Source organism: Azospirillum endophyticum (genome assembly GCF_016595245.1).
Taxonomy (GTDB): domain Bacteria; phylum Pseudomonadota; class Alphaproteobacteria; order Azospirillales; family Azospirillaceae; genus Azospirillum; species Azospirillum endophyticum.
Window position 1 is genome coordinate 56994 of sequence record NZ_JAENHM010000064.1, and the last position, 55176, is coordinate 112169.

At 68.3% G+C, this 55176-nt stretch carries 58 protein-coding genes (2 of these 58 running past the window's edge); 38 read left to right on the forward strand and 20 right to left on the reverse strand.

Annotation, left to right across the window (positions count from 1 at the left end):
- The 3 genes from JHL17_RS24345 to JHL17_RS24355 form a co-directional block, all read left to right on the forward strand.
- Positions 1-66, forward strand: the end of a protein-coding gene (locus JHL17_RS24345; protein WP_200197167.1) for a LysR family transcriptional regulator. Its footprint begins 837 nt before the window's first position; the window shows 66 of its 903 coding nt (coding positions 838-903); its start codon lies beyond the left edge, outside the window; the stop codon is at positions 64-66.
- 87 nt (positions 67-153) lie between these two features.
- Entirely contained in the window at positions 154-339 is a 186-nt protein-coding gene (locus JHL17_RS24350) for a hypothetical protein (RefSeq protein WP_200197168.1), read from the forward strand.
- Between the two features lie 204 nt (positions 340-543).
- The gene (locus JHL17_RS24355) at positions 544-1476 is read left to right on the forward strand and encodes a 2-hydroxyacid dehydrogenase (RefSeq protein WP_200197170.1); all 933 of its coding nucleotides are present in this window, start codon (positions 544-546) and stop codon (positions 1474-1476) included.
- Between the two features lie 30 nt (positions 1477-1506).
- Here the strand turns inward: JHL17_RS24355 and JHL17_RS24360 are convergent, their stop codons facing one another.
- Positions 1507-2400 carry a TauD/TfdA dioxygenase family protein gene (locus JHL17_RS24360; RefSeq protein WP_200197171.1) on the reverse strand — a complete coding sequence of 298 codons (894 nt, stop codon included), beginning with the start codon at positions 2398-2400 and terminating at the stop codon, positions 1507-1509.
- A 144-nt stretch (positions 2401-2544) separates the two neighbouring features.
- Between JHL17_RS24360 and JHL17_RS24365 the strand changes: the two genes are divergently transcribed.
- From JHL17_RS24365 to JHL17_RS24375, 3 genes are all read left to right on the forward strand, one after another.
- The gene (locus tag JHL17_RS24365; RefSeq protein ID WP_282189356.1) at positions 2545-3306 is read left to right on the forward strand and encodes an aldolase; all 762 of its coding nucleotides are present in this window, start codon (positions 2545-2547) and stop codon (positions 3304-3306) included.
- A 61-nt stretch (positions 3307-3367) separates the two neighbouring features.
- The gene (locus JHL17_RS24370; protein ID WP_345773870.1) at positions 3368-4675 is read left to right on the forward strand and encodes an MATE family efflux transporter; all 1308 of its coding nucleotides are present in this window, start codon (positions 3368-3370) and stop codon (positions 4673-4675) included.
- 41 nt (positions 4676-4716) lie between these two features.
- A complete protein-coding gene (locus JHL17_RS24375) occupies positions 4717-5565 on the forward strand; it encodes a phytanoyl-CoA dioxygenase family protein (RefSeq protein WP_200197176.1) in 849 nt (282 codons plus the stop codon).
- A gap of 65 nt (positions 5566-5630) precedes the next feature.
- Here JHL17_RS24375 and JHL17_RS24380 read toward each other — a convergent pair whose 3' ends face one another.
- Positions 5631-6533 carry a LysR family transcriptional regulator gene (locus JHL17_RS24380; RefSeq protein WP_200197177.1) on the reverse strand — a complete coding sequence of 301 codons (903 nt, stop codon included), beginning with the start codon at positions 6531-6533 and terminating at the stop codon, positions 5631-5633.
- 108 nt (positions 6534-6641) lie between these two features.
- Positions 6642-7604 (reverse strand): agmatinase, encoded by a 963-nt coding sequence (speB, locus tag JHL17_RS24385; protein ID WP_200197179.1) that lies wholly within the window; start codon positions 7602-7604, stop codon positions 6642-6644.
- Positions 7605-8087: 483 nt separating this feature from the next.
- On the opposite strand from speB, the gene JHL17_RS24390 reads away from it, so the two are divergent.
- From JHL17_RS24390 to JHL17_RS24405, 4 genes are read left to right on the forward strand one after another with little or no spacing between them, the layout of a single operon-like run.
- Positions 8088-8900, forward strand: coding sequence for a transporter substrate-binding domain-containing protein (locus JHL17_RS24390; protein WP_200197180.1), 813 nt, complete (start codon positions 8088-8090; stop codon positions 8898-8900).
- 22 nt (positions 8901-8922) lie between these two features.
- On the forward strand, positions 8923-9630 hold the full coding sequence (locus JHL17_RS24395) for an amino acid ABC transporter permease (RefSeq protein WP_200197182.1): 708 nt from the start codon (positions 8923-8925) through the stop codon (positions 9628-9630).
- Between the two features lie 59 nt (positions 9631-9689).
- Positions 9690-10493 carry an ABC transporter permease gene (locus tag JHL17_RS24400; RefSeq protein WP_200197184.1) on the forward strand — a complete coding sequence of 268 codons (804 nt, stop codon included), beginning with the start codon at positions 9690-9692 and terminating at the stop codon, positions 10491-10493.
- A complete protein-coding gene (locus JHL17_RS24405; protein WP_247893789.1) occupies positions 10494-11309 on the forward strand; it encodes an amino acid ABC transporter ATP-binding protein in 816 nt (271 codons plus the stop codon).
- A gap of 279 nt (positions 11310-11588) precedes the next feature.
- Here the strand turns inward: JHL17_RS24405 and JHL17_RS24410 are convergent, their stop codons facing one another.
- From JHL17_RS24410 to atoS, 8 genes are all read right to left on the reverse strand, one after another.
- Positions 11589-13280 (reverse strand): methyl-accepting chemotaxis protein, encoded by a 1692-nt coding sequence (locus JHL17_RS24410; RefSeq protein WP_200197185.1) that lies wholly within the window; start codon positions 13278-13280, stop codon positions 11589-11591.
- 47 nt (positions 13281-13327) lie between these two features.
- Positions 13328-13543, reverse strand: coding sequence for a hypothetical protein (locus JHL17_RS24415; protein ID WP_200197186.1), 216 nt, complete (start codon positions 13541-13543; stop codon positions 13328-13330).
- 91 nt (positions 13544-13634) lie between these two features.
- The gene (locus JHL17_RS24420; RefSeq protein ID WP_200197187.1) at positions 13635-14810 is read right to left on the reverse strand and encodes an acetyl-CoA C-acetyltransferase; all 1176 of its coding nucleotides are present in this window, start codon (positions 14808-14810) and stop codon (positions 13635-13637) included.
- Between the two features lie 89 nt (positions 14811-14899).
- Positions 14900-16273, reverse strand: coding sequence for a TIGR00366 family protein (locus tag JHL17_RS24425; RefSeq protein WP_200197188.1), 1374 nt, complete (start codon positions 16271-16273; stop codon positions 14900-14902).
- A gap of 103 nt (positions 16274-16376) precedes the next feature.
- On the reverse strand, positions 16377-17033 hold the full coding sequence (locus JHL17_RS24430) for a 3-oxoacid CoA-transferase subunit B (RefSeq protein ID WP_200197189.1): 657 nt from the start codon (positions 17031-17033) through the stop codon (positions 16377-16379).
- The gene (locus JHL17_RS24435) at positions 17026-17688 is read right to left on the reverse strand and encodes a 3-oxoacid CoA-transferase subunit A (RefSeq protein ID WP_200197191.1); all 663 of its coding nucleotides are present in this window, start codon (positions 17686-17688) and stop codon (positions 17026-17028) included. The genes JHL17_RS24430 and JHL17_RS24435 overlap by 8 nt, the downstream gene beginning before the upstream one ends.
- Positions 17689-18400: 712 nt before the next feature.
- The gene (gene atoC, locus JHL17_RS24440) at positions 18401-19822 is read right to left on the reverse strand and encodes an acetoacetate metabolism transcriptional regulator AtoC (RefSeq protein WP_200197192.1); all 1422 of its coding nucleotides are present in this window, start codon (positions 19820-19822) and stop codon (positions 18401-18403) included.
- On the reverse strand, positions 19819-21681 hold the full coding sequence (gene atoS, locus JHL17_RS24445) for a two-component system sensor histidine kinase AtoS (RefSeq protein WP_200197193.1): 1863 nt from the start codon (positions 21679-21681) through the stop codon (positions 19819-19821). The genes atoC and atoS overlap by 4 nt, the downstream gene beginning before the upstream one ends.
- A 909-nt stretch (positions 21682-22590) precedes the next feature.
- Here atoS and JHL17_RS24450 point away from each other — a divergent pair.
- From JHL17_RS24450 to JHL17_RS24540, 19 genes are all read left to right on the forward strand, one after another.
- Positions 22591-22785, forward strand: a complete 195-nt coding sequence (locus JHL17_RS24450) for a hypothetical protein (protein ID WP_200197194.1) — start codon at positions 22591-22593, stop codon at positions 22783-22785.
- A 42-nt stretch (positions 22786-22827) separates the two neighbouring features.
- A complete protein-coding gene (locus JHL17_RS24455; protein ID WP_200197195.1) occupies positions 22828-24162 on the forward strand; it encodes an AMP-binding protein in 1335 nt (444 codons plus the stop codon).
- Positions 24163-24189: 27 nt separating this feature from the next.
- Positions 24190-24822 carry a malonic semialdehyde reductase gene (locus JHL17_RS24460; protein WP_200197196.1) on the forward strand — a complete coding sequence of 211 codons (633 nt, stop codon included), beginning with the start codon at positions 24190-24192 and terminating at the stop codon, positions 24820-24822.
- 49 nt (positions 24823-24871) lie between these two features.
- Positions 24872-25924 carry an ABC transporter permease gene (locus tag JHL17_RS24465; RefSeq protein ID WP_200197197.1) on the forward strand — a complete coding sequence of 351 codons (1053 nt, stop codon included), beginning with the start codon at positions 24872-24874 and terminating at the stop codon, positions 25922-25924.
- A complete protein-coding gene (locus JHL17_RS24470; RefSeq protein WP_200197198.1) occupies positions 25918-26700 on the forward strand; it encodes an ABC transporter ATP-binding protein in 783 nt (260 codons plus the stop codon). The genes JHL17_RS24465 and JHL17_RS24470 overlap by 7 nt, the downstream gene beginning before the upstream one ends.
- A gap of 12 nt (positions 26701-26712) precedes the next feature.
- Positions 26713-27351: a cysteine dioxygenase family protein gene (locus tag JHL17_RS24475; protein WP_200197199.1), complete on the forward strand. Its 639-nt coding sequence runs from the start codon at positions 26713-26715 to the stop codon at positions 27349-27351.
- Positions 27352-27366: 15 nt separating this feature from the next.
- Positions 27367-28983, forward strand: coding sequence for a rhodanese-like domain-containing protein (locus JHL17_RS24480; RefSeq protein WP_200197200.1), 1617 nt, complete (start codon positions 27367-27369; stop codon positions 28981-28983).
- A gap of 35 nt (positions 28984-29018) precedes the next feature.
- Positions 29019-30053 carry an ABC transporter substrate-binding protein gene (locus JHL17_RS24485; RefSeq protein ID WP_247893790.1) on the forward strand — a complete coding sequence of 345 codons (1035 nt, stop codon included), beginning with the start codon at positions 29019-29021 and terminating at the stop codon, positions 30051-30053.
- A gap of 9 nt (positions 30054-30062) precedes the next feature.
- Entirely contained in the window at positions 30063-30941 is an 879-nt protein-coding gene (locus tag JHL17_RS24490) for a TauD/TfdA dioxygenase family protein (RefSeq protein WP_200197202.1), read from the forward strand.
- A gap of 9 nt (positions 30942-30950) precedes the next feature.
- Positions 30951-31949 (forward strand): ABC transporter substrate-binding protein, encoded by a 999-nt coding sequence (locus JHL17_RS24495; protein ID WP_200197203.1) that lies wholly within the window; start codon positions 30951-30953, stop codon positions 31947-31949.
- 17 nt (positions 31950-31966) lie between these two features.
- Complete coding sequence (locus JHL17_RS24500) at positions 31967-32872, forward strand: LysR substrate-binding domain-containing protein (RefSeq protein ID WP_200197205.1); 906 nt, start codon at positions 31967-31969, stop codon at positions 32870-32872.
- A 128-nt stretch (positions 32873-33000) separates the two neighbouring features.
- Positions 33001-33813 (forward strand): ABC transporter permease subunit, encoded by an 813-nt coding sequence (locus JHL17_RS24505; protein ID WP_200197207.1) that lies wholly within the window; start codon positions 33001-33003, stop codon positions 33811-33813.
- Between the two features lie 6 nt (positions 33814-33819).
- Positions 33820-34653, forward strand: a complete 834-nt coding sequence (locus tag JHL17_RS24510) for an ABC transporter ATP-binding protein (protein ID WP_200197208.1) — start codon at positions 33820-33822, stop codon at positions 34651-34653.
- A 30-nt stretch (positions 34654-34683) separates the two neighbouring features.
- Positions 34684-35706: an ABC transporter substrate-binding protein gene (locus tag JHL17_RS24515; protein ID WP_200197210.1), complete on the forward strand. Its 1023-nt coding sequence runs from the start codon at positions 34684-34686 to the stop codon at positions 35704-35706.
- 59 nt (positions 35707-35765) lie between these two features.
- Positions 35766-36920, forward strand: a complete 1155-nt coding sequence (locus JHL17_RS24520) for an LLM class flavin-dependent oxidoreductase (RefSeq protein WP_200197211.1) — start codon at positions 35766-35768, stop codon at positions 36918-36920.
- Positions 36921-36927: 7 nt separating this feature from the next.
- On the forward strand, positions 36928-37887 hold the full coding sequence (locus JHL17_RS37255; protein WP_200197212.1) for an NAD(P)-dependent oxidoreductase: 960 nt from the start codon (positions 36928-36930) through the stop codon (positions 37885-37887).
- Between the two features lie 28 nt (positions 37888-37915).
- Positions 37916-38701 carry a class II aldolase/adducin family protein gene (locus tag JHL17_RS24530; RefSeq protein WP_200197213.1) on the forward strand — a complete coding sequence of 262 codons (786 nt, stop codon included), beginning with the start codon at positions 37916-37918 and terminating at the stop codon, positions 38699-38701.
- Between the two features lie 36 nt (positions 38702-38737).
- Complete coding sequence (locus JHL17_RS24535) at positions 38738-39754, forward strand: ABC transporter substrate-binding protein (RefSeq protein WP_200197214.1); 1017 nt, start codon at positions 38738-38740, stop codon at positions 39752-39754.
- A gap of 30 nt (positions 39755-39784) precedes the next feature.
- Positions 39785-40996, forward strand: a complete 1212-nt coding sequence (locus JHL17_RS24540) for an acyl-CoA dehydrogenase family protein (RefSeq protein ID WP_200197215.1) — start codon at positions 39785-39787, stop codon at positions 40994-40996.
- 78 nt (positions 40997-41074) lie between these two features.
- Here JHL17_RS24540 and JHL17_RS24545 read toward each other — a convergent pair whose 3' ends face one another.
- Positions 41075-41461, reverse strand: coding sequence for a type II toxin-antitoxin system VapC family toxin (locus tag JHL17_RS24545; RefSeq protein ID WP_200197216.1), 387 nt, complete (start codon positions 41459-41461; stop codon positions 41075-41077).
- Positions 41448-41720 carry an AbrB/MazE/SpoVT family DNA-binding domain-containing protein gene (locus tag JHL17_RS24550; RefSeq protein WP_200197218.1) on the reverse strand — a complete coding sequence of 91 codons (273 nt, stop codon included), beginning with the start codon at positions 41718-41720 and terminating at the stop codon, positions 41448-41450. Before JHL17_RS24550 ends, JHL17_RS24545 begins: the two co-directional genes overlap by 14 nt.
- Positions 41721-41979: 259 nt before the next feature.
- Here JHL17_RS24550 and JHL17_RS24555 point away from each other — a divergent pair, with 259 nt between their 5' ends.
- From JHL17_RS24555 to JHL17_RS24575, 5 genes are read left to right on the forward strand one after another with little or no spacing between them, the layout of a single operon-like run.
- Complete coding sequence (locus tag JHL17_RS24555) at positions 41980-43011, forward strand: ABC transporter substrate-binding protein (RefSeq protein WP_200197220.1); 1032 nt, start codon at positions 41980-41982, stop codon at positions 43009-43011.
- 4 nt (positions 43012-43015) lie between these two features.
- Entirely contained in the window at positions 43016-43852 is an 837-nt protein-coding gene (locus JHL17_RS24560) for an ABC transporter ATP-binding protein (RefSeq protein WP_247893791.1), read from the forward strand.
- Complete coding sequence (locus tag JHL17_RS24565) at positions 43849-44760, forward strand: ABC transporter permease (RefSeq protein WP_200197223.1); 912 nt, start codon at positions 43849-43851, stop codon at positions 44758-44760. The genes JHL17_RS24560 and JHL17_RS24565 overlap by 4 nt, the downstream gene beginning before the upstream one ends.
- A gap of 1 nt (position 44761) precedes the next feature.
- The gene (locus JHL17_RS24570) at positions 44762-46030 is read left to right on the forward strand and encodes a threonine synthase (RefSeq protein WP_211113546.1); all 1269 of its coding nucleotides are present in this window, start codon (positions 44762-44764) and stop codon (positions 46028-46030) included.
- Positions 46027-47091, forward strand: a complete 1065-nt coding sequence (locus JHL17_RS24575) for a malate/lactate/ureidoglycolate dehydrogenase (RefSeq protein WP_200197224.1) — start codon at positions 46027-46029, stop codon at positions 47089-47091. The genes JHL17_RS24570 and JHL17_RS24575 overlap by 4 nt, the downstream gene beginning before the upstream one ends.
- Positions 47092-47104: 13 nt before the next feature.
- On the opposite strand, the gene JHL17_RS24580 is transcribed toward JHL17_RS24575, so the two are convergent.
- The 6 genes from JHL17_RS24580 to tauA form a co-directional block, all read right to left on the reverse strand.
- The gene (locus JHL17_RS24580; protein WP_200197225.1) at positions 47105-48115 is read right to left on the reverse strand and encodes a C-terminal binding protein; all 1011 of its coding nucleotides are present in this window, start codon (positions 48113-48115) and stop codon (positions 47105-47107) included.
- Between the two features lie 131 nt (positions 48116-48246).
- The gene (locus JHL17_RS24585) at positions 48247-48675 is read right to left on the reverse strand and encodes a TauD/TfdA family dioxygenase (protein WP_282189361.1); all 429 of its coding nucleotides are present in this window, start codon (positions 48673-48675) and stop codon (positions 48247-48249) included.
- Between the two features lie 655 nt (positions 48676-49330).
- Positions 49331-50182 (reverse strand): taurine dioxygenase, encoded by an 852-nt coding sequence (gene tauD / locus JHL17_RS24590; protein WP_200197226.1) that lies wholly within the window; start codon positions 50180-50182, stop codon positions 49331-49333.
- A 57-nt stretch (positions 50183-50239) separates the two neighbouring features.
- Entirely contained in the window at positions 50240-51091 is an 852-nt protein-coding gene (locus tag JHL17_RS24595; protein ID WP_200197227.1) for an ABC transporter permease subunit, read from the reverse strand.
- Positions 51088-51891: a taurine ABC transporter ATP-binding protein gene (locus tag JHL17_RS24600; RefSeq protein ID WP_200197228.1), complete on the reverse strand. Its 804-nt coding sequence runs from the start codon at positions 51889-51891 to the stop codon at positions 51088-51090. The genes JHL17_RS24595 and JHL17_RS24600 overlap by 4 nt, the downstream gene beginning before the upstream one ends.
- A 25-nt stretch (positions 51892-51916) precedes the next feature.
- The gene (gene tauA, locus JHL17_RS24605; protein WP_200197230.1) at positions 51917-52933 is read right to left on the reverse strand and encodes a taurine ABC transporter substrate-binding protein; all 1017 of its coding nucleotides are present in this window, start codon (positions 52931-52933) and stop codon (positions 51917-51919) included.
- Between the two features lie 670 nt (positions 52934-53603).
- Between tauA and JHL17_RS24610 the strand changes: the two genes are divergently transcribed.
- The 4 genes from JHL17_RS24610 (at position 53604) to JHL17_RS24625 (ending at position 54537) form a co-directional block, all read left to right on the forward strand.
- On the forward strand, positions 53604-53741 hold the full coding sequence (locus JHL17_RS24610) for a hypothetical protein (RefSeq protein ID WP_200197232.1): 138 nt from the start codon (positions 53604-53606) through the stop codon (positions 53739-53741).
- Positions 53742-53758: 17 nt separating this feature from the next.
- Positions 53759-53959 (forward strand): acyl-CoA synthetase family protein, encoded by a 201-nt coding sequence (locus JHL17_RS24615; protein WP_425599650.1) that lies wholly within the window; start codon positions 53759-53761, stop codon positions 53957-53959.
- Positions 53960-54020: 61 nt separating this feature from the next.
- Positions 54021-54206 carry a hypothetical protein gene (locus JHL17_RS24620; RefSeq protein ID WP_200197233.1) on the forward strand — a complete coding sequence of 62 codons (186 nt, stop codon included), beginning with the start codon at positions 54021-54023 and terminating at the stop codon, positions 54204-54206.
- Positions 54207-54264: 58 nt separating this feature from the next.
- Positions 54265-54537, forward strand: coding sequence for a hypothetical protein (locus tag JHL17_RS24625; protein ID WP_200197235.1), 273 nt, complete (start codon positions 54265-54267; stop codon positions 54535-54537).
- Positions 54538-54670: 133 nt separating this feature from the next.
- On the opposite strand, the gene JHL17_RS24630 is transcribed toward JHL17_RS24625, so the two are convergent.
- Positions 54671-55176, reverse strand: the end of a protein-coding gene (locus JHL17_RS24630) for a peroxidase-related enzyme (protein WP_200197236.1). It continues 586 nt past the right edge of the window; only the last 506 of its 1092 coding nucleotides appear in the window; the start codon falls outside the window, past its right edge — the gene reads right to left on this strand; its stop codon occupies positions 54671-54673.

The window sequence follows — 55176 nt, forward strand, 5'->3', positions numbered from 1 at the left end:
GACGCCCAGCGCCCGCTGGTGCAGTCCTTCCTGCAGGAGATCAGGAAGCAGGCAGCGGCGACCTGACCATCCGGTATAGCCCATCGAACGGAGCCAAGCCCCGGCACGGGATTTGCGCGGGACTTTGCCAGACATGATCTGTGGAGGCCGGGCATGATGGGTGCGCTTCGCGGCGGTCGGTCCCTTTTCAGCGGCCGGACCGTCCTGTCGACGATCCTGCGCCGTGTCATCGGCGACGGGGACGAGACCGCCTACCAGACCTTCCGTCGCGCGGTGGAGGCGGGCGACCCCGACCAGGCGGCCCGGCTCGCCGCGCTGTTCTGGAGCGGCCGGCCCTGACAATCCGGCCCTGACAATCCGGTGGCAACCATCCGGCGGTCCCATGACTGGTCAAGTTTTGTGCATCGGCATCAGGCCTGCGCATTCCGGCGGTCAAAAGCAGCTTTGAACGTTTCGTAACCTGCGGGCTCGCCCGACCTGCGACCCTGTGGGAAATCCCGGCCCATCGCGACGGGCGGGATCGTCAGAAAAAGGAAGGGGACGATGGCTGGGAAGATCCTGTTTTCGAGCGACATCGACGATCCGGCCGCCTGGGCGGCGGCGCTGCGTGCGCTGCGCCCGGACCTGGAGCTGGTCGACTGGCGCGCGGCGGCCGAGCCGGAGGCCTTCGACTTCGCCCTGCTGTGGAAACCGCCGCCGGGCGGGCTCGGCCCCTACCGCAACCTGAAAGGCATCCAATCGCTGGGGGCCGGCATCAACCAGCTCGACCTCGGCACCCTGCCGCCGGGCGTGCCGCTCGCCCGCTTGATCGACCCGCATCTCACCGAGACGATGGTCGATTACGCGGTGACGGCCGTCTACCGCCATTTCCGCGGCTTCGACCGCTTCGAACGGCAGACCCGCGCACGCCGCTGGGCATATGAGGCCCCACCGGCGAAGGCCGACTTCCCGGTCGGGATCCTGGGTCTCGGCGTCCTCGGCGGGGCAATCGCCCAGCGTCTCCGGACGCTCGGCTTTCCGGTGTCGGGCTGGTCGCGGTCGCCCCGCCCTCTCGATGGAATCACGCTGTTCGCCGGGCCGGACGAATTTCCGGCCTTCCTGGCTTCGGCACGGGCCTTCGTCTGCGTGCTGGCCCTGACGGAGCACACTGCCGGCATCCTGAACCGGGAGACGATGGGCGCCATGCCTCCCGGCAGCGTCATCGTCAACATGGGCCGCGGCGGCCATCTGGTGGAGGCCGATCTGGCGGCGCTGGTCCGCGCCGGGCACATCGCCGGGGCGACGCTGGATGTCCTGTCGCAGGAGCCGGCGCCTGCCGACCACCCCTTCTACGACCTGCCGGAGATCCTGGTGACGCCGCATGTCGCCGGCGGCATCGCCCCGGGTAGCGCCGCCCCCATCGTGATCGAGAATTTCGATCGGGCGATGGCCGGCAAGCCGCTCCTGAACCTCGTGGACCCGGCGCGCGGCTATTGAGCCGCGCGCCGGTCGCCCTGGGGGCCTCCCTCAGGCCGCCACGGCCGGGGCGTCGGCGAGGATGGTCGTGCGGTAGAGCAGCCGCAAGTACCGTTCATAGTCGAACACGGTCGCGGTGTGGAGGACGGCGCGGTTGTCCCAGACGACCAGGTCGTTCTTCCGCCACGCGTGGCGGTACAGGTAGGACGGTGCGGTGACATGGGTCTTCAGCCGGTCCAGCAGGGCGACGCCGTCTTCCCGCGCCATGCCCTCGATCTCGACGATCACCTGCGGGCAGAGCCAGAGGGACTCACGGCCGGTCCGCGGATGGCGGTGGACGAGCGGCTGGCGCACCGGCGGATATTTGGCCCGCGCCGCGTCGGACAGCGGCTTGCGCGTCGGGTCCATGGCTTCGAGCTGGCGGTGCAGATGGTCCCAGGAATGCACGGCGGTCAACCCGCGCAGCTGGTCCTTGTCCTCGTCCGGCAGGGCTTCGAAGGCAGCGGTGGAATCGGCGAACAGCGTGTCGCCGCCCTCCGGCGGCACCTCCACCGCATAGAACAACGCGCCGACCGACGGCACCGGCATATAGGAGTAGTCGAAGTGCCACTCCTCCCGCGCGTTCACGAACAGGGACTTCATCACGCCGCCGACCTTCAGGTTGCCGATCATGATGATCTCGGGGTGACCGTCGAGCAGATGGCTGGAATCGATGTGCGTCTCGGTGTGGCCGAAGCGCCGGCTGCAGGCGACGATCTGCTCCGGCTCCAGATGCTGGTCACGGAACACGATCACCCGGTGGTCGAGGTAGGCGCGGTCGACCTCCTGCCAGACCGCATCCGGCTGAGGCCGGCTCAGGTCCAGGTTGGTCACCACGGCGCCATAGCCGGGACCGACCGGTTCCACCACGAGATGCTTGTATTCGAATTCGGAAAGACCAGCCATCAAAGCTCTCCTTGGAATTCTTGGTGTCGGCGTCGTGAACAGGATAGCATGATGATGGCGCCAAGTAGTTTGACCGCTTTCAAATCGCGCTTTCAAAATCATGAATATCAGTGACGTTGAACTTCCTGATTTACTGACATAAGCTTGCCAACGACGGACAATTCCAGGGGCAGGGACATGTCGGCGATTTCAACATTGCGGCGACAACTGGCAGCGGCGCTGCGGTTGGCGGAGCGCTTCGGCCTGAACGAGGGCGTCTGCAACCATTTCAGCGTGCGGCTGCCCGGCGCGGAGGAGCGGTACCTGATCAACCCCATGGGCGTGCACTGGTCGGAGATCACCGCCAGCCGCCTGCTGCTGTGCGACGGCGACGGCCGCATCCTGGAAGGCCAGGGCACGGTGGAGCCGACTGCCCTGTTCATCCATACCGAGGGGCACCGGGCGCGGCCCGACGCGCTGTGCATCCTGCACACCCACATGCTGCACGCGACGGCGCTGACCTGCGTGGAGGGCGGCGAGCTGCGCTTCTGCCACCAGAATACGCTGCGCTTCTGGAACCGCGTCGCCTACGACGACAGCTACAACGGCCTCGCCATGGACGCGGCGGAGGGCGGGCGCATCTCCTCCGGCACGCAGGGCAAGGACATCGTCTTCCTCGCCCATCACGGCGTCGTCGTGCATGGCCGCAGCGTCGCCGAGGCGTTCCACGACCTGTATTTCCTGGAGCGTGCCTGCCAGTTGCAGGTCGTCGCCGAATCGACCGGCCGGCCGCTGAAGGACATCCCGGCCGCCGCCGCGGAGCACACCGCCCGTCAGTTCGTGGAGTTGGCCGCCTTCGAGGCCGACTACCACTTCGCGGCACTGGAGCGGGTGCTGCTGCGGGAGGCTCCCGATTACGTCGCCTGAGCCAGGAGGGGAGGGCCGGCGCCTTGATGCCCTGGCCGGGCTGGTTCGGCTGGCCCTGCCGATCAGCGCATCGCGCGTGGGCCAGACCGCCATGCTCGCCGTCGACAGCATGATGGTCGGCCATTACGGCACGGACGCGCTGGCCGGCTTCGCCTTCGGCTCCAGCATGGTGCAGACCCTGCAGATCATCGGGCTCGGCCTGCTGATGGGCGGGATGGTCGAGATCTCGGCCGCCGTGGGGCGCGGCCGGCTCGACGAGGCGGGAGCGATCTGGCGGCGGTCCCTGGCCTACGCGTTCGTCATCGGGCTGGCCAGCGTCGGGCTGACGGCGTGGGCGCCGGAGCTTTTCCTCGCCACCGGCCTGCCGGCCGCGCTGGCGGAGCAGGCGGGACGGATCGCGATGATCCTCGCCGGCTCGCTGCCGCCGATGCTGGTCTACGTCGCCAGCGTCATGCTTCTGGAAGGCCTCGGCCGCCCTGCCGCGGCGGTCTGGATCATGGCGGGGGCGAACCTCGCCAACCTGGCGCTGGACGCGGTGCTGGTGTTCGGCTTTGCCGGACTCCCGGCACTGGGGGCGGAAGGCGCGGCGTTCGGGACGCTTGCGGTGCGGATCGGCATCGCCCTGGCGGCGGTCGCCACCATCCTGTGGTGGCTGCCGGAACGGCGGGCGCTCGGGCGCGCCGCCCGGTCCGACCACGCCTGGGCGGCGGGCCGGCGGCAGCGGCGGCTGGGCTTGGCCGAGGGGATGAGCATGGGCCTCGAAAGCGGGTCCTTCGCCGTCATGACCCTCTTCGCCGGCTGGGCCGGGGCGAGGGATCTGGCGGCCTACACCATCGCCATCAACGTCAACATGCTGCTGTTCATGATCGCCGTCGGCATCGGCGGCGCCACGACGGTGCGGGTGGCCCAGGCGCGCGGCCGGGACGACCCGGCGGCGATGGCCGACGCCGCCTGGATGGGGTTCGCCGTCTTCGGCGCCGTGGCACTCGCCGTCGCCATGGTCCTGGTGGCATGGCCCGGCGGCGTGCTGGCTCTCTACACCGCCGACCCCGCCCTGGCGGCGGCGGCCGTCCCGCTGATCGTGCTGATGGGGCCGGTCCATCTGGTGGACGGCATGCAGCGCCTGATCGCCAACGCGCTGCGCGGCTATGGCGAGACCTGGCTGCCGACCGCCAGCCACCTGCTGTGCTACGTCGTCGTCATGGTGCCGGCCGGCCATCTGCTGTGCCTTCCGGCCGGGTTCGGCGCCTACGGCCTCGTGCTGGCCATCGGTGCCGCCAGCCTGCTGGCGACCGCCCTTCTCTTCACCCGGTTCCTGTGGCTGTCCCGCCGCCCGTCCGGCGAACGGACAGTCCCCCGCGCCGCCTGATCCGAACGGGAGCGGTGCGGCTTCTTCCCTTTCTTGGAGGCATGATGGGCAAGCTGCTGAGCGACGCGCAGATCCAGGGATTCCGCGACGACGGCTACGTGTCGGGCATTCCGGTGCTGGACCCGGCGGAGGTGGCCGACCTCGTCGCCCGCACCGAGGCCTTCGAGGCCGAGCGCCCGCAGGACGTCGCCTGGGCCTTCGACATCAAGGCGAACCTGCTGCTGGACTGGGTCTACCGGCTCGGCTGCAACGGCCGGCTGCTCGACGCGGTGGAGGATCTGATCGGCCCCGACCTGCTGATGACCAACGGCGTCTACCGCAACAAGGCTCCGGGATCGGCGGTCGATTACGGCTGGCACCAGGATTCCGCGCGGATCCAGGTCGAGCCCTGCTTCGTCATCGCCTATGTCGCGCTGTCGCCGGCGACGCCGGAGAACGGTTGCCTGCGGGTGATCCCCGGCACCCACGACCGCGTCCGGCCCTTTTCCCTGACCGAAGGCAGCGGCCAGCGCCGCCGCCTCGTCGCCCGCGTCATCGACGTCGACGAGAGCGCGGCCGTCGACCTCGCCCTGGCGCCGGGCGAGGCGGCGATCTTCCACAGCAACCTGATCCACGGCTCGGCGCCGAACCGCAGCGACGCGCGGCGGATGGCCCTGCTCTACGACTACACCCCGGCCGAAGCCCGGCAGAATGTCGGCCGGGGCTCCGGCCAGCTCGTCCGCGGCACCGACCGCTGGGGTCATTTCGCACCGGAGCCGGTGCCCGAACCCGGCCTGACCGAAGCCAACGTGCTGGGCCGGCGCGCCATCCTGTCGACCTACCACGAGAATGTGCTGATGGGCCCGCGGCTGCCCGGCGAGACGGCGACCTTCCCGGACCGGCCCTACTGACCGTCACCGAGCGGCGAACGCCGCCCGCGGATCGTCATCGGGCGGCGTTCGCCGCCCGTACGTCGTTATCTCGCGGCGTTCGCCGCCCGCAAATCGTCGCAGAAGGCACGGACGAGCTGGTTCGACCGGGTGGCCGCCGCCGGCAGCGCCAGCGCGATGTCGGAGGGCATGCGGTAGCGGTCGGGCTGGACCGCCCGCATGCGTTCGGCGGCGATCCATTGGGCGGCGTAATGCTCGGGCAGGAAGCCGATGAACTGGCCGGACAGGATCAGGTGGGCCTGCGCCTCCATGTTCTCGACGCTGGCCTTGTGGTTGGCCTGCCCGATGGCGGCGAGGTCGCGTTCCAGGCTGTAGGCGCGGGCGACGAAATGATAGCGGGTGACGTCCGGCACCTCCAGCCCGGCGCCGATCCGCTCGTACAGCGGATGGCCCTGCCCGCAATAGAGCAGGCTGGTCTCGGTGTAGAGCGTCTCGTACTCGACGCCGGCGACATGGTGGGGAAACACCGCGACGGCGAGGTTCAGGCGGCCGTCGAGCAGCGCGTGGTTCAGGCCGGATGGACGGTCGACCGCAAGGCGGATGTGGACCTCGTTGTCGCGCTGCTCGAAGCGGTTGATGGCGGCGGCGATGGGGGAGCGGCTGTCGGTCACCGTGCTGTCGACGAGGCCGATGGTCAGTTCCCCGACCAGACGGCCGCGCAGGGAGGCCGTCTCGATGCGGAAGTCGTCGAGCGCGTGGAACAGCCGCTTGGTGGCGCGGTGGACCCGCTCACCCTTCTCGGTCAGCCGGAAGCCGTTGCGCCCGCGCTCGCACAGCGTCATGCCGAGACGCTGTTCGAGGTTGCTCAGATGGATGCTCAGCGTCGACGGCGTCAGCCCCAGCTTGGCCTGCGCACCGGCGAAGCCGCCGCTCTCCGCCAGGGTGTGGAAGACCCGGAGAAGGCGGAGGTCGATGTTGTCGACGTTCATGCGTCACCCCTCGCCCGTTGACCGCGCCGCCCCACGACGGAGGCGGCGCGCCATACGTATGCAAGGCATGAGCCAGCCGCTTGCCGCTCCGCCCTCTCGGAAGCAGCGTCAGCGCAGGCGCGGCCGGTGGTGCAGCACGCGCCCGATCACGTTCATCAGAAGCTGCGCGCCGAGGATCGCGGTCCCGCCGGTGTGGTCGTAGTCGGGCGCCACCTCGACGAGGTCGATGCCGACCACCGGGTTGCGCCGCGCGATGCCGTCCAGCAGTTCCAGCACCTCGTAATAGGTGAAGCCGCCATGGCTCGGCGTTCCGGTGCCCGGGGCGATGGACGGGTCGAAGCCGTCGATATCGATGGTCAGGTAGCAGCGGCGCCCCGGCGGAATGCGCGCGACCACCGCCTCGATGCCGAGCTTGCGGATCTGGCGGACGCTGAGGATGTCGGACCCCATGGCGCGGGCGGCGTCGTAGCCATCGCGCGCGGTCGAGGAGACGTTGCGGATGCCGAGCTGGGTCAGGCCGCTGACCCAGGGCCGCTCCGCCGCGCGCCGCATCGGGTTGCCATGGCCGTGCCGCACGCCATGGCGCTCGTCGACGAAGTCGAGATGGGCATCGATCTGGACGAGGTGGAAGGGTTCCTCCCCGGAAAAGGCGGCGATGCAGGGGATGTTGATGGAATGGTCGCCGCCCAGCACGACCGGCAGCGCGCCGGCCGCCAGGATTTTGCGCACGGCCTGCTCGATGTTGGCGTGGCTGCGGACGGTGTCGGTGTGGACGATGTCGGCATCGCCGATGTCCACCATCCGGCAGCCGTCCTGCGGCAGATAGACGATGTCGTCCTCGTGGTCGTAGGCGCCGGCATGCCCGAACGAGAACAGGGTGGAGGCCTCGCGGATGGCGCGCGGCCCGAAACGGGCGCCGGCCCGCCACTGGGTTCCGGCGTCGAACGGCGCCCCGAGGACGGCGACGTCGGCGTCGATGCGATCCCAGTCGGTGGCGATCGGGCTCTTCCCGAAGGTGCAGAAGCCGACGAACGGCAGGTCGAGCCGGCCCGTCTCGTAGCCGTGGGCCATCAGTGCTTCCTCCGGCGCCGTACGGGACCAGGAGTTGCGGGATCGATGTCGGGATGCGGCATTGTCGATGCGCCTTCGGTCGTTTCGCCCCATCCTTCCGCCTTCCGGCGCACCGGCAAAGTTCCTTTGCTCAAACCATGGTTGGAGACCCATCCAAGCGGACCGCTTCAGGCCGCTCACGGCATCCATGTACCGTTGGTTTCAAGACCCCGGCCCAACCCGTATGAAAACGAGCAGTTCTGCTACTCCAATCGTTAGGTCCACCGCGGCGCGATGCTTATCGAATCTTCAAATCCCATTTTGACAGATGTCGCTGCACAGAAAATGATCACGGTAAATGCCGGATTGACATGGGATTGATTAAACATTGCACTTGATTGCCTATTGTTTGGTCATTGTTTTGAGTTGACAGTGTAATTCGCTTATCCGTGTACTTGAGCATCTCGGAAATCCAATCATTGCCGAATGGAACGGAGCCAAGCGATGAACAGCATTCGACGTTTTCTGATCGGCGTTGCGCTCGCGGCACTCACCACACCGGCCTTTGCCGCCGACAAGCTGGTCATCGGCAACGAAGGAACCTATCCGCCCTTCAGCATGATGACTCCCGACGGCAAGGTGACGGGGATCGAGCCCGATCTGGCGCGCGAGATGTGCAGCCGCATGAAGGCGGATTGCGAGATCAAGGTGATGGATTTCCAGGCGCTGATCCCGGCCCTGCTTCAGGGACGGCTGGGCGCGATCGGGTCGCAGCTGACGCCTCTGCCGGAACGCAAGGCGAAGATGCTCTTCTCCATGCCGATCATCTTCAACCACGACGCCTTCGTCCTGCGCAGGGACCGCACCGTCGCCTTCACCAAGGAGGGGCTGAAGGGCACGCGGATCGGCGTCCAGCGTGGCACGCCCCAAGCCAAATACATCACGGAGAATTTCGCCGGCTCGGTGACGCCCAGCCTGTACGACAACCCCGAGCAGATGAAGCTGGACCTGCTGGCCGGACGTCTGGACATGGTGTTCGGGGCCAGCCTGAACTGGACCGCGTCCCTGATCGACACGCCGGACGGCAAGGACTGGAAGCTGTCGGACTTCACGGTATGGACCGGCGACCCCGCGCTTCCCGCAGCCGAGCAGGGCAGCAGCTGGGCCGTGCCGAAGGGCCAGGAGGCGGTCTTGGAGAAGATGAACGTCGCCCTGAAGAGCATGATCGCCGACTGCTCCTTCACCACCATCCGGGCGAAGTACCTGTCCTCGCCGATCTCGCCGGACGAGGCCGCCTGCATCGCGAAGAAGAGCTGACCTGCAACCGGGAGATGCCGCCATGGGTCTTCTTGCCTACGGTGCCGACGGGTACGGCGACGAGCTGCTGGACGGAGCGCTGGTCACGGTGCAGCTGGCGGTGTTCTCCTACCTGCTGGCGGCGATCCTGGGAACGCTCATGGCGGTCCTGACCCTGAAGCCGCACGGCCTGCGCTGGATGATCGGCCGCGTCTACGCCTCGGTGGCGACGGGCATCCCGTCGCTGCTGGTGATCTTCCTCCTCTATTACGGCGGGACGGAGATCGTCCACGCCCTGCTGGCGCCGTTCGGGGTGGAGGAGCGGCCGGCGATCCCGCCGATGGCAGCGGCGGTCGCCGCCCTCACCTTCGTCTACACGCCCTATCTCGCCGATCTGCTGCGCAGCGCGCTCCAGAACGTTCCCAAAGGCCAGCTGGAGGCGGCGGAAGTGCTGTCGGTGCCGCGGCGGCAAATCTGGCTGAAGGTCCTGCTGCCCCAGGCGCTGCGCATCGCCTATCCCGGCTTCGTCAACATCTGGGTGGTGCTGCTGAAGGACACGGCGCTGGTGTCTCTGGCCGGCCTCACCGACCTCATCGCCGCCGCGAAGGTCGCCTCGGGCTCCACCCGCGAACCGTTCCTGTTCTATGGCGTGGTGGTGGTGTTCTTCATCCTGTTCAGCGCGGCGACGATCCGGCTGGCGAACCGCCAGTCGCGTCGGCTCGACCGCGGCGTCCGCGCATCTGAAGCCTGATCCGCCGAAGCTTGGTCCGCCCGGGCCAATCTGTGCCGGCCGGCCGCATTGGAGGCCTGATGACTTTCGATTTCGCCCTCGCCTGGACCAGCCTGCCGGCATTGCTGAACGGCGCCTGGATGACCGTCCTGATCACCGTCAGCGTGATGGCGGTCGGCGCCGTGCTGGGGTTTGGCATGTGTCTCGTGCGCATGTCGCGCAACAGGGCGCTGGCCGCCATCGGCGCCGCCTATGTGGCGGTCTTCCGCGGGGCGCCCAGCATCGTTCTGCTCTATCTGGTCTATGCCGGGCTGCCGCAGCTCTCCATCGTCCGCGACACGCCGCTGTGGCTGCTGTTCGCGAGCCCGCTTTTCTGCGCCATCCTCGGCCTCGGGCTCAACCACTCCGCCTATGTGGTGGAGATCCTGCGCGGCGGCCTGTCCGCCGTGCCCGCGGGACCGGTCGAGGCCGCCCTGGCCCTCGGCTTGCCGCCGCGGATCGTCTTCGTCAAGGTCCGGCTGCCGATGGCCGTCCGCTACGGTCTCAAGGCCTACCAGAACGAGGTTCTGATCTTCCTGAAGAGCACGGTGGCGGTGGGGGCGGTCACCATCGCCGATCTGACCGGCGCGGCGAACGAGATCTTCGCGATGACCTACGACCCGTTCACGCCGCTGGTCACCGCCGGGGCGATGTACTGGCTGCTGACCAACGGCCTGCGTCTCGGCTTCGAGGCTCTCGACCGCCGGCTGAACCGGCATCTCGCCGCCACTGTGCCGGACCGCAGACCGGCGACGGTACGGCGGTCCCGCCCCGGCCTGTCGTTGTTCAGGCAGCCGCTGGTCCGCCGCCTTCCCGCGAAACCCGCCGCCCGCGAGACCCACTGAATGACGGAGACCAGGATGGGACCGGCTTTACCGATACCGACGCCAACGCCGGCGCCGCAGGGCGCGGGAACACGCCTGCGGACCAGGGCGGCGATCGAATTGCGGGATCTGCGCAAGCGCTACGGCGAACAGGAGGTCCTGCGGGGGGTGACGCTCACCGTCGAGCGCGGCGAGAAGATCGTGCTGTGCGGTCCCTCCGGATCGGGGAAATCGACCCTGATCCGCTGCATCAACGGCCTGGAGCGGCATGACGGCGGCACGATCGCCGTCAACGGCGTGACTCTCGAGGCCGACGGGCGCGGCGTCCAGGACGTGCGGCGCGAGGTCGGCATGGTGTTCCAGCACTTCAACCTGTTCCCGCACATGACCGTCCTGGAGAATTGCACCTTCGCGCCGCGCCAAGCGCTTGGCCTGTCGGCCGCCGCAGCGGCGGAGCGGGCGATGCACCATCTGGCCCGCGTCCGCATCGCCGATCAGGCGGGCAAATTTCCGGCGCAGCTGTCCGGCGGCCAGCAGCAGCGCGTCGCCATCGCCCGCGCGCTGTGCATGGACCCCAGGATCATGCTGTTCGACGAGCCGACCTCCGCCCTCGACCCGGAGATGGTCGCGGAGGTGCTGCAGGTGATGGAGGAACTGGCGGCACAGGGAATGACGATGCTGTGCGTGACCCATGAGATGGGCTTCGCACGCCACGTCGCCGACCGGTGCGTCTTCCTCGACGGCGGCGAGATCGTCGAGCAGGCGGGCGCGGAGCGCTTCTTCGTCGCGCCGGAAAGCGACCGGCTGAAGAGGTTCCTCAGGCAGATGCTGCACTGACCGTCATCGTGGGTTTCGTCGCAGGGATCGAGACGCTGTTCGTAGGACCACCATCCGCTTCAAACCCCTGAAGCGGATTGTCCAAGCTCCCGGTTGGCAGGAAACCCCGTGGTCGGCGCTCTACACCGGACGATGAAAGACTGACTGAACCCATTTCACGCCACACGTCGATCCGTGCTCTACAGCGTCATGCATTCAATATGAAACGCACGACGCCGTAGCCTTTGGTGGAGAATCGGATTCACGCTTCAAATCGATTCCGATTTTACGCGATCCGCTCTATGCAGCACGGATCTCCGCCAGAAACGCCTCAAGCTCATGTTTCAACAAGGCCGCATCGGCCGCCAGGGTGTCGGCGGACTGAATGACTTGCTTGGCAGCAACCCCGCTCTCCTGCTCAGCCTTCCGGATGTCGACCACGCTGCGTGACACTTCATTGGTTCCGAGCGCCGCCTGCTGAGCATTGCGGCTGATCTCGTCGGTCGCCGCACTCTGTTGCCCGACCGAGTCGGCCATCTCGACGGTCGACTTATCGATATGCTCGACTTGGTCGATGATACCACGCATTCCTTCCACGGTTCGGTCGGACGCCGCTTTCACGGTGCTGATCTGCTGCCCGATCTGTTCCGTCATCGCATGCGTCTGGCTGGCCAGATTCTTGACCTCGCTCGCGACCACGGCAAAGCCTTTGCCGGCTTCACCCGCTCGCGCCGCCTCGATCGTGGCATTCAGCGCCAGCAGGTTGGTCTGCGATGCCACCGCGTTGATGGACGCGACGACCTGATCCACCTGCTCGATGGCGGTCGACAGCGCGTCCAAATGGACGCGTGCCTGCTCCGCCCGTTCGGCGGTCATCTTCGACCTCTGGGCCGCTTGTGCCACCCGCCCCGACAAACCGCGGATCGCCGTGGACATCTCCTCGGCGGCGGACGCCACCGCCTGCACATTGACCGACGCCTGCTCGGAGGCGGATGCCACCGACGTACAGTCCTGTTCGGCCTTCCGGACCGCGGAGGACATGTGCAAGGCCGTTTCCTGGAAGCCGCTGGCCGACCGGGCGAGCTGGTCGACGATGCAGCCGACCCTGCTTTCGAACCGGTTCGCCAGATCGAACACCGCCGCCCGCTTTTCGTCGGCCGCCTGGGCGGCGGCGCTGCGATGCTCCTGCTCCATCTGCCGGTTGCGCAGGATGTTCGCCTTGAAGACCTCGAGCGTGCGCGCCATGCCGCCGATCTCGTCCCGCCGCCCGCGTTCCGGCACCTCGGCATCCAGATCATGGTCCGCTAGGCGCAGCATGACGCCATGCACGCGCGACAGCGGGCGCGTCACGCTGCGGGCGACCGCCCAGCCCAGCAGCAGGGCCAGCGCCGACATCCCGGCGACCACCAGGCCGAACACGGTCATCATGCCGAAGAAGGCGGAGCGCAGGTCGTCGGTATAGACGCCGGTGCCGATGACCCAGTCCCACGGCTTGAAATGGACCGAATAGGCCAGCTTCTCGTAGGTCGGACCCTGTGGATCGTTGGGCCGCGGCCACTCATAGGTCACGAACTCCGGCACCGGCGTCAGGGCGCCCCGCACCGCCTCACGGATGACGTAGACGCCGTTGCGGTCGCGAATCTCGGCACCGCTCTTGCCGATCAGTGCCGGGTTGGCATGCATGACGTTGATGATCTGCGAGGTCCAGATCCAGAGATATTCGCCGTCGGCATAGCGCATGGCGCCGATCGCCGTCCTGGCGCGGTCCTTCGCGTCCTCCTCGTTCATCACGCCGTCCTGCGCCAGCTTGTGGAAGCGGGCGGCGATGCTGCCGCCGCTTTCAGCGATGAAGCGGACGCTGTTCATCCGCTGCTCGACCAGCGCACGGTTGACGAAATGGCCGCCGACCGCCGCCACCAGTCCGGCGGCGATGATCGACAGCGACGCGAGAAATCCGATCCGCCACCGCAACGGCAGTTCCGACAGGCGCATGATTCTATCTTTCCTCTTTCCGGCTCACGTCCCGCACCGGGCGGACGTCACGAGCCGTCGCCCGCCCCGGCCACGAGGCTGGTGACGGATTCGACGCTACCCTGGTCCGTGGAATGGACCCGGCTCACCTCGTTGAACGCGGAGATCTGGGCGTGGCTGACATGGCTGAAATGTTCCGCCGCCCGCAGGGCGAGGGCCTGCCCATCCAGGGCGTCGGCGACCGCGATGCGCAGGGTAACGGGCACGTCGATAATCTGTACCATACTACTCTCCTCCAAAAGGGTACAAATGGTCGCGGCCCGGCTCCCACTGCCGCCGTCTTGGAGCAGGGGAGACCGGGCCGCGGGACTGTCGTCAGCCCCGCTCGACGCAGAGGGCGACGCCCATGCCGCCGCCGATGCACAGGGTGGCGAGACCCTTCCTGGCATCGCGCCGGCCCATCTCGTGCAGCAGGCTGACCAGGATGCGGGCACCGGACGCGCCGATCGGATGGCCGAGCGCGATGGCGCCGCCATTGACGTTGACCTTGGCGGCATCCCAGCCCATGCCGGCATTCACCGCCAGGGCCTGCGCCGCGAAGGCCTCGTTCGCCTCGATCAGGTCGAGATCGCCGACCGTCCAGCCGGCTTTCTCCAGGGCCAGCTTCGACGCCGGGATCGGGCCGGTGCCCATCACCGCCGGATCGACGCCGGCCGTCGCCCAGGAGGCGATGCGCGCCAGCGGCGCGATGCCGCGGCGGGCGGCGTTCTCCGCCGTCATCAGCACCAGCGCGGCGGCGCCGTCGTTGAGGCCCGACGCATTGCCGGCGGTCACCGTGCCGTCCTTGGCGAAGGCCGGGCGCAGCTTGGCCAGCGCCTCGATGGTGGTGCCGTGCTTGGGATATTCGTCGGTGTCGACGATGGTGTCGCCCTTGCGTCCCTTGATGGTGACCGGGACGATCTCGTCCTTGAAGCGGCCGGCCTTCTGCGCCGCCTCGGCCTTCTGCTGCGAGGCGAGGGCAAACAGGTCCTGCCGCTCGCGGTCGAGGGTCCAGGCGCGGGCGACGTTTTCGGCGGTGACGCCCATGTGGTAGCCGTTGAAGGCTTCCCACAGCCCGTCCCGGATCATGCTGTCGAGCATCTCCGCGCTGCCCATCTTGGTGCCGTTGCGCAGATGCATGAGGTGGGGCGACAGGCTCATGTTCTCCTGGCCGCCGACCACCATCACCTCGGCGTCGCCGGTGCGGATCGCCTGCCAGCCGAGCGCCACCGACCGCAGGCCGGAGCCGCAGACCTGATTGATGCCGAAGGCGGTCTTCTCGACCGGGATGCCGGCGGCGACGGCGGCCTGGCGGGCCGGGTTCTGGCCCTGGCCGGCGGTCAGCACCTGGCCCAGGATGACTTCCGACACCTCGGCGGCATCGGTGTGGGCGCGCGCCAGCGCCTCGCGGATCGCGGCGGCGCCAAGCTCATGGGCGGGAACGGCGGCGAGCGCGCCGTTGAAGCCGCCGATGGCGGTGCGGGCGGCGCTGGCGATGACGATCTCGGTCATGGCGGATTTCTCCGGAATTTTGTTTCTTGAAGGACGGAAGGCCGCCGCGTCCGTCTGGCGGATCGCGGCGGCGGGTTGGTCGCGATGGTTCAGAGGTAGAGGCCGATCAGGAAGATGGGCAGCGTGATGACCAGCGCCGTCGCGCAGTAGCCCATGATGTCGCGGACCCCCAGCCCGGCAATGGCGAGCGCCGGCAGCGCCCAGAAGGGCTGGGCCATGTTCATCCACTCCTCGCCATAGGCGATGGCCATCGCCGCCTTGCCGAGATCGACGCCGAGCTGCTGGGCGGCCGGCATGATGAAGGGACCCTGGACGACCCAGTGGCCGCCGCCCGACGGGACGGCGAAGTTGATCAGGCCCGACGACAGGAAGGCGAGGACCGGGAAGGTTTCCTTGCTGGCGATGTCGACGAACAGGTTGGTGATCAGCCCGCCCAGGCCGGAATGCTCCATCATGATCTGGATGCCGGCATAGAAGGGGAACTGCACCATGATGCCGGCGGTGCCGCGGGCGGCGTTGGCGACGGCGCGGGCATAGGCCATCGGCGTGCCGTGCAGGATCAGGCCGGCCACCAGCATGATCAGGTTGACCGTGTTGATGTTGAGGTCGAAGCCCTTGGCCTGGAAATGCAGGAACAGGTAGCCGATGCCGAGCGCGGCGACGACGAAGCCGAGGACGCGGCTCTCCTCCAGCTTTTCGGCCGGGCTGGCGTCGGGACCGAGGACGCGCTTGGTCGAGGGTTCCGGCTTCAGCAGGGCCGGGTCGACCGCGACCACGTCTTGCGGCTTCGGATGCATCATCCGGCAGATCAGCGGCAGGACGACGATCAGCGCCAGCGTGATGCCGACATTGTAGGTGGTGAAGATGGTATCGGCGATCGGGATCAAGCCGACGGTCTTCTCCATCGGGTTGCCCTTGGTCGCGGCGACCAGCGGAACCGAGGCGGAGAAGCCGCCGTGCCAGGTCATGAAGCCGATATAGGCGGACGCGATCAGCAGCCGGTAGTCCGATTTCGGGACGCGGCGGGCCACCTCGCGGGCGAACATGGCGCCGACGACGAGGCCGAAGCCCCAATTGACGACGTTGGTGACGGCGGCGGCGAAGCAGACCAGCATGACGCCCTGGGCCGGGGTCTTGGCGATGGAGGCCACCCGCCCCATGACGTTGCGCACCGGCTCGGAACTGGCCAGTGCATGGCCGGTGACCAGGACCAGGGCCATCTGCATCGAGAAGGCCAGCAGGTTCCAGAAGCCGTTGCCCCACATCCGCACCAGATCGACCGGCCCGCTCGGCGTCAGCCACCAGGCAAAGCCGAAGGTCAGCACGGTCAGGATGATGGCGAAGATCAGCGGGTCGGGCAGATAGCGGCTGACCAGCCAGGTCAGGGCGCGGGAAATCGGCGTGATCGGGTTGAAGCGGGAGCTGGCGTCCGGCGCCGGCGGGGGAGCAGTGGTGACGCTCATGGCGGTTCTCCGGCACGAGGGAGCCCGTCCGCGCCGCCGGGCAGGACAGCCGGGCGGCGCGGGGACGACGGCTCCCCGATGCTCAATGCTTGGAATGCGACGGTCAGGTGCCGATCGGCATGGTCGGAACGACGGGCGGGACGATCAACTCGGCGCCGGTCTGCGCCATCACGTCGGCGACCGCGACGCCGGGAGCGACCTCCCGCAGCACCAGCCCCTTGTCCGTCGGCTCGATCACCGCCAGCTCGGTGACGATCAGGTCGACCCGTCGCACCGAGGTCAGCGGCAGTTCGCAGCGCTTGACGATCTTCGGCGTGCCCTTGGCGCTGTGCTGCATGGCGACGATCACCCGCTTGGCGCCGGAAACCAGATCCATCGCACCGCCCATGCCGGGCACCATCTTGCCGGGCACCATCCAGTTGGCGAGCCGGCCCTCCTCGTCGATCTGCAGGCCGCCCAGCACGGTCACGTCGAGATGCCCGCCGCGGATCAGCCCGAAGGACATCGCGCTGTCGAAGGAGGCGGCTCCCGGAACGGCGCCGATCGGGCTGCCGCCGGCATCGCTCAAATCCTCGTTCTCCGCCCCGGGCTCGGGAACCGGGGCCATGCCGATGATGCCGTTCTCCGATTGGAAGAAGACATTGACGCCGGCCGGCAGATGGGCGGCGACCATGGTGGGCAGGCCGATGCCGAGATTCACCAGGTTGCCCGGCCGCAGCTCCAGCGCGACGCGCTTGGCGATCAGGGTTTTCTCATCCATGGCGATGCTCCTTGGCGACCAGGCAGTCGACCAGCACGTTCGGGGTGACGACGCTGTCGGGCGGAATGACGCCCACCGGCACGATGTCCTCGGCCTCGGCGATCACGGTTTCCGCAGCCATCGCCATCAGCGGGTTGAAGTTGCGCGCCGTCAGCGCGTATTCGAGGTTCCCCAGGTAATCGGCCCGCTTGGCGGCGATCAGGGCGAAATCGGCCTTCAGCGCCCGCTCCAGGAGATAGACGGTGCCGTCCAGCTCGATGCGCTGCTTGCCGTCCTCCACCACCGTGCCGACGCCGGTCGGGGTCAGCACGCCGCCGAGTCCGAAGCCGCCGGCCCGCACCCGTTCGGCCAGCGTGCCCTGCGGCACCAGTTCCACCTCCGTCTCGCCGGCGATCATCTGTCGCTGGGTTTCGGGATTGGTGCCGATGTGGCTGGCGATCACCTTGCGCACCGCCTTGGCGGCGATCAGCCGGCCGATGCCGACGGCCGGGCGGGCGGTGTCGTTGGCGATCACCGTCAGGCCGCGCTTGTTCTGGCGCAGCAATTCCTCGATCAGATGGGGCGGCGTACCCACCCCCATGAAGCCCCCGATCATCAAGACCGCACCGTCGGGAATCATGGCGACGGTGTCTTCCAGCTTGCGCACTTTACTCATTCGACGTCTCCCTTGGACGCCGGGGTGCTGCGGATCGATATCCGCCGGCAACCCCGCGGGCGCGGAGCCCGCTCCGGGATCCCAAAACGGACCCGAGAGGCGGACCGCACGCTCATTCTTGGTTTCCTAGCGCTGCGATCGGGGAACCCGCGATGTCCACGCCATTGCAGTGGAGCGTCGGAGCCGGCCGATATACCCACACTCTAGCAATGGATGTGCCACTTGCCGGAGCCGGCGTGCCGAGCGGATCACCCCACAGCAACCGCATATGGAATCGAGACACCCATGAAAGGACTTCTGTCATCCCCGCGAAGGCGGGGATCCAGGAAACTTTCGCGTCAGGCGACTGAAACGGCTGGATTCCCGCCTGCGTGGGAATGACGTGGTTCCTTGTATAAGATCATAATTGCCATGTGCGATTGGCCTGGAGACCATCCCGTTTCCGCCTTGGAGTCCGGCGCTTGCGACCAGTGGGGGAGTGAGACGGACGACCATCGGCCGCGCCGTCGCACCCCCGTCCGGTGCGCAACTTTGTGCGTGCTGCGCAAAAACTTGCGCAGCAGCCCCTTCTCCTCATACGCGGTCAGAAAAATTCTGACCGCTGCGTTCATACGCCACGCAGGCTTCGCGCCTAGCGGCGCGCGCCCGCAGTCGCGGGCGATACCGGGTTCGAAAAGTCAGAACTTTCCGAATCCGGTATCAGACCGTCCGCTCAGGAAATGCCGTATTCCTGTAACTTGTAGAGCAGGGAGCGGCGGCTGATCCCCAGCTGCTGGGCCGTCTTCATCCGGTTGCCGTCGTTGCGGGCCAACGCCTCGGCCACCACCCGCGCCTCGAAGCGACTGACCTGTTCACGCAGACTGCCGGCGGCGGACGGGGCGGCAGCACCGTCAACGTCGTTTTCGGCAGCCGGTTCGCTGTCCCCAACCTGCCCGACGATCTGCTCCGGCAGATCCTCCGCGACGATCATCGCGCCGGTGCTCATCACCACCGCGCGCTCCATGGCATTGGACAGCTCGCGGATGTTGCCCGGCCAGCGATAGGCCAGCAGGCGTTCCATCGCCTGCTCGTCGATGCCGCCGACCTCGATCCGGTTCTCGGCGGCGAAACGCTGCAGGAAATGGGTGGCGAGCAGGCGGATGTCCTCCGGCCGCTCGCGCAGCGGCACCGTCCTCAGCGTCACCACGTTGAGACGGAAATAGAGATCCTGCCGGAACAGGCCCTGCCGGACCATCTCCTCCAGGTTCCGGTTGGTGGCGACGATGACGCGCACGTCCGTGCGCACCAGCTCCGTGCCGCCGACCCGCTCGAACTCGCGCTCCTGCAGGACGCGCAGCAGCTTGACCTGCAGGCTGGGAGAGATGTCGCCGATCTCGTCGAGGAACAGGGTGCCGTGCTCGGCCTGCTCGAAGCGGCCGCGGCGCCGTGCCTGGGCACCCGTGAAGGCTCCCTTCTCATGGCCGAAGAACTCGCTTTCGAGCAGCCCTTCCGGCACCGCGGCGCAGTTGACCTTGACGAGGGGGCCGGCGTTGCGCGGGCTGTTGTAATGGATGGCCGCCGCCACCAGCTCCTTGCCGGTGCCGCTCTCGCCGGTCACCAGCACGGTGGCGTTGCTCTTGGCGACCTTGGCGATGGTCTGCAGAAGCTCGCCCATGCGCGGGCTGGCGGTCAGGATGCGGTCGGTGTGATAGCTGCTGGACAATTCGCGGTGCAGGGTCGCGATGTCGTCGCGCATCCGGCGCATCTGCAGCGCACGCCCGACCTGCAACAGGATTTCCGCGATGTCGAAGGGCTTGATGATGTAGTCGAAGGCCCCGTCCTTGATCGCCTGCACCGCCGTGCCGACCTCGGCGAAGGCGGTCATCAGGATCACCGCGGTCGAGCGGTCGAGCTTGCGGATCTCCGCCAGCGCCTGCAATCCGCTCATTCGCGGCATGCGGATGTCCATCAGGACGACGGCCGGTCGTTGCGCGGCGAAGAGGACGACCGCCTCGGCTCCGTCGGCGGCCGTGGTCACCGACAATCCGTCGCGCGACAGCACCGCCGCGAGCATCTCGCGGATCGCCTCGTCGTCGTCCACCACCAGGACGGCCGGCGCCGACCTGCTCTGCTCGGCTGGAATCTGGGTCGTCATGCTTCAACCGTCCGGCTGTGAACGAAGGGAATCCGCAAGGTCACCCTGGTGTAGGACTGCGGCACGCTGACGATGGCGATGGTTCCATGATGCGCATCCACGATCCGGTGCGCCATCGCCAGCCCCAGCCCGGTGCCTTGGGGTTTGGTGGAAAAGAAGGGATCGAACACCTTGTCGAGGTTTTCCGGCGCAATCCCCTCGCCATCATCGGTCACCATGACGACCGCCTCGCGGGCGGCCTCGCGGCCGTCCTCCGCCATGGCGGTGACGATGGTGATTTCTCCGGTCTCGGAGGTCGCCTGGATCGCGTTGATGATCAGGTTGAGTATGACCTGTTTCAGCGCTTCGCCATCGGCCTCGACCAGGGGCAGGTCGGGGGCGAGATTGAGGGCGATGCGCGCGTTCGACTTGCGCCCGGCCAGCAGCGACACCTCGCGGATGAGATCGTTCAGTTGCACCGGCTGGAAGGCCGGCGGGCGGGGCCGGCCGAACTCCAGCAATTCGGTGACGAGGCGGTTCAGGCTGTCGACTTGCCGCACGATCAGCGGCGCGTAGCGCTGCCACTCGGCCACGTCGTCGGAGCTTTCGAGGAACTGCATGAAGCCGCGGATCGAGGTCAGGGGATTGCGGACCTCGTGGGCGAGGCCGGCGACCAACTCGCCCAGCGCCGCCAGCCGGTCGGCACGCATGATCTGGGTGCGGAGCCGCTGCTGCTCGGTCAGATCCTTCAGGACGACGACCGCACCGATCGCCCCGCCGTGACTGTCGCGCAGCACGCTGCTCGACACCGTGAGATGAAGCGTCTGTCTGGTCCCCGGAAAATCCAGCGTCACACCGACATGCTGCCGGCCGGTCTTCAGCGTGTCGAGCAGCGGACTGGCGAATTGGCCATCCGGTTTGAACAGCGACTCGTACGGCCGACCGATCACGGCGGCCGCCGTGATCCCAAGCATCGTTTCGGCCGCCGGATTCAGCGCGGCGACCTGTCCGGTCCGATCGACGGCGATCACGCCGTCGGCGATGCTGTGCAGAATGTTCTCGGTCAGCGATCTGGCGTCCAGCAGCGCGCGGGCCATGGCGTTGACTTCGACCGCGATGGCGCCGACCTCGCCCGCCGGCGGCTCGATCGGCTCCGCGAGGTCGCTGCGCATGCGCAGCAAGCCGTCGATGATGTGCCGGATGTCACGGCCGACCCCCCGCGCCAGCACCTGCGTCAGCGCAAGCCCGAGCAGGATTCCCGCGAGGCAGACGGTCAGAACGGCACGGTCCATCGCCGCCGCCTGCCGCTCCACGTCGTCGGACAACTCGTTGGCCCAGATGTAGCCGATCACCCTGCCGTCGCGGACGATGGGCAGCATCGCGTTCAGGATGAAGCCGCGCACCTGCCGGCCGCTTTCGACGGCCTGCTTTCCGCTTTCCAGCACATGCCAGCCCGGATGTTCCGGCGGGATGCTGGTACCGACCGTCGCACTGTAATCCCGGCTGGGTCCATAGGTGACGATGGCATCGAGCGCCCTGCTGTAATAGCCGACCCCCACCCCGGGATTGGCCCCGGCAACCATGTCGGTGAAGGGGGTCAGGCGCCCCGACAACGCCCGGATGGCGGTTTCGCGGTCGCTTCCCGCGATGCCCATCTCGCTCAGCAGCGGATCGAAGCCGGGGCCGAGATGCAGGTCCAGCAGGCGAGTCAGACCGAAGAGTTTTTCGGATTTTTCCCGGACCAGCGCTTGCCGCCCCTCCCGTTCCAGCAGATAGCCGGTCAGCGAGATGGGCAGAACCACCACGGCAAGCGAAACCAGGAGCAGCTTGCCGCGCAGGGTGCGTGGCAGGGAATGGCTGATCCAGTCCAGGGGCCGCATGACGCCCACTCCTTTCGACCGGACTTGTTTCAGTCGGAGTTGCCCCGGTTCCGGCCCGGTCCCGCGGCCATAACAGATTTGCGGGCGGTGAGGAAAGCAGGAATGGATTTTTCCGAAGAAAGTGGACGGCCGGCAACTGAACCGCACCGGGTTTTTCGGAAACGCCATCTTTCGAGGGAGTGGGGTCCTCACGACGAAACAGGCATCCCCCGAATACGCCCCTGAAGCCCGCCAACGCGCGGTTCGGGTGGTAGGCGAGCACGAGGGCGAGCATGACCAAGGAGAGCGGCGCGGATCGGAAACCTCCGATAGGGCCGACCCCCAGGGCAATCGCATATGGCAATATTGATCCCATACAAGGAACCCCGTCATTCCCGCGAATGAGCCTGTGAAGAAATCGAACTTATATGAGAAAGCCCTGATCTGGCAGGCGTGCACGTCTCCCACTCGTCATCCCCGCGGAGGCGGGGAACCAGGATTTCCAACACAAGTGCTTGTGAAGACTGGATTCCCGCCTTCGCGGGAATGACGGCCGAGGAAAGCGCACGATGCGACCCAACGCGACATGGTTCGAACTTGGGGCTTCTCTCAGCGAGTCACCGATTTCTTCACAAACTCGAAGGCAGGAATCCAGCCATTTCAGTCGCTTTTCACAAAAGTTTCCTGGCTCTCCCCTTCGCGGGGATGACGGAAGTCCTTTTATGGAAATCCAGATCTCATATGCGATTGCCCTGGGCCGACCCCGGCATCTTCGAAAAACATCATGCCGCAGGAAAGCTCACCCTTGACGGCGAGGCGATTTCCTATTTTCCTATAGACAAATATAAATATACACACTTGCGAAGTGTGATTTCGCCAAAACGCCCTGACCGTGCCTTTCCACCTCCCCCTCCGACCAGGAGAACCGACATGCCGAGTCCGGATGATTTCGATCGAATGGTGATGGCGTCGCTGGGACCGCCGGGTGCCCTGGTCCCGCCGATGCTGCCTCCCGACGGGGCGGCGTCGACCCAAGCCGATTCCGCCGGTGGCGGCGGCATCCTGCCGCTTGGCCTCGGCATCGCCGCGGCACTTCTCCTCGCATCGCTGGCGGCGCTGGCCTGATCGGCCTGCCGGCTAAGCCCACTCTCCCAAGGATAAGAAAAAGTGGCGGTTCAGGACCATGACGCCTACTGGCACCCCGGGCTGGAGACCCAGAGCCGCGCCGATTGGCGGCAGCTGCAGCTCGATCTGCTGAAGGACCATCTGCGGCACGCCTACGAAGGATCGCCCTACTACCGCGCCGCCTTCGACGCGCAGGGCGTGTCGCCGGCGGACCTGCGCACCCTGGACGACCTGCGGCGCTTTCCCTTCCTGGACAAGGCGACCATCCGCGACCGCCAGATCGCGGTGCCGCCCTTCGGCGACCTCGTCGCCGTGCCGGAACGGGAGATCGTCTACATCTCCGCCTCCAGCGGGTCGACCGGGGTGCCGACCGCCTCCCCCTTCACCGCCGATGATTTCGACGAGTGGATGGACTATGAGGCACGGCAGTTCTGGTCGAGCGGCCTGCGCCCAACCGACCGCTACGCCCATGCGCTGAACTTCTCGCTGTTCGTCGGCGGCCCCTGCGTGCTTGGCGCGCAGAAGCTGGGGGCGCTCAGCATCCACGCCGGAACCCTGCCGTCGGAACGGCTGCTGGCGGTGCTGGATCAGTTCAGGGCAACGGCGCTGTGGACGACGCCGTCCTATGCCTGGCATCTCGGCGAGACTGCCCAGCGCGAGGGCATCGATCCGGCCCGCGATCTCGCCGTTCGCCGCCTGTTCGTCGCCGGCGAGCCCGGCGGCTCGATCCCCGAGACGCGCGCGCGGATCGAGGCGCTGTGGGGGGCCGACGTCTATGATTACTATGGCCTGTCCGACATCTTCGGCTCCTGCGCCGGCATGTGCGTGGAGAAGGACGGGCTGCATTGGGCCGAGGATCATATCCTGGTCGAGGTGCTCGACCCCGAGACCCTGGAGCCGGTGGCGGAAGGCGAACGCGGCGAGCTGGTGCTGACCACCCTGCGCAAGCGCGCCCGCCCGATCATCCGCTTCCGCACCGGCGACGTGGTGTCGGTGACGACCGAGCCCTGCCGCTGCGGCCGCACCTCGCTGCGGCTGACGGGGGTGCATGGCCGGCTGGACGACATGCTGATCGTCAAGGGCGTCAACCTGTTCCCCGGCGACGTCGAGGCAGTGGTGCGCCGGGATCCGGCGCTGACCGGCGAATACCGGCTGGTGCTGGACCGGGTCGAGCGGCTGGACCGCCTGACGGTCGAGGTCGAGCACACCCAAGGCTTCAACGGCGATCTCGAAGATCTGCGGAGCCGCCTGCGCCGTCAGCTGAAGGCCGCGACCGGCGTCGGGGCGGAGGTGGCGCTGCTGGCTCCCGACACCCTGCCGCGTGCCGTCCACAAGGCCAAGCGGATCGACGACCGTCGCCCGCATGTCTGGTCGTAATCCCATTCCATGACGGAGACCGTTCCCATGCCGGACACCCATCTTCCCGTCGCCGAACGGCTGCCGGACGACCTCGCGCCCCAACACATTGCGCTGGCCGCCGACCGCCTGTTCCTCGAGGCCCGCACCCCGCAATCCTGGTCGGACCGGCCGGTGCCGGTGGAGACGCTGCATCGGCTCTACGAGCTGGTCCGGCTGGCGCCGACCGCCTTCAACGGCAGCCCGGCGCGTTTCGTCTTCCTGACGACCCCGGAGGCCAAGGAGCGTTTGCGCCCGGCCTTGAGCCGCGGCAACCAGTCCAAGCTGACGGCCGGCGCCATCGCCATCGTCGCCTATGACCGCCGCTTCTTCGAACATCTGCCGCTGTTGAGCCCGCATTACGACCCCTCGCCGATGTTCGTCGACGAGCCGTCGCTGGCCGAAACCACGGCCTTCCGCAACGGGACCCTTCAGGCCGGTTACCTGATCCTGGCCGCCCGGCTGCTGGGTTTGGATGCCGGGCCGATGTCCGGCTTCGATGCCGAAGCGGTGGATGCGGAGTTCTTCGCCGACGGCCGGCTGCGCACCAACATCCTGGTGGCGCTGGGCCATGCCGACGGGCCGCCGTCGCGCCCGCGCGCGCCGCGGCTGGACGTGTCGAAGGCGGTGGTGATCCTTTGAGCCCAACGCCGTAGCGGCCGACAAATCCCGGCCGAACGGGAGATCGATCATGAGCGTGAACGACACGGCCGCCGCCCTGCCGGCGGCCAACGGCGGAGCCTTGCCAATCGGCGGCGGCCTCCCGTCCAACCTCCTCCTGCGTTTTTCCGCCGCCGCCCTGCTGTGGTTCGCCGCCTCCGGGGTGACGGCCCTGTGGCCCGACGCCGCCGATGCCCAGGAGTGGGAGCGAACCGGCGAGTTCGCCAGCCTGTTGGTGGTCGCCGCCGGGCTGCTGGTGCTGGCCACCCTGCTAACTACGGGGATCCGTCCGGCGCCGCGCGGCCGGCTGGAAGCCGCCATTGCCAGCCTGTCGGCGTCCGTTCCCTGGCTGATCGCCCTGGCGCTGGGCGTCACCGGCTGGGAAATCCTGACCGCCAAGCTCAATCTGCTGCCGCGCCCCTTCTTCGTCCCGCCGCAGGCGCTGCTGGAGGTCTATCTCGATGACTGGCCGCGGCTGCTCGACTGCTTCGCCGCGTCGTTGAGGCTGCTGGTCACCGGCTACGCCGTCGGATCGGTTCTGGGTGTGGTGACGGGCGTCGCCATCGGCTGGTCCCGCGCGGTCGGCTACTGGGTCCATCCGATCCTGCGGCTGATCGGCCCGCTGCCGGCCACCGCCTGGCTTCCCATCGCCTTCTTCGCCTTCCCCACCAGCTGGAGCGCCAGCGTCTTCCTGATCGCGCTGGCCAGCGGCGTGCCGGTCACCGTGCTGACGTGGTCGGGGGTGGCCGGGGTCAACAGCGCCTATTACGACATCGCCCGCACGCTGGGCGCCTCCCAGCGCTTCCTGGTGCTGAAGGTCGCCGTTCCGGCGGCGATGCCGCATGTCTTCGTCGGGCTGTTCATGGGGCTCGGCGCCTCCTTCGCCGTCCTGGTGGTGGCAGAGATGCTGGGCGTGAAGTCGGGCGTCGGCTGGTACCTGCAATGGGCCCAGGGCTGGGCCGCCTACGGCAACATGTACGCGGCCCTGCTGGTGATGGCGCTGCTCTGCTCCGGTCTGGTGACGCTGCTGTTCCGCGTCCGCGACCGCCTGCTCGCCTGGCAGAAGGGAATGCTCAAATGGTAGCGCTCGAAAACACCGACACCGCCGGAATGACCATCGACGTGCAGGCGGTCAGCCACAGCTTCGAACTGCACGGCGCACCGCTGCCGGTGCTGGACGGGGTGGAGCTGCGGGTGGAGCCGGGCGAGCTGGTCGCCCTGCTCGGACCGAGCGGCTGCGGCAAGTCCACCCTGCTGCGGCTGGTCGCCGGGCTGGAACCGCCCAGCCGCGGCAGCATCCTGGCCGACGGCCGCCCCATCGACGGTCCCGACCCGTCGCGCGTCGTCGTCTTCCAGGATCCGACGCTCTATCCCTGGCGCACCGTGCGCGACAACGTTGCCCTAGGGCTGGAGGCGCGCGGCCTGCTGCGCTCGCAAGGGCACCGGATCGACAAGGCGCTGGCCCTGGTCGGACTGACCGGCTTCGAGAAGGCCTATCCGCACCAGCTCTCCGGCGGCATGGCCCAGCGCGCGGCCCTGGCCCGCGCCCTGGTCAACGACCCCCGCCTGCTGATCCTCGACGAACCGCTGGGCAAGCTGGACAGCCTGACCCGCCTCGCCATGCAGAGCGAGCTGGTCGAGCTGTGGCGCAGCAAGGGCTTCACCGGTCTTCTGGTGACCCACGACATCGAAGAGGCGCTGTTCATGGCGACCCGCGTGATCGTGTTCAGCGGACGCCCGGCCCGCATCAAGGCCGATCTGCCCATCGACCGCCCCTATCCCCGCCACCGCGGCGATCCGGTCCTGACCGACCTTCGCCACCGCATTCTCGAACTGCTCGGCCTTGCCGAGACCTGGTGAGGACACCCGACCATGCCCGACAGCGTCTCCCCTCAAACATTGCCCCCCAACCTGCCTCGCCTGCGCGGCTTCATCGCCGACCTCACCCGGCTGGTGGAACGCCATGGCGACGACGAGGCCGCCATTCTGGACGCCGGCCGCGCCCTGCTGGCCGGGCTGATCGCGACCGACGACTGGCTGCCCGACGCCTATGCCCAGCCCGACCCAGTGCATTACCGGCAGTATCTGCTGCATTGCGACCCGTACGAGCGCTTCTCCGTCGTCAGCTTCGTCTGGGGGCCGGGACAGCGGACGCCGATCCACGACCACACCGTCTGGGGCCTCGTCGGCATCCTGCGCGGGGCGGAGCGGTCGCAACGCTACGACCTCCAGCCCCAGGGCGGTCCTCCCGTCGCCTCTCCGCCCGAGATCCTGAAGGCCGGATCGGTCGAGGCGGTGTCGCCCCGCATCGGCGATGTCCATGCGATCTCCAATGCGCTGGCTGACCGGCCGTCCATCAGCATCCATGTCTATGGCGGCAACATCGGCGCCGTCCGGCGGTCGGTGTTCGACCCGCTGACCGGCCAGCCCAAGCCCTTCATATCCGGCTACGCCAACAGCACCCTGCCCAACCTGTGGGACCTTTCGCAGCCCGCCCCCCACGCCGCCTGAGGATCGCCAGTCATCATGACCGCAGCCGTCACCGAAGCCGAACCGCTCGCCACCCGCCGCCCCGCCGATATCCGCCGCGCCTGGATCGAACGCGACGAGGTCGCCCTGCTCGACGCGCGGGAGGAAGGCCCCTATTCGCTGTCCCACCCGCTGTTCGCGGTGTCGGTGCCGCTCAGCCGGGTGGAACTGCTGGCCTACGACCTGCTGCCACGGCGCGACGTGCCGATCACCGTCTACGACGACGGCGAGGGCTACGCCGAGCCGGCCGCCCGCCGGCTCCAGGCGCTGGGCTACACTGATGTGACGCTGCTGGAGGGCGGGCTGGCCGGCTGGATCGCCGCCGGGTTCGAGGTCTACCGGGACGTGAACGTGCCGAGCAAGGCCTTCGGCGAATGGGTGGAGCACCACCGCCACACCCCCTCGCTGCCGGCGGCGGAGGTGAAGGCTCTGATCGACGCCAGGGCCGATCTGGTCATTCTCGACGCCCGCCGTTTCGAGGAATACCGCACCATGTCGATCCCCGGCGGCATCAGCGTGCCGGGGGCGGAACTGGTCAAGCGCGTCCACGACATCGCCCCTGACCCCGACACGCTGGTGGTGGTCAACTGCGCCGGCCGCACCCGCTCGATCATCGGCACGCAGTCGCTGGTCAATGCCGGCATCCCCAACCGGGTGGCGGCGCTGCGCAACGGCACCATCGGCTGGACGCTGGCCGGGCTGACGCTGGACAGCGGCGGCGAGCGGCGCTTCCCGGAGGTTTCGGCCGACGGTGACGCCGAAGGCCGGCAAGCTGCCCGCGCGGTGGCTGACCGGGCCGGCGTCGGCCGGATCGACGCGGCGGCGCTCGACCGCTTCCGCAGTGACGAGCGGCGCACGCTGCACCTGTTCGACGTGCGCACGCCGGAGGAATACGAGGCCGGCCACCTGCCGGGCTTCCGCCATGCCGCCGGCGGCCAGCTGGTCCAGGCGACCGACGAGCATGTGGCGGTGCGCGGCGCCCGCATCGTGCTGGCCGACGACCCGGCCGGCTGCGGCGGTCCGCGCGCCGACATGACCGCCTCCTGGTTGTCCCAGCTCGGCTGGGAGGTGCATGTGCTGGAGGGCGACGTCTCGGCCCTGGGCAGCGAGAGCGGCCCCGACCGCCGCCGCCTGCCGCCGGAGCCGGAGGTGGGGGCGGAGACCATCGCGCCGCGTGACCTGCTGGCCCTGCTGGAGAATGGCGAGGCGGCGGTGATCGACATCACCCGCAGTCCGCGCTACCGCGCCGGCCATATTCCGGGCGCGTATTTCTCCACCCGCGCCCGGCTGGCCGAGACCATCGCCCGCCTGCCCCAGGGGGTGCGGCCGGTGCTGACCTGCGGCGACGGCACGCTGACCCGCTACGCCGTCGCCGACTTCCCGGCCAGCCAGCGCCCGCTGCTGCTGGAGGGCGGCACCAAGGGTTGGGTGGCGGCTGGACTGCCGCTCAGCACCGACCTCGACCGGCTGGGAGGCGAACCAGACGACGTCTACAAGCGCCCCTACGAGGGCACCGACAACAGCGCCGCCGCCATGCAGGGCTACATCGACTGGGAACTCGAACTGGTCGACCAGCTCAAGCGCGACGGCGCCCACAATTTCCACGTCATCTGATGGCTTCGGTTGAGATCCGCCCAATGAACTCCCCCATGACCGCGCCCTTTCCCGTCCCGCGCCGAACCCTCCTGGGGGCGGCGCTGCTGCTGGCTGCCGGGATTCCCGGCCTGATGCCGGCCCCGGCGCGGGCGGAGGCGACGGAGGTCCGCTTCGCCCGCAACCTCGGCCTCGGCTACCTGCCGCTCTACGTCATGCAGGACAAGGGGCTGGTGGAGAAGCAGGCCCGCGCCGCCGGGCTGGGGGAGATGAAGGCCAGCTACACCCCGCTCGGCAACCCGACCACGATCACCGAGGCGACCTTGTCCGGCAACGCCGATTTCGGCGCGGCCGGCGTGCCCGCCTTCATCATCGCCTGGGATAAGACCAAGGGGAACGCCAACCTGCGCGGGCTGGCGGCGCTGAACGCCCAGCCGGCCTACCTCAACACCAACCGGCCCGAGGTGAAGAGCCTGAAGGACTTCACCGACAAGGACCGCATCGTCGTGCCGTCGGTCCGCGCCTCCTATCAGGCCATCGTGCTGCAGATCGCGGCGGAGCAGACCTTCGGCCCCGGCCAGCATGCGAAGCTGGACCAGCAGACCGTCTCGCTGGCCCACCCCGACGGCACCGCCGCCCTGCTGTCCGGCCGGACGGAGATCACCGCCCATTTCACCAGCCCGCCCTTCCAGGACCAGCAGCTGCGCGATCCGAAGATCCACAAGGTGCTGAGCAGCTACGACGTGCTGGGCGGCCCGGCCTCCTTCAGCGCGCTGTGGACGTCCGCCGCCTTCCACGACGCCAACCCGAAGCTGACCAAGGCGGTGCTGGCGGCGTTGGAGGAATCGGTCGCACTGATCAAGGCCGACCCCCGGGAAGCCGCGCGCGCCTACATCCGCATCGAGAATTCCAAGCTGGGCGTCGAGGAGGTGGCGGCGATGATCGCACATCCCGAGGTCTCCTACGACCTCGCCCCGCGCGGCATCGGCACCTTCACCGACTTCATGGCGCGCATCGGCTCCATCCGCAACCGCCCGGCCGACTGGCGCGACCTGTTCTTCGCCGACATCCACGACCGCGCCGGAAGCTGAGGTCCCGCCATGCCCGACACCGATTTCACCATCCATCCGGTCTCGCCCACGCTGGGCGCCGAGATCCGCGGCCTCGACCTGTCCCGGCCGCTCGGCCCCGCCACGGCGTCGGCGCTGGTCGAAGCGCTCGACCGCCATCTGGTGCTGGTCTTCCGCGACCAGACCCTGTCGGACGCCGACCTCGTCCGCGTCTCCGGCCAGTTCGGCCCGCTCGACAAGGCGCCGATCACCGAGAACGGCCGGCTGCACGCGCCGGGCTACGAGGAGGTCTACGTCATCTCCAACGTCACGGAGAATGGCCGGCCCATCGGCGCTCTCGGGGCGGGGGAGTCGGTGTGGCACGCCGACATGACCTATCTGGAGACGCCGCCCTACGCCAGCAGCCTCTATGCGCTGGAGGTGCCTGCCGAGGGTGGCGACACCGGCTTCCTCAGCATGTTCGCCGCCTACGACGCCCTGCCCGAACCGCTGAAACGGCGGGTGGAAGGGCTGTCGATCAAGCATGACAGCACCACCAACAGCGGCGGCTACCTGCGCCAGGGCTTCGCCCCGCCGGCCGATGTCGCCAGCTCGCCCGGCACGGTGCATCCGCTGGTCATCGCCCATCCGACGACCGGAGCCAGGGCGCTGCTGCTGGGCCGCCGTCCCCACGCCCACATCCCCGGCCTGTCGGTGGCGGAGAGCGAGGTGCTGCTGGATGAAATCTGGGCGGCGGCGGTGCGGCCGGAGCTTGCCTGGCACCACCGCTGGCGGGTCGGCGATCTGGTGATGTGGGACAACCGCTGGACCATGCACCGCCGCGACCCCTTTCCCGACGATCAGCGCCGCCGCATGCACCGCACCCAGATCGCCGTGCCGGCCCGCACTCCGCAAAACGCCGCCGCTTAGGAGGTCCTCATGACCCTGTCACAGCATCCCGTTTCGACCTCCCTCACCCGCCGCCATGCCCTCGGCCTTGGCGTCGGCGCGCTCGCCGCCGGGCTGACACTCTCGCCCCTGCGGCCGGCGAATGCAGCCATTCCCGCCGGCACCGTGCTGAAGGTCGGCGACCAGAAGGGCGGCGTGCAGTCGGTGGTGGAGGCCGCCGGGCTTCTGGCCGACCTGCCCTACCGCATCGAATGGAGCCAGTTCCCGGCCGCCGCCCCGCTGCTGGAGGCGCTGAACGCCGGCGCCATCGAGGTCGGCTATGCCGGCGACGCGCCGACCACCTTCGCGCTGGCTGCCGGCACCGCGGCGAAGATCATCGGCGCCGTGCGCTCCAACCCGCAGAGCACCACCATCCTGGTACCCGGCGCCTCGGCCATCCGCAGCGTCGCCGACCTGAAGGGCAAGACGATCGGCACCGGGCGCGGCTCCATCGGCCATTACCTCGTCCTGGCCGCGCTGAAGGCGAACGGCCTGAAGCCCGACGAGGTGAAGATCGCCTTCCTGCTGCCGTCGGACGCCAAGTCGGCGCTGGCCGCCGGGTCCATCGACGCGTGGTCGACCTGGGGCATCTACGTGTCGCAGGCGCTGCTGGTGGACGGCGCTCGCGCCGTCGTCACCGGCACCGGGCTGATGAGCGGCCTGTCCTACCAGTCGGCCACGCTGGAGGCGATATCCACCAAGCGCGAGGCGCTGGCCGACCTGATCCGCCGCACCGCCGCCGCCCGGCTGTGGGCGCTGGAGAACAGCACCGCCTATGCCGACATCTGGGCCAAGGCGGTCGGCGTCGATCCCACCATCGCCCGCCACACCTTCGGCGTCGAGCGGGCGCGGCCGGTCGCCCTCGACGCCTCGGTCATCGCCGACCAGCAGGCCACTTCCGATGTCTGGCGCGAGTTCGGCATCATCCCGAAACGGCTGGACGCGGCGACGATCTTCGATCCCGGCTTCAACAGCGCGCTGCCGGCCTGACGGCGCCGGACCGCGAGATGGCGCTGCTTCCCACCAACCTCGACATGGACGTGCTGCGGGCCTTGGTGATCGCCATGGAGCATGGCGGTTTCGCCCGCGCCGCCGAACGGCTCGGCCGCACCCAATCGGCGATCAGCCTGCAGATGAAGAAGCTGGAGGAGCAGGTCGGCCAGCCGCTGTTCCGCAAGGCCGGCCGCACGGTGGCGCTGACCGATGCCGGCGACCTGCTGCTGGGCTATGCCCACCGCATCGTCGCGCTCAACGACGAGGCGCTGTCGGCCGCGCGGGGCCGGGCGATGGACGGCACCGTGCGGGTCGGCTTCCCCCAGGATCTGGCGGAACGCTGGCTGCCTGCCGTGCTCGGCTCCTTCCACCGCGCCCACCCGCGCATCCATGTCGAAGCGCAGGTCGGCCGTGGACGCGAACTGCGCGAGCGGGTGGCGCAGGGGTCGCTCGACCTCGCCCTGGCCTTCGGCGAGATCGGCGGCAACCCGGCCGCACCGGCGTCCGCCACCGCGACGCTGGCCCATCTGCCGGTGGCCTGGGTGGCGCCCGGCGGCTTCCGCGCCGATCCTGAAACCCCCTTGCCCCTGGCCCTGCTCGACGCGCCCTGCATGTTCCGCCAGCACGGGATCGACCGGCTGGACGGCGGTGGGCGCCCCTGGCGCATCACCTTCACCAGCCCCAGCCTGTCCGGCCTGTGGGCGGCGGTGGAGGCCGGCTTGGGCGTGACGATCCGCACCCCGCTCGGCCTGCCGGAGACGCTGGCGATTCTCGGGTCCCGGTATGGCTTGCCGGAGTTGGGATCGGTTCCGCTGGAACTGCACCGCGCCCCCTCCGCGGCGAACCCGGCGGTCGACCGGCTGCACGGGATCCTGGCCGAGTCGCTGGCCGCGGTCCTGCGCGACGCCGGAGCGCAATAATAACAGTAAATTTACGTTACTTAAGTTTTTCTCAACAGTGTAGTTTGTGTTTTTTGTTTTTCCTATTCACACAATAGAGATACGCTTTCTCCCGTAGCCACCGCAATCGAACGGCCTCGGGAGGAACCATGACGGCAGCCGCCGCAACCCAAACGCCGGGACGCCGATCCCGCGCATGGACTCTTCCGGCGGGTCTGCGCCGCTGCGCCGTGCCGCTGGCTCTACTGGTGCTGTGGCAGGCCAGCGTCGGGTTCGGCTGGATCTCCACCCGCTCCATCCCCTCACCCAGCCAGATCCTGACCGCCTTCTGGGACCTGACGGTCAGCGGCGAGCTGGCGGTCCACCTGCTGGTCTCGCTCGGCCGGGTCAGCGCCGGGCTTGCCATCGGCGTGTCGGCCGGCACCGTCTGCGCCCTGATCGCCGGCCTGTCGCGGCGGGGGGAGGATGCGCTGGACGCCCTGCTTCAGATGCTGCGCACCCTGCCCCATCTGGCGCTGGTGCCGCTGTTCATCCTGTGGTTCGGCATCGGCGAGACGCCGAAGATCGCCCTGGTGGCGCTCGGCACCGCCTTCCCGATCTACCTGAACCTGTTCGCCGGCATCCGCACCGTCGACGCCAAGGTGGTGGAGGCGGTCTCCACCCTCGGGCTGACCCGGTGGGAGCTGATCGCCCAGGTCATCCTGCCGGGCGCCCTGCCCGCCTTCCTGACCGGCCTGCGCTATGCGCTCGGCGTCGCCTGGCTCAGCCTGGTGGTGGGGGAACAGATCAACGCCTCCAGCGGCATCGGCTATCTGGCGATGACGGCGCGGGAGTTCCTGCGCACCGACGTGATCATCGTCGCGCTGATCGTCTACGCCATCCTCGGCCTGCTCGCCGACTTGATCGTCCGCCTCATCGAACGCAGGGCGCTGGTCTGGCGCCCGGCCTTCATCAAGGAGTGACCCTCGATGAGCCACGCCCCTTCCCGGATCCCGGCAAACTCGAAGCCAGTCGTCAGCGTCCGCGGCCTCGTCCGCAATTTCGGCAACGGCAATGTGCTGGACGGCCTGTCGCTCGACCTCCAGCCGGGGTCCTTCACCGCCCTGCTCGGCCGCTCCGGCTGCGGCAAGTCCACGTTGCTGCGCACGCTGGCGAAGCTGGACCCGGCCCCGGAGGGCACCGTGCAGTTGCCGGACGAGCGCGCCGTGGTGTTCCAGGAGCCGCGGCTGGTGCCCTGGATGCGGGTCCTGCGCAACGTCACGCTGGGCCTGCGCCGTCCCGATGCCGAAGCCCGCGGCCTCGCGGCCCTGGCGGAGGTCGGGCTGTCCCACCGCGCCAAGGCCTGGCCGCTGACCCTGTCGGGCGGCGAGGCGCAGCGGGCGGCGCTGGCCCGCGCCCTGGTCCGCGAACCGCGCCTGCTGCTGCTCGACGAGCCCTTTGCCGCGCTGGACGCGCTGACCCGGATGCGCATGCAGGGGCTGGTGGAGACGCTGTGGCGCGCCCATGCCCCCGCCGTCCTGCTGGTGACCCACGACGTGGACGAGGCGCTGCTGCTGGCCGACCGCGCCGTGGTGATGGCGAACGGCAGGATCGCCGCCGACATCCCGATCCCGCTCGCCCGACCGCGCCGCCACGGCGATCCCGGCTTCATCGCGCTGCGCTCCCGCCTGCTGACCGAGCTGGGCGTCGACGAGGAGCATCTGGCCGCACGGGAACCCCAACGCGCCGAAGCCAGGGCGGCCGGCCCGACGCCCGGCGGCTACGGCCTGCCCGCCGGTGCCGCCGCCGCACCCAGCCTTTGAAAACAAGACCGCCGACGGACCTCGCCCGCCATGACGACCCACACCATCCGCCTCCCCTCCGCCTCCTTCGGACGCCGTAGCCTGTTGCGCGGTGCCGCCGGAACCTGCGGCGCCCTGACGCTCGGCGGCCTTCCTTCCCTGGCACGGGCCGCTTCCGGCCCCACCACCGAAACCGTCCTGCGCATCGCCGACTACAAGGCGCTGGACGGCCTGTCGCTGGAGGCGTCGGGCAACGCGCAGTCCGCCTACCGGTCGCAGTTCGCCGAGTTCGCGTCGGGCAACCTGATCGTCGAGGCGATCAACGCCGGTTCCATCGACGTCGGATCGAGCAGCGAGATCCCGCCCGCCTTCGGCATCGCCGCCGGCGCCCGCCTGTCCATCGTCGCAATCGTCAAGGACGACGTGAACTGGCAGGTGGTGCTGGTGCCGCCGGGCAGCCCGATCCAATCGGTCGCCGACCTGAAGGGCAAGCGCGTCGGCTATGTCCGCGCCACCACCACGCAATACTACCTTGCCAAGATGCTGGGCGAGGCCGGCCTGCGCTTCACCGACATCCAGCCGGTCAGCCTGACCCCGTCGGAAGGACAGGCCGCCTTCGAGCAGGGCGCGCTCGATGCCTGGGCGATCTACGGCTATTCGGTGCCCTTCGCCATCAAGAAGGGCGCGCGGGTCCTCGTCACCTCCAACGGCTACCTGTCGGGCAACTACCTGTATCTCGCCTCGCCCGACGCGCTGGCCGATCCCGGCAAGTCCGCCGCCATCGGCGACTATTTCCTGCGGCTGCGCCGCGCCTTCGCCTGGCGCGCCGCCAACCTGGAACGCTGGGCGGAGGTCCATTCCGCCGCCATCGGCGTGCCGGTCGAAACCGACCTGGAAATCCTGCGCAAGAACTCGCGCCAGCGCGATCTGGCGCCGATCACCGACGCCGACGTCGCCTCGGCCCAGAACGTCGCCGACACCTTCCACCAGCTGGGCGTGCTGCCCAAGCGCATCGACATCGCCCCGGCCTTCGACCGCCGCTTCACCGAAATCCTGTCGCGTCCGCTCAGCTGACCGGCAGACCACGACATCCCTTTCCCGAATTCCGCCACGCATAAAAGGGGAACACCGCCATGACCGCCGCCCAGACCGCCGCCACCCAGACTGCCGCCACCCAGGCCTCCTCCGCCCACCCGCTCCGCTTCGTCGGCTTCGTCGGCAACCACAACGCGTCGGAGATCATCCCGCGCCAGGGTCCGGTGGTGGACCGCGACTATATCGAGACGGTCGCCAAGGCCCATGAACTCGGCGGCTTCGACTCCGTGCTCCAGGCCTTCCATGCCGACGCGCCGGACAGCCTGCAGGTCAGCCAGCACATCACCGGTGTCACCGACCGGCTGGGCGTGCTGATCGCCCACCGTCCCGGCTTCCAGGCGCCGACCATCCTGGCCCGCCAGCTCGCCACCCTCGACCAGCTGAGCCGCGGCCGCGTCGCCATCAACGTCATCACCGGCGCCGAGCGCAGCGAGCTTGCCCGCGACGGCAACATTGTGGAGGACAAGGACGACCGCTACGCCCGCACCTCCGAATTCCTCGACATCGTCCGCGCCGAATGGACCAGCGACAAGCCCTTCGACTATCAGGGCCGCTTCTATCAGGTCGAGAAGGCCTTCTCGCAGGTGAAGCCCTACGACCCGTCGGGCATCCCGGTATGGATCGCCGGCGCCTCCGCGGCGGCGGTCGAGGTGGCCGGGCGCCATGCCGACACCTATGCGGTGTGGGGCGAGACCCATGATCAGGTGCGCGAGCTGCTGGCCCGCGTGCGCGCTGCCGTCGCCAAGGCGGGCCGTCCGCAGCCGGCCTTCAGCTTGTCGCTGCGTCCGATCCTGGCCGAGACCGAGGACGCCGCCTGGGCCAAGGCCGAGAGCATCTACGAGAAGGCCAAGGCGCTGCTGGAGAAGACCGGCTTCACCCGCGGCGACCTGCCGAACAACGAGGGCGCCCGCCGCCTGCTCGCCATCGCCGACAAGGGCCACCGCCACGACAAGCGCCTGTGGACCGCCATCGCCGCCCTGACCGGGGCGAAGGGCAACTCCACCTCGCTGGTCGGCACGCCGGATCAGGTCGCCGACGCGCTGCTCGATTACTACGACCTCGGCGTCACCACCTTCCTGATCCGCGGCTTCGACCCGCTGCCCGACGCCATCGCCTATGGCCGCGACCTGCTGCCCCGCGTCCACCAGCTGGTGGCGGACCGCCAGCGCGCCCAGGCCGTCGCGGCGGAGTGACGGCATCGTGACGGGCCGCTCCCCGGTCATCCTCAACCAGCTCGGTCCCGCGGTGGGGGAGCGCGTCGCCGCCCACCCCTCCCGGCCCACGGTGCTGGCGCATGAGGCCGGCCGCGCCCCCTGGGAGGTTCCGGCCGGGGTCGAGGTCCTGCTGACCCGCCCGCTGATCGGCTGGGAGGCGGCGCCCGCCGCCCCTCCCTCCGGCTGGGGCAAGGACTTGCGCTGGATCCAGTCGGCCTCCACCGGGATGGACTTCTACCCGCCCTGGCTGCTCGACGGCGCGCCTCTGGTCACCTGCGCCCGCGGCGTGTCGGCGGTCGCCATCGCCGATTACGTGATGACGGCGGCCCTGACCTTCGAGAAGCGATGGGACGCCATCCGCCTGCAAGGGCCGGAGGACTGGCGGCGGGAGACGCTGGGCAGCCTGTCCGGCAAGCGGCTGGGGCTGGCCGGCTTCGGCGCCATCGGCCGCGCGGTGGCGGAGCGGGCGCTCGCTTTCGGAATGGCGGTCGGGGCGGTACGCCGGTCCGGCTGGACCGAACCGGAGGCGGGCATCGAGCCGTTCGACCGGCTGGAGTCCCTGGTGGCGGCAAGCGACCATCTGGTGCTGGCCCTGCCGCTGACCGCCGCCACGCGCGGGCTGGTGGGGGCCGGCCTGCTGGCCCGGGCCAAGCCGGGACTGCATCTGGTCAACGTCGCCCGCGGCGCGCTGGTCGATCAGGACGCGCTCCTCGCCGCCATCGAGGCCGGACGGATCGCCGGCGCCACGCTGGACGTCACCGACCCCGAACCGCTGCCTGCCGGCCATCCCTTCTACCGCCACCCCGCCATCCGCCTGACGCCGCACGTCTCGTGGTCCGCCCCGGACTTCGACCGCCGGCTGGCCGACCGCATCCTCGCCAACCTCGACGCCTACGCGCTCGGCGACCCGCTGCGCGACGTGGTGGACACCCAGACCGGCTACTGACCCCTTTCCCGACGGAGCCCCCCGCCCGATGACCCACATCCAGCCCAGGCCGCGCAAATTCTGGCCGCCGGTCGATCCGGTCAGCTACACCAGCGCCGAGGAGGAGCGGCAGCACCGCAAGCAGCGCCTCGCCGCCACTTTCCGCCTGTTCGGCCGCTACGGCTTCGACCAGGGGCTGGCCGGCCACGTCACCGCGCGGGATCCCGAACATCCCGACCGCTTCTGGATCAACCCGCTGGGCCAGCATTTCCGCACCATCCGGGTGTCGGACCTGCATCTGGTCGACGGCGACGGCACCATCCTGCAAGGCGACCGCGCCATCAACCAGGCCGGCTTCACCATCCATTCCGCCATCCACCGGGCGCTTCCCGAGGTGGTGGCCGCCGCCCACACCCATTCGACCTACGGCAAGGCATGGTCGGCGCTCGGCCAGCCGCTCGCCCCGCTGAGCCAGGATGCCGCCGCCTTCTACGAGGATCAGGTGATCTTCGACCCCTATTCCGGCGTCGTCCTGACCGAGGGGGAGGGCAAGCGTCTGGTGGAGGCGCTGGGCGACAGGAAGCTGGCGATCCTGAAGAACCACGGCCTGCTGACCGTCGGCCCGACGGTGGAGGCGGCGGCCTGGTGGTTCATCAGCGCCGACAACGCCGCCCACACCCAGCTGCTGGCCGAGGCCGCCGGCCGGCCCCAGCCCATCGACCATGAGACCGCGCTGCTGACCCGCTCCCAGGTCGGCACCCACCAGGGCGGCGCCTACAACTTCCACCCGCTGTGGGAATGGATCGTCGCGGCCGAACCCGACCTGCTCGACTGACCCTGTCCCTTCCCATCCTTCGCGAAAGCAAAAACGATGACCGCGAATTCGGCTCCTTCCCGCTCCCGCCCCCTGGCCCGCCCCCTGGCCCGCCGCAGCCTGATCGCCGCCGGCGCCGTCGCCCTCGCCGCCCCCTTCGTCCTGCGCCGACGCGCTGTGGCGGCGGAGCCGCTGCGCCTGTCCTGGAATGCCGGCGCGGTCTGCTTCTCCGCCGTGCCGCTGGCCTTCCAGCTCGACCTGTTCAAGAAGCACGGGCTGGAGGTGGAGCTGGTCAACTTCACCGGCTCCACCGACCAGCTGCTGGAGGCCATCGCCACCGGCAAGGCCGATGCCGGCGTCGGCATGGCCCTGCGCTGGCTGAAGCCGCTGGAGCAGGGCTTCGACGTGAAGATCTCCGCCGGCCTGCATGGCGGTTGCATGCGGCTGTTCGGGGCGAAGGCGGCGGGGGTGAAGACCGTGCTGGACCTGCCGGGCAAGGTCATCGGCGTCAGCGACATGGCCAGCCCGTCGAAGAACTTCTTCTCCGTAGTGCTGACCAAGTTCGGCCTCGACCCCAACAAGGACGTCGAATGGCGCCAGTTCCCCGCCGATCTGCTGGGACTGGCGGTGGAGAAGGGCGAAATCCACGCCATCGCCGACGGCGACCCGCTGGTGTGGAGCCAGACCAAGAACACGCAGATGGTGGAGATCACCAACAACGTCTGCGGCGAGTTCGCCACCCGCACCTGCTGCCTCGTCGGCGTGCGCGGCAGCCTGCTGCGCGACAACCGCCCGGCGGCCAAGGCGCTGACCACCGCGCTGATCGAGGCGCAGCACGCCGCCTATGCCGACCTGCGCGCCGCCGCCGCGGCCTACGCCCCCTTCGCCCCCAAATTCCCGGTCGAGGAGCTGGAGGCGATGCTGCGCAGCCACGCCCACAACGTCACCCCCATCGGCGACGAGCTGCGCCAGCAGCTTGCCCTCTACACCGACGAGCTGAAGAGCGTGTCGGTCATCAAGCGCTCCACCGACAGCCAGCGCTTCGCCGGGCGCATCACGGTCGACCTCGCCTGATCCTTCCCTTTGCAGCGGAGCCGCCTCGCCATGCCCTTCGACGACCTGCCCTTTCCCGCCGCCTCCTTCGGCGAGACCGGCCCCGCCCCGGCGGTCGATCCGTCGCTCATCGCCGCGCTGTCGGCGGAGTTCGCGCTGCGCGCCACCGAGCATGACGCCGCCGCCAGCTTCCCCTTCGAGAATTTCGACCGGTTGGCGGCGGCGGGGCTTCCGGCGCTGGTCACCCCGAAATCGGCCGGCGGCAAGGGCGGCGGACTGGGCGATGCTCTGGCGGCGGTGAACGGGATCGCGCGGGGCGAGCCGTCCACCGCGCTGGTTCTGGTGCTGCAATATGTCATCCACAACCAGCTCTGGCGCGGGTCCGCCTGGCCGGAAGCCTTGCGCGACCGCATCGCCCGCTCCGCCGCGACCGATGGCGCCCTGATCAACATTCTGCGGGTCGAGCCGGAACTGGGCACGCCCCACCGCGGCGGCCTGCCGGCGACGGTGGCGCGCAAGGTGCCGGGCGGCTGGCGCCTCTCCGGCACCAAGATCTACTCCACCGGCATTCCGGCGCTGTCCTGGCTCGGCGTCTGGGCACGCACCGACGATGAGGAGCCGTTGGTCGGCACCTGGGTGGTCCCGCGCGGCGCCGGATTGGCGGAACAGGGGATCGAGGTGCGAGAGACCTGGAACCACATCGGCATGCGCGCCAGCGGCAGCCACGAGGTGGTGTTCCGCGACGTCTTCGTCCCCGACGACCATGCCGGCGAGCTGCGCCCGCCCGCCGGCTGGGCGGCGCCCGACGCGGTCGCCACCGCCTGGATGTCCACCCTGTTCAGCGGCGTCTATGACGGCATCGCCCGCTCGGCCCGCGACTGGCTGGCCGGCTTCCTGCACGCCCGCAAGCCGACGGGGCTGAATGGCGCGTCGCTCGCCACCGTGCCGCGCCTTCAGGAGGCGCTGGGCGGGATCGAGGCGCTGCTGCTGACCAACCGCATCCTCCTGCGCTCCCTGTCGGCGGCGGTCGACCGCGGGTCGCCGCCCTCCTCCAGCGACAGCCTGCTGGTGAAATACACGGTGACCAACAATGCCATCGATGCGGTGGCGCGGGCGCTGGAGATCACCGGCAACCCCGGCCTGTCGCGCGACAACCCGCTGGAACGCCATCACCGCGACGTGCTGTGCGCCCGCGTCCACGCTCCGCAGAACGATATGATCCTGACCGGTGCCGGGCGCGCCGCTCTGTCGCGGCATGCATAGCGGCATGCGGGTGTCGTCTTTCCGGCGGGCTTCTTGTTGGTCTGGTTGCGGGGGAGCACGCAATGGCCGGGGGAGAGATTACGGCTCCTCGACCTTGAGCGAAGCTTTCGCTCCCGCCTTGATGAATTTACGGTCGAAGGTCAGCATCGCCTCGCAATGGCCCGCAGCGCCCAGATGCAGGGCATCCGCAAAATCCATCCCCGCCTCCGCCCGATCGAGAGCTTCCGCCAGCACCGGCGGGTTCTCGACCGAAACACCCGGCAATCCGGCGAAAGCCCGTAAGGCCCGGCACACGTCCGTCCGTGAGAAGCCGTAGACGCCGCGCAGCACCCATTCACTTTCCAGGAACACGGTGGTGGGAACGAACACCTCCCGTCCGTCGATAACGGCACGGGCGCGGGCGGATTGTTCGGGATCGTCGCCGGTCAGGTAACGAGCCAGAACATTGGTGTCAATCGCCCGCATGCCGCCTCGCCTCGGCCAAGATGCCGGCTTCCATCTCCTCCAACGACTTCGCTTCCCCCTTATAGGCCAGCATGGCGAAGACCTCCTCGGGCCGGGTTTCCGAAAACATCGGCGCCGGACGCAGCAGGACGCCCTCTGCGGTGTTTTCCACAACCAGGCGCGTACCGGCGGTCCATTGCCGCTGCTGGCGAATGGCCTTGGGCAGGATGACCTGCCCTTTGGTCGAGATCACGGTTGTCGTCTGCTTCGCAGCGGACATGGAATGGCTCCATTCGGTAAGACAGACGTAAGATAATGTCCGTCCCGGCATCCGCCAAGGCTCCTGACACTTTACCCTCCTCGCCTCCCGACTGACGCCTTCATCACCCCGCAAACCCGCCGGTCACCGCCGGGCATAAAACACATGAATTTGCGTTAAATAAATTTGAACGCCGCGCATATTCTACAGTGTTGACGCTCATACAGAATCATGTTCCCCTTAAATCTAGTAGATTTATCGAGATGAGGGGAGCACCACCATGCGCCAGCCAGGACGCCCCAGCCGCCGCGCCTTCGCGGCCATCGCCGCGTCGGCGATGGGATTGCTGATGACGTCGGCCATCGCGGCGCCGGCGGCTGCCGAGGGGCGGATCCGCATCGCCGAGCAATATGGCCTCGGCTACCTGCCGCTGCATGTGCTGCGCCACAACCAGTTGATCGAGAAGCATGGCAAGGCGCTGGGCCTCGACATCGCCGTCGACTGGGTCCAGCTGTCCGGCGGCGCGGCGATGAACGATGCGCTGCTGTCCGGCAGCATCGATCTGGGTTCCGCCGGGGTCGGACCGCTGCTGACCATCTGGGACCGCACCAAGGGCAACGCCAACGTCAAGGCAATCGCGTCGCTCAACGACATGCCGCTGTTCCTGACCACCGCCAACCCCAAGGTCAAATCGCTGAAGGACTTCACCGACTCCGACAAGATCGCGCTGCCGGCGGTGAAGGTCGGCGTCCAGGCCCGCATCCTGCAAATGGCGGCCGAGAAGGAACTGGGCGCCGGCAAATACGACGCACTCGACAAGCTGACGGTGTCGATGCCGCATCCGGACGCCACCGCCGCCCTGCTGTCGGGCAGCGGCGGCATCACCGCCCATCTCTCCAGCCCGCCCTTCCAGTACCAGCAGCTCGACGACCCGAAGATCCACAAGGTCGTCAGCTCCTACGACGTGCTCGGCGGTCCGCACAGCTTCAACCTGATCTGGAGCAAGCAGTCCTTCCGCGACGAAAACCCGAAGACCTACCGGGCCTTCCTCGACGCGCTCCGGGAGGCGATGGACTACATCAACGCCAACCATGACGGCGCGGCGGACGCCTATCTGGCCCAGAACAAGGGCAGCCTGGATAAGGCCTACATCCTGCGCCTGCTGAACGATCCCGACATCCGATTCACCGTCACGCCCAACCGGACGGAGGCCTTCGCCGACTTCATGCACAAGGTCGGCGCCATCAAGAACAAGCCGGCCTCCTGGAAGGATTATTTCTTCGACGACCTGCATGACGGCGCCGGGAGCTGAGGCGATGAACGCGCTGACCTACCCGCAGAGCATCGACGGCGACGGCCTGTCCGAACGCCCGCTGCTCGACGTCTCCGGCGTCACCCTGCAATACAAGACGCGCCGGCACCTCGTCACCGCGACCTACCGCGTCGATTTCCAGGTGTTCCAGGCCGAGCGCTACGTCCTGCTGGGACCGTCGGGCTGCGGCAAATCCTCCCTGCTGAAGGCGGTCGGCGGCTTCCTCCAGCCGGTCGAAGGGGCGATCCGCCTGAACGGCCGCAGCGTGACCAAGCCCGGCCCCGACCGCATGATGGTCTTCCAGGAGTTCGACCAGCTCCCGCCCTGGAAGACGGTCAAGCAGAACGTCATGTTCCCGCTGCTCGCCAGCGGCAAGGCGAAGCGGCGCGAGGCGGAGGAAAAGGCGCTCGACTGCATCGCGCGGGTGAACCTGACCAAGTTCGCCGACGTCCACCCGCACATGCTGTCCGGCGGCATGAAGCAGCGCGTCGCCATCGCCCGCGCCATGGCGATGGAACCCGACATCCTGCTGATGGACGAGCCCTTCGCCGCGCTCGACGCGCTGACCCGGCGCAAGATGCAGGAGGAGCTGCTGCAGCTGTGGGACGACCTGCGCTTCACCGTGCTGTTCGTCACCCACTCCATCGAGGAGGCGCTGGTCGTCGGCTCGCGCATCCTGGTGCTGTCGCCCCATCCGGGACAGGTGAAGGCGGAGGTCAACTGCGACGGCTACGACCATGGCGCCGTCGGCGGTGCGGAGTTCCAGGCGCTGGCCAACCGCATCCACACCATGCTGTTCGCCGAGGATGTCGAAGGCAGCGGAAAAGGACCGAACGCATGACCGACCTGTCCTTCTCCCCGCGCCGCCTTCCGTCCGCCGGCAGGCGCGAGCCGCCGCAGCGCCCGGAGTATGAGCGCACCGTCACCGCGACCGGCCCGATCGGCGACGTCGCCCGCCCGCTGTCCCCGTGGGAGCGCCTGAGCAACGTCACCGCGCTGCGCCGGCTGCTGGTCCTGGCCGCGGTCGCGGCGCTGTGGCAGGCGGCGGCGGTCTGGCAGAACAACCCGCTGATGTTCCCGACCTTCACCGACACCGTGGCGGCCCTGTGGGACGGCATCCGGCGCGACAATCTGCTGTCGATGGCCTGGACCTCGCTGTCGGTGCTGCTGAAGGGATATGCGGTGGCGGTGGTGCTGGCCGTGCTGCTGACCACGGTCGCCGTCTCCACCCGCATCGGCAACGACCTGCTATCGACCCTGACCTCGATGTTCAACCCGCTGCCGGCCATCGCCTTGCTGCCGATCGCCATGCTGTGGTTCGGGCTGGGCGAGGTCAGCCTGATCTTCGTGCTGGTCCATGCCGTGCTGTGGCCACTGGCGCTGAACACCCATGCCGGCTTCACCTCGGTATCGGAAACGCTGCGGATGGCCGGGCGGAACTACGGGCTGGGCAACCTGCGCTACGTCGTCACGCTGCTGATCCCCGCCGCCTTCCCGGCGATCCTGACCGGGCTGAAGGTCGGCTGGGCTTTCGCCTGGCGCACGCTGATCGCGGCGGAGCTGGTGTTCGGCGTGTCGTCCGGCAAGGGCGGGCTCGGCTGGTTCATCTTCCAGAACCGCAACGAACTCTACATCGACAAGGTCTTCGCCGGCCTCGTCACCGTCATCCTGATCGGCCTGCTGGTCGAGAATGTCGTCTTCCGCTGGATCGAGATCCACACGGTCCGCAAATGGGGCATGGTCCGCTGACATGGCTTTCCAAGACATCAATCCGGTGCGCTTCGATTCCAACCTGACGGTCGAGCGCCCGACCTTCGTCACCCATCTGGAATGCGCCTACACCGGCGAACGGTACGAGGCCGACACCGTCCACAACCTGTCGCGCGCCGGCAAGCCGCTGCTGGTGCACTACGACCTGAACGGCGTGAAGCAGGCGCTGAGCAAGAGCGCGCTGTCCGAACGCCCGCAGGATCTGTGGCGCTACCGCGAGCTTCTGCCCGTCCGCAAGGTCGAGGACATCGTCAGCCTGGGCGAGGCGGTGACTCCGCTGGTGCCGCTGCCCCGGCTGGCGAAGCAGCTGGGCGCGGCGGAACTGCTGGTGAAGGACGAGGGGCGGCTGCCCACCGGCTCCTTCAAGGCGCGCGGTCTGGTGATGGCGGTGTCGATGGCGAAATCCTTCGGCATCACCCACATGGCGATGCCGACCAACGGCAATGCCGGGGCGGCGCTGGCCGCCTACGCCACCCGTGCCGGCATCCGCACCACCATCTTCTGCCCGGCCGACACGCCGGAGGTGAACGTGTCGGAGATCGAGCTGCAGGGCGCCACCGTCTACCGGGTCAACGGCCTGATCGACGATTGCGGCCGAATCGTCGGCGAAGGCAAGGCCGAGGCCGGCTGGTTCGACGTCTCCACCCTGAAGGAGCCCTACCGGATCGAGGGCAAGAAGACCATGGGTCTGGAGCTTGCCGAACAGCTGGGCTGGGAGGTGCCGGACGTCATCTTCTATCCCACCGGCGGCGGCACCGGGCTGATCGGCATGTGGAAGGCCTTCGACGAGCTGGAAGCCATCGGCTTCATCGGCTCCCGGCGACCGCGCATGGTGGCGGTGCAGGCCGCCGGCTGCGCCCCGATGGTCCGCGCCTGGGAACAGGGGGAGGAGCATGCCCCGCGCTGGCAGGACGCCCACACCATCGCGTCCGGCATCCGCGTGCCGCAGGCGGTCGGCGATTTCCTGATCCTGCGCGCCGTGCGCGAGAGCGGCGGCTTCGCCATCGCCGTGCCCGACGACGCCATCCAGTCCGCCTTGAACGAAGTGGCGCGGGAAGAGGGGTTCCTGCTCTGCCCCGAGGGCGCCGCGACCTACGCCGCCTACAAACAGGCGCTGGCCGACGGCCGGGTCGGCAAGGACGAACGGGCGGTGCTGTTCAACTGCGCCACCGGCCTGAAATACCCGTTGCCTCCGGTGCACCGCACGCTCGACCGGATGAAACCCATCGACTATGCGGCCTTCGCATGAGCGGAACCCGCTACCGTCCCGACCGGCTGGTCGCCACGCTCGATGCCATCCTGCGCCGCAGCGGCAGCTCGGCGGAGGAGGCTGCCACCGTCGCCGCCAATCTGGTGGAGGCCGACGCCCGCGGCCATGCCAGCCACGGCGTCTGCCAGATCGCCGTCTATGCCCGCAGCCTGGAACTGGGCCATCTCCAGCCCGACCGCCATGCCCGCATCGTCCGCGACGAGGCGCCCTTCCTGGTGGTGGACGGCGACGTCGGCTATGGGCAGGTGATCGCGAAGGAAGCCACCGACCTCGCCATCGAGCGCGCCAAGGCCGGCGGCGCTTGCATCCTGGCATTGCGCAACGCCCACCATATCGGCCGCGTCGGGTCCTATGGCGAGCAGTGCATCGCCGCCGGGTTGATCGGCCTCTACTTCGTCAATGTGGTCAGCCGGCCGCTGGCGGCGCCCCATGGCGGCGGGCGGCCCCGGCTGGGCACCAACCCGGTCTGCATCGCCGTGCCCGGCACGCCGGGCTATGCGCCCTTCCTGCTCGATTTCGCCACCAGCGCCATCGCCGCCAACAAATGCCGCATCAAAGCCTCGCTGGGCAAGGAGGTGGAGGACGGCCTGCTGCTGGATCCGGAAGGCCGGCCGACCCGAGATCCCGGCGTGATGTTCACCGACCCCACCGGCGCCATCCTGCCCTTCGGCGGTCATAAGGGCTACGGGCTGGCTCTGGCCTGCGAGATCCTGGCGGGCGCCCTGGCCGGCGGCCTGCCCGCCCTGCCGGAAAACCTGCGGCCGGGCCGGGTGGTCAACAATGCGCTGGCCTTCGTCATCGACCCCAACCGGGTCGCCGGCCCGGAATGGCAGACCCTGACCGACGCCGTCCTCGACCATGTCGCCGACACGCCGCCCATTCCCGGCGGCAGCGGCGTCAGCATCCCCGGCGAGCCGGAGGCCCTGCACCGCATAGCCGCCATGGACCGCGGCATCGCGCTCGACCCCGACACGGTGGCGGCGCTGCACCGCATCGGCGGCGGGCTGGGGCTGGACGTGCCGGCGTTGCTTGAGGGATGAGAGTTGCCTCCGGTCAGGCGGTGATCCTGTTCCGCAGCACACCGTCCTCAAGGAACAGCCGCGCCGTCTCCGCCGCGTTGCGCCGCATCTCGACGGCCGCCTGATCGGAATGGAAGGCGTTGTGCGGCGTCACCACCAGCCGCCCGGCCAGCCAGTCCTCCCGCGCCCGCCAAGCGTCGAGCAGCGGATGGGGGGCCGGCGGCTCGATGGGCAGCACGTCGGTGCCGACGGCGGCCAACCGGCCGCTGCGCAGGGCCGCCTCCACCGGGTCCAGCCCGGCGAACAGCTCTCCGCGTGCGGTGTTGACCAGAATGGCGCCCGGCTTCATCGCCACCAGCGTCGCTTCGTTCAGCAGGCCGCGCGTCTCGCCGTTCAGCGGGCAGTGGAAGGTGACGATGTCGGACTCCGCCAACAGTTCCTCCAGCCGGCGGACGCGACGATACCCGACCGCCTTCTCGTGCCCGGCCGGCTGGAACGGGTCATAGCCCAGGATGCGGTAACCGAAGCCCTTCAGCCGGTTCACCACGGCGGTGCCGATCCGCCCGACACCGACCACGCCCACCGTCGCGGCGCTGGACCGGTGCAACGGCGTCAAGGTATTGGCCTGCCACGCCGTGGTATAGCCGCGGGCACGGCCGTCATGCTCCCACAGGCGCCGCTGCAGCGACAGGACCATGGCGACCGCGTGGTCGGCGACCTCCTCCGTCCCGTAATCGGGATTGTTGCTGAAGGGAATTCCGGCCGCCTCCAGCGCCGCCACGTCGACGCGGTCATAGCCGACACCGAACCGCACCACGATCCGGCAGCGCTTCAACCGATCGACCGTCGCCTCGCCGATGCGGGTGCTCCACACCAGCAGGGCATCCAGGCGGGCGAGACGCTCCGGATCGAGATCCTCCTCGCACCGGCAATCGAGGAAATCGACCTCGGCGATTCCATCCAGCACGGCGGCTTCCAGATCGGGGGGCGGGATCATGTGGTCGGTGATTCCGACCACGAACCGTTCCGCTCGCTGCTGCCGCATCCTCAAGGCTCCTGTCGCTGCATGGACGATAAACGCACAGTTGGCCCGCAAGGCTCCGGGCTTCCGCGAGTTAAGCAGATCCGCACCGATCGGGTCCACCCATCGCGCGGCCGTGGGCGGACCCGCGGGCCTCAGTAAGGCCGGTGGCCCTGCACGGTGGCGCGGTGCATGATGCGCCGGTGCGGCGAATAGTCGTTCACCGCGTAATGCTGGGTCGACCGGTTGTCCCACGCCACCAGATCATCGGCCTTCCAGCGCCAGCGGACCGTGAATTCCTGGCGGCCGATGTGGTCGTACAGGAACTCCAGGATCGAGGCGCTCTCGCGATCGCTCAGCCCGACGATGCGCGCGATGAAGCTCTCGTTCACGAACAGGGCCTTGGTGCCGCCGACGGGATGGGTTCGGATGACGGGATGGACCACCGGCGGGTGCTTCTTGCACGCCGTCCTCCAGCGGGCACGGGTTGCCGGGTCTCCGCCGTGGCGCCATTCCGGAAAGGAGCGGGTGAAATCGTGCCGGGGCTTCAGCGGCTCCAGCAGCCGGCGGGTCGGCTCGGACAGGCCGGGGTCACGCGGACTGCGCCCCGGATTGTGTCTTCCGACGGATGACTTGGAAGCTCCGCCAGCATCGTGGGCGAAGGCATTTGGCCGCTCGACCCGGGTAGGCCACCTTCACCACGGCTTTGCATGCAGCCGCCGGGAGATACGGATCGGTGACGCCGAAGTGGCGGATGATCGGGCATTCTGGCGGCATCGGAGCCGGCGTCGCACACTGGCACCATGCCGCCAAGCTCGTCAGGCGGGCTGGACCCTTTGTGCCAGCGCTTCTCCAGATAACTATGCTATGGATTGAGAATGCTGGTGCCTCGGTCGGCACGCCGCCATGTCAGGGCATGACCCGCGCACGGCCAGCGGTGTACCGTCTTGCGCTCGACGCCGAGCGAGGGGGCTACCCCCCGCAGCCCTCAAGCCAAGGGAATCACGCCAACACTGACAACGCTACAGCTTTCGAGGCATTCCACCGCATCCGCTCCTGCAAAGCCGTCTTTTCGCGGAGAAAGAGTCGCCAACCGCAAAGAGCCGGAAAAACAACAAAAAGCCCGCACTCCTTACGGAGGCGGGCTTTTTGCTGATTTGGTTGCGGGGGCGGGATTTGGCCTTTGCCGAACGATGAGCCAATCCTGGGCGCGGTAGGATTGACACCCCGCTTCCCTTCTCAATAGGGCCGGTCACCCAAAACAGTGGCGCGGTGCATGATGCGCCGGTGCGGCGAGTAGTCGTTCACCGCGTAATGCTGGGTCGATCTGTTGTCCCACAGCACCAGATCGTCAGTTTTCCAATGCCAGCGCACCGTGTATTCCGGTCGGCTGATATGATCGTACAGGAAGTCCAGAATCGCCGCACTCTCCCGGTCGCTGAGCCCAACGATGCGCGCGGTGAAGTTCTCGTTCACGAAAAGGGCCCTGGCACCGCTGACCGGATGGGTGCGGATGACGGGATGGACGACCGCAGGGTGCTTGTCCCGCGCCGCTTTCCAACGGGCATGGGTCTCCGGATCACCGTTGTGCCGCCATTCCGGAAAGGAGCGGGTGAAGTCATGCAGGGCCTTCAAAGGCTCCAGCAGGCGGCGGATCTGTTCGGACAGACCGTTGTAGGCGGCGATGTTGCTGGCCCACACCGTGTCGCCTCCGATGGGCGGAATCAGCTTGCCGGACAAAGCGACGATGGCTGGCGGCGTTTCGATGCAGGTGACGTCGGTGTGCCAGACATCGTTGTCGGTCGGGTTGTGCGGTCCGGTGTCCAGCACCATGATCTCCGGCTGCTCCGGCACCTTCGGATAGATCGGGTGGACGTGCAACTGGCCGAAGCGGGCGGCGAAGTCACGCTGCGCCTGCGGCGTCAGCGGCTGGTTCTCGAAGAACAGAACCTGATGGGCGACCAGCGCCCGCTCCAGGGCCGCCGCTTCGCTGTCCGACAGCGAGCGGGAAAGGTCGACCCCCTCCACCCGCGCGCCGATGGCGGGGCTGACGGGCGTGACGGTCAGGGCAGACAAGGCGATGTCTGGCATGGCGATTCCCCAATCTTCTTGTTTGGCTGTTTTTGGAATTCCGGCGGTCGGCCGTCCTCAGGACTTGCCCTTCCACGGCACCAGCCACGCTTCCAGCAGGCGCATTCCGTAGGAAAAGGCGAAGGCGAAGGCGGCGATGATGCCGATGCCGACGAAGACCACGTCGGTGGCGAGGAAATGCGAGGCGGACATGATCATGAAGCCGATGCCGCGGGTGGCGGCGATCAGCTCCGCCGCGACCAGCGTGCTCCAGCCGACGCCGATGCCGATGCGCAAGCCGGTCAGGATCTCCGGTAGGGCGCTGGGCAGGACGATGGTGCGGAACAACTGCCAGCGGCCGGCGCCCAGCGACAGCGCGGCGTTCACCCGCTCGATGGGCAGGGACCGCACCCCGGCTTGCGCCGACAGGCAGACCGGCGCGAACATCGCCAGCGTCAGCAGGACGATCTTCGACACCTCGCCGATGCCGAGCCAGATGATCATCAGCGGCAGATAGGCCAACGGCGGCAGCGGCCAATAGAACTCGATGGGCGTGTCGAACACGCCCTTGGCCCAGCGGTTCAACCCCATCGCCAACCCCAGCGGAATGCCGAGCGAGGCGGCGATGACTGCGGCGGAGAAGATGCGGAACAGGCTGGCCGACAGATGCTCCCACAGGGTGGCGCCGGCATAGCCGTCCTCGACGACCGCCAGGAACTGGGTCGCCACCTCCTGCGGGGTCGGCAGGAACAGCGGCGGCACCAGCCGGAAATGGGTCGCCAGGAACCACGCCGCCAGCAGCAGCAAAGCGGTGGCGAGGCTGATCGGGCCGGTCCGCGCCCCGTCCAGCCCGAAGGGGTGGAGCCGGACGATCTTCGGCCGGTCCGCCGGATCGGAGGTGCGGCTTCCGGAACGGGCGAGGTCGGTCATTGCAGCACCATCCGGCGGGACTCCGCCTCGGCTTGCGGGCGATGCACCAGGGAGCGGATCTCGTCATAGAGGTCGGCGAATTCCGGGGCCGACAGGATGGCTCGCACATCGCGCTCGGCGGCGAAGCGGCGGACGAAATCCACGTCGAAGTGCGCGACGATCCGGCCCGGCCGCGGCGACATCACCACCACGGTGGTGCCGAGGAACAGCGCCTCCTCGATGGAATGGGTGATGAAGAAGATGCGCTTGCCGGTGCGCGCCCAGACGTCGATCAGCAATTCCTGCATCTGTTCGCGGGTCAGGCTGTCGAGCGCGCCGAACGGCTCGTCCATCAGCAGGATCTTCGGGTCGGTCGCCAGCGCGCGGGCGATGCCGACGCGCTGGCGCATGCCGCCCGACAGCTCGTGCGGGAAAGCGTCGGCGAAGCTTTCCAGCCCGACCAGCCCCAGCAGCTCCTCCGCCCGCTCGCGCCGCTCCCGGCCGGGAACCCCGGCAAAGCGCAGGCCGAGCGCCACATTGTCGGCGACGCTACTCCAGGGCAGCAGGGTGTCCTTCTGGAACACCACGCCGCGGTCGGCGCCGGGGCTGGCGACCGGCTGGCCGTCTAGGGTGATCGATCCCTCCGACAGGGGCAGGAAGCCGGCGATGGCGTTCAGCAGCGTCGACTTCCCGCAGCCCGACGCTCCCAGTGCCACGACGATGCTGTTGGCATCGATGTCGAGCGACGCGCGGTCCAGCGCGTGGACCACCCGCCCGTCGCGTGCGGAAAAGAAGACGCTGGCGTTGCGGACCTGGAGCATGGGCGCTCTCCCGTCGGCGGCTGGTTTAGCGGACGTCCTTGACGTAATCGGCAGTTACGAAGCCGCCGTAGCTGGGCAGCACGGTGGTGATCTTCTTCTGCTCCTTCAGGAACTCCGCCGTGTCCTTCAGGATCTTGCCCGCACCGCTTCCCTCGCCGCCGGCCAGCCAGGCGGTGGAGGCCTGCACCTCCGCCGGGACCAGCGACAGGTTGGTCAACGCCGAGGCGTGATCGGACGGGGTGCCGCCCAGCAGCTTCGCCAGCGTCTTCGCATTCTCCGAATCCGGCCCCCAGGCCGCCTTGTCGTTGCGGAAGGAGGTGCTGTAGCGCTCGATGGTGCCGGCGAAGCTCTTCAGGAAGGCGGGATTGTCCTTGGCGAAGGCCGCGGTCGCCACCCAGGCGCTGAAGGTCGGGGCGCCGCGGTCGGCCACCTCGCGCGAGGTCAACAGCACCTTGCCGGTTCTCTTCAACTCGGTCAGCGCGGGATCCCAGACGAAGGCGCCGTCCAGATCGCCGCGGTTCCAGGCGGCGACGATGTCCGGCTGCGGAATGGCGAAGACCTGGGCGTCGCGCTCCGTCAGCGTCTCCTGCTTGAGGACGGCGAGCAGCTGGTAATGGTCGGTGGACACCGGCGCCGCGGCCAGCTTCTTGCCCTTCAGGTCTGACGGTTTTTCGATGCCGGATCCGTTGCGCACCACCAGCGCCTCGTCGGTGCCGGAGATCGTCGCAAGATGGAAGGCCTTCACGTCCAGCCCGCGGCTGACCGCGGCGGCGAAGGGGCTGGAACCGACATAGCCGACCTGCACGTCGCCCGAGGCGATGGCGGCGAAGATTTCGGCGCCCGAGTTGAACTTGCGGAAGTCGATCTCGGTGCCGGTCGCCTTGGCGAAATCGCCATTGGCGATGGCGACCGAAGAGGGAAGCGCGTCGGTCTGATAGCCGACCACGACCTTGCCGGAAGCCGCTTGGGCGATGGTGGAGGCGGCAAGGGGGGCGACCGCCGCCAGCGCGGCAGAGAGGAGAATGGGCAGATTGGGCTTCATCGTCGTTTCCCCCGTCACGGTGTGAATGCCGGCCTGCGAGCGCCGGAAATCCGAATGTCCGTGAACTCTAAAGCGACGCTCACGCCATTGTCACCATTAAATCTACTTTCCTACAGGGAAATAGTTTATTTGCACATATTTTATATGTTAATTATGACTCCGAGTGTGTTGCCAGGCTCAGATGCAGGCCGGATTTCCTTCCCTTCCATTGGCTGGGAGCGACACCATTTCCGCCAAAAAAATCTCCCAACACGAAGCTGGCACTTGACCTCTCTCATCTTTCCTAATTTTTGATAGGTAATTCAGATATTGAACATTTATAGCTTGTTTTAACCTTGCGACCGCTTAGAGGCACCATGCCCCACCGCCTGAAGGAGATCTCTCTGCCGCGCAGGGTTTGGATCATTTCCACCGGATGGCGATGGCGTCGCCATGCCCCTCCGGCGCGCTCGTGCTGACGCTTCTGCAGCCCGAAGGGCCGACGGCCAAACACGCTCTCGAAGGATAAGAATAAGTGGCGGTTCAGGACCATGACGCCTACTGGCACCCCGGTCTGGAAACCCAGAGCCGCCCCGACTGGTGACAACTGCAACTCGACCTGCTGAAGGACCATCTCCGGCGCACCTATGAAGGCTCGTCCTACTACCGCGCCGCATTCGACGCGCAGGGGGTGTCGCCCGGGGATCTGCATAGGCTGGACGATTTGCAGCGCTTCCCCTTCCTGGACAAGGCGACCCTCCGCAATCGCCAGGTCGCAGTGGCGCCCTGCGGCGATCTGGTCGCCGTGCCGGAGCGGGAGATCGTCTAGATCTCCGCGTCGAGCGGCTGGACCGCCTGACGGTCGAGGCGGAACACACCCAGGGCTTCAACGGCGATCGGGAAGAGCTACGGGGCCGGCTGCGCCGCCAGTTGAAGGCCGTCACCGGCGTCGGGGCGGAGGTCGCCCTGCTCGCCCCCGGCACCCTGACCCGCGCCGTCCACAAGGCCAAACGAATCGACCATCGCCGCCAGCATGTCTGGTCGTGACCCAATCCCCCGACGGCACCCACAACTTCCACATCATCGGATGGTCCCGGTCAACCCAGCCATGACCAATCCCCTTCCCATCCTTGGCAGCACCCTGCTGGGCACGGTGCTGCTCCTCGTCGCCGAGGTCGTCGGCCTGACGCCGGCAGAGGCCACGGAGGTCCGCTTCGCCCGCAATCTTGGCCTCGGCTCCCTGCCGCTCTCCGCCATGCAGGACAAGGGGTTGGTGGAGGTGAGGGCCAGCTGAACCTCGCCCGGCAAACCCGAAGCCGACCAAAGCGGTGCTGGCGGCATTGGAGGAAGCGATGGCGCAGATCGAGGCCGACCGGCAGGAGGCGGCCCGCCCCTACATCCATATCGGGAATTCGAAGCTTGGCGTCGAGAAGGTGGCGGCGCTCAGCAGAACCTCGGTCGCGACCGTCCTCTGTCTGCAGGAAGCTCTCGGCGGATTGGAGACGCCTCTTCCGGCCAACCGCATCCTTCCGCGTTCCCTTTCTGCAGTGCTCGACGAAGGTTCACCGCCTGCGCAGAGCGACACGATCGTGACCGGTGCCGGACACGCCGCCCTTGCAGGATAATCATTTGGCAAACCTGGGACGGCTCACCATCGGTTTGGTTGCGGAAGCAAAAAAGCTTTTGCCGAATGAGATCGCCCCCCTCCCGACGAAGCGGGGGGTGGGCGCCGCCCGCCCGCGTGACGGCCGGAGCCGATCAGCGCACAGGCTCCCCTAGGCTCAGCATAAGGCGGTTGGCCCAGGCGAAGATCGCAACCGCCAGGACCAAGTCGAGGATCTCGCCATCCTGCAATCCAGCTCGGCGAAGGTCTGTGATATCCCCTGCCGCCAGGGAAGCGGGTGTGGCCGTCAGGCGAGCGGCGGCGACGGAGATTGCTTGCTGGCGCCGGTCGTCCAGACCGGCGATGCCCTGCGCGAACAGCGCTTCGACCGCTTCCCTGCCGCCGGTCAGCTCGACGAAACGACGGGCGTGAACGGAGGCGCAATAGACGCAGCCGTTCAGCACCGATTCAACGGCGGTCGCCAGCTCGCGCTCCGCCCGCGGCAGTCCGCGCGGGGCGTACATGATGCCGTTGAACAGCGGCGTGCGATGGAGAAGCGCTTCCGGCTCATGCGCCAGCACCAGGGAATAGGCGCCGATGGCCGTATTCGACGGAGTCACCGCCAGCGCCACGCGCTGCTCCTCGCTCGCCTCCTCCAGCA

Excerpts from the sequence above, each read along its gene's own strand:
- JHL17_RS24520 (WP_200197211.1), top strand. The coding sequence starts at position 35,766 with ATGACCGCCGCCCAGACCGCCGCCACCCAGACTGCCGCCACCCAGGCC.
- JHL17_RS24555 (WP_200197220.1), top strand. The coding sequence starts at position 41,980 with ATGCGCCAGCCAGGACGCCCCAGCCGCCGCGCCTTCGCGGCCATCGCC.
- JHL17_RS24540 (WP_200197215.1), top strand. The coding sequence starts at position 39,785 with ATGCCCTTCGACGACCTGCCCTTTCCCGCCGCCTCCTTCGGCGAGACC.
- JHL17_RS24435 (WP_200197191.1), bottom strand. The coding sequence starts at position 17,688 with ATGAGTAAAGTGCGCAAGCTGGAAGACACCGTCGCCATGATTCCCGAC.
- JHL17_RS24380 (WP_200197177.1), bottom strand. The coding sequence starts at position 6,533 with ATGAACGTCGACAACATCGACCTCCGCCTTCTCCGGGTCTTCCACACC.
- speB (WP_200197179.1), bottom strand. The coding sequence starts at position 7,604 with ATGGCCCACGGCTACGAGACGGGCCGGCTCGACCTGCCGTTCGTCGGC.
- JHL17_RS24375 (WP_200197176.1), top strand. The coding sequence starts at position 4,717 with ATGATGGGCAAGCTGCTGAGCGACGCGCAGATCCAGGGATTCCGCGAC.
- JHL17_RS24530 (WP_200197213.1), top strand. The coding sequence starts at position 37,916 with ATGACCCACATCCAGCCCAGGCCGCGCAAATTCTGGCCGCCGGTCGAT.
- JHL17_RS24400 (WP_200197184.1), top strand. The coding sequence starts at position 9,690 with ATGACTTTCGATTTCGCCCTCGCCTGGACCAGCCTGCCGGCATTGCTG.
- JHL17_RS24620 (WP_200197233.1), top strand. The coding sequence starts at position 54,021 with ATGACCAATCCCCTTCCCATCCTTGGCAGCACCCTGCTGGGCACGGTG.
- JHL17_RS24430 (WP_200197189.1), bottom strand. The coding sequence starts at position 17,033 with ATGGATGAGAAAACCCTGATCGCCAAGCGCGTCGCGCTGGAGCTGCGG.
- JHL17_RS24495 (WP_200197203.1), top strand. The coding sequence starts at position 30,951 with ATGACCCTGTCACAGCATCCCGTTTCGACCTCCCTCACCCGCCGCCAT.
- JHL17_RS24475 (WP_200197199.1), top strand. The coding sequence starts at position 26,713 with ATGCCCGACAGCGTCTCCCCTCAAACATTGCCCCCCAACCTGCCTCGC.
- JHL17_RS24505 (WP_200197207.1), top strand. The coding sequence starts at position 33,001 with ATGACGGCAGCCGCCGCAACCCAAACGCCGGGACGCCGATCCCGCGCA.
- tauD (WP_200197226.1), bottom strand. The coding sequence starts at position 50,182 with ATGCCAGACATCGCCTTGTCTGCCCTGACCGTCACGCCCGTCAGCCCC.
- JHL17_RS24465 (WP_200197197.1), top strand. The coding sequence starts at position 24,872 with ATGAGCGTGAACGACACGGCCGCCGCCCTGCCGGCGGCCAACGGCGGA.
- JHL17_RS24545 (WP_200197216.1), bottom strand. The coding sequence starts at position 41,461 with ATGCGGGCGATTGACACCAATGTTCTGGCTCGTTACCTGACCGGCGAC.
- JHL17_RS24450 (WP_200197194.1), top strand. The coding sequence starts at position 22,591 with ATGCCGAGTCCGGATGATTTCGATCGAATGGTGATGGCGTCGCTGGGA.
- JHL17_RS24510 (WP_200197208.1), top strand. The coding sequence starts at position 33,820 with ATGAGCCACGCCCCTTCCCGGATCCCGGCAAACTCGAAGCCAGTCGTC.
- JHL17_RS24350 (WP_200197168.1), top strand. The coding sequence starts at position 154 with ATGATGGGTGCGCTTCGCGGCGGTCGGTCCCTTTTCAGCGGCCGGACC.
- JHL17_RS24570 (WP_211113546.1), top strand. The coding sequence starts at position 44,762 with ATGGCTTTCCAAGACATCAATCCGGTGCGCTTCGATTCCAACCTGACG.
- JHL17_RS24535 (WP_200197214.1), top strand. The coding sequence starts at position 38,738 with ATGACCGCGAATTCGGCTCCTTCCCGCTCCCGCCCCCTGGCCCGCCCC.
- JHL17_RS24560 (WP_247893791.1), top strand. The coding sequence starts at position 43,016 with ATGAACGCGCTGACCTACCCGCAGAGCATCGACGGCGACGGCCTGTCC.
- JHL17_RS24485 (WP_247893790.1), top strand. The coding sequence starts at position 29,019 with ATGACCGCGCCCTTTCCCGTCCCGCGCCGAACCCTCCTGGGGGCGGCG.
- JHL17_RS24565 (WP_200197223.1), top strand. The coding sequence starts at position 43,849 with ATGACCGACCTGTCCTTCTCCCCGCGCCGCCTTCCGTCCGCCGGCAGG.
- JHL17_RS24480 (WP_200197200.1), top strand. The coding sequence starts at position 27,367 with ATGACCGCAGCCGTCACCGAAGCCGAACCGCTCGCCACCCGCCGCCCC.
- JHL17_RS24550 (WP_200197218.1), bottom strand. The coding sequence starts at position 41,720 with ATGTCCGCTGCGAAGCAGACGACAACCGTGATCTCGACCAAAGGGCAG.
- JHL17_RS24625 (WP_200197235.1), top strand. The coding sequence starts at position 54,265 with ATGGCGCAGATCGAGGCCGACCGGCAGGAGGCGGCCCGCCCCTACATC.
- JHL17_RS24355 (WP_200197170.1), top strand. The coding sequence starts at position 544 with ATGGCTGGGAAGATCCTGTTTTCGAGCGACATCGACGATCCGGCCGCC.
- JHL17_RS24415 (WP_200197186.1), bottom strand. The coding sequence starts at position 13,543 with ATGGTACAGATTATCGACGTGCCCGTTACCCTGCGCATCGCGGTCGCC.
- JHL17_RS24425 (WP_200197188.1), bottom strand. The coding sequence starts at position 16,273 with ATGAGCGTCACCACTGCTCCCCCGCCGGCGCCGGACGCCAGCTCCCGC.
- JHL17_RS24575 (WP_200197224.1), top strand. The coding sequence starts at position 46,027 with ATGAGCGGAACCCGCTACCGTCCCGACCGGCTGGTCGCCACGCTCGAT.
- JHL17_RS24580 (WP_200197225.1), bottom strand. The coding sequence starts at position 48,115 with ATGCGGCAGCAGCGAGCGGAACGGTTCGTGGTCGGAATCACCGACCAC.
- JHL17_RS24500 (WP_200197205.1), top strand. The coding sequence starts at position 31,967 with ATGGCGCTGCTTCCCACCAACCTCGACATGGACGTGCTGCGGGCCTTG.
- JHL17_RS24460 (WP_200197196.1), top strand. The coding sequence starts at position 24,190 with ATGCCGGACACCCATCTTCCCGTCGCCGAACGGCTGCCGGACGACCTC.
- JHL17_RS24405 (WP_247893789.1), top strand. The coding sequence starts at position 10,494 with ATGACGGAGACCAGGATGGGACCGGCTTTACCGATACCGACGCCAACG.
- tauA (WP_200197230.1), bottom strand. The coding sequence starts at position 52,933 with ATGAAGCCCAATCTGCCCATTCTCCTCTCTGCCGCGCTGGCGGCGGTC.
- JHL17_RS24410 (WP_200197185.1), bottom strand. The coding sequence starts at position 13,280 with ATGCGCCTGTCGGAACTGCCGTTGCGGTGGCGGATCGGATTTCTCGCG.
- atoC (WP_200197192.1), bottom strand. The coding sequence starts at position 19,822 with ATGACGACCCAGATTCCAGCCGAGCAGAGCAGGTCGGCGCCGGCCGTC.
- JHL17_RS24490 (WP_200197202.1), top strand. The coding sequence starts at position 30,063 with ATGCCCGACACCGATTTCACCATCCATCCGGTCTCGCCCACGCTGGGC.
- JHL17_RS24595 (WP_200197227.1), bottom strand. The coding sequence starts at position 51,091 with ATGACCGACCTCGCCCGTTCCGGAAGCCGCACCTCCGATCCGGCGGAC.
- JHL17_RS24420 (WP_200197187.1), bottom strand. The coding sequence starts at position 14,810 with ATGACCGAGATCGTCATCGCCAGCGCCGCCCGCACCGCCATCGGCGGC.
- atoS (WP_200197193.1), bottom strand. The coding sequence starts at position 21,681 with ATGCGGCCCCTGGACTGGATCAGCCATTCCCTGCCACGCACCCTGCGC.
- JHL17_RS24470 (WP_200197198.1), top strand. The coding sequence starts at position 25,918 with ATGGTAGCGCTCGAAAACACCGACACCGCCGGAATGACCATCGACGTG.
- JHL17_RS24360 (WP_200197171.1), bottom strand. The coding sequence starts at position 2,400 with ATGGCTGGTCTTTCCGAATTCGAATACAAGCATCTCGTGGTGGAACCG.
- JHL17_RS24515 (WP_200197210.1), top strand. The coding sequence starts at position 34,684 with ATGACGACCCACACCATCCGCCTCCCCTCCGCCTCCTTCGGACGCCGT.
- JHL17_RS24600 (WP_200197228.1), bottom strand. The coding sequence starts at position 51,891 with ATGCTCCAGGTCCGCAACGCCAGCGTCTTCTTTTCCGCACGCGACGGG.
- JHL17_RS24390 (WP_200197180.1), top strand. The coding sequence starts at position 8,088 with ATGAACAGCATTCGACGTTTTCTGATCGGCGTTGCGCTCGCGGCACTC.
- JHL17_RS24395 (WP_200197182.1), top strand. The coding sequence starts at position 8,923 with ATGGGTCTTCTTGCCTACGGTGCCGACGGGTACGGCGACGAGCTGCTG.